Genomic DNA, 57,671 nt, shown 5'->3' on the forward strand with positions numbered 1-57,671 from the left:
AAGAGAATGTTTTAAAGGTTTAGATTCCCTTAAACATTCTCTTTAAAAATTATAATTAAATTACGGTTAATTCACATTTAGTAGTTAAAGTTGAAAATTATCATTCACACAATCAACTTAATCATAAACGTGGTTAAAAGTAGCCACTCCGATTACTAAATAGACTCTTTTTTCAATCCGCTCTAGTGAGATAGAACTCGAACGCGAATCACATCGTCAATCTGAGCCATTTTGGCAGCAATCTTTTGCAATCGTTTAGGGTCAATTTGATCCAAATCAATCATGGTGTACGCGTAATCACCTTGGCTGCGATTCATCATGTTGACAATGTTCAACTCATAATTCGACAAAACGCCAGTCATTTTACCAACCATATTGGGGACATTTTTATGAATTAAGGTTAAACGTAGTGGTGACGCAAACTGCATATCCGTATCCGGAAAAGTTACTGAGTTTCTGATATTACCAGTTTCTAAGTAATTTTTCATCGTTTGAACAACCATCTTGGCACTATTGGTTTCTGCCGCAGTCGTTGAGCCACCAATATGTGGAAAAACGGTAACCTTAGGGTGATGGATGAGTTTTGGTGACGCAAAATCAGTGATGTACCTTCGTAAATGACCGCGATCAAGTGCGGCAATAATGGCATCTTCATCAATCACATCATCCCGGGCAAAATTAAGTAGGACGCTGCCTGGTTTCATCATCGCAATTGCATCGGCGTTCAGCATTTCCTTAGTTTCACTTGTTAAAGGAACGTGAATCGTGACGTAATCGCTATCTTCTAAAACGCCTTTTAAATCTGCGGCGTGTTTAATATGGTGTGATAAATGCCAAGCTGTATCCACAGCAATATAAGGATCATAACCAACGACGTGCATTCCGAAAGCCTGTGATGACGCACCATTGGCAACTAGGCCACCAACATGACCTAAACCAATAACACCGAGCTTTTTGCCTAAAAGTTCAGTTCCAACGTAGGCCTTTTTTCCCTTTTCAACCTGAACGCCGATATCGTCACCTTTTAAATTGCTAACCCATTTCGAGCCGGCTAACATCGGTCGCGCGCCAATCGTCAAGGCCGCAAAGACCAACTCTTTAACACCATTCGCATTAGCACCAGGTGCATTAAAAACAACGATTCCCTTCGCGGCCGCTTCGGCCAAGGGAATATTATTCACGCCAACGCCGGCCCGACCAATGGTAATTAAATCATCTGGTAATGGCGTTTGGTGCAAATCAACACTACGAATCAGTAGACCAGCGGTATCCTTTTTAGGTTGTTCACCATAATCAATGTGATAATTTTTCTGGTCAAAAAGGGCAATACCATCTGGTGATACGGTCGTCGATGCTACAATCTGATATGTCATGCTTATTTCTCCCCCTGTTCAAATTCTGCCATAAAGTGAACTAATTTAGTCACGCCAGTAATCGGCATCGCATTATAAAGACTAGCCCGCATACCCCCAACTAATCGGTGGCCTTTTAAGTTCAATAACTTTGCTTCTGTGGCCGCAGTAATAAACTTTTGGTCCATCGCCGCGTTCCCAGTTACAAAGGGCACATTCGTTAAGGAACGAAAAGTTGGTTTAACTGGCGCCGAAAATAGCTTCGATTGATCCAAATAATCATAGAGTATCTTTGCCTTAGCGCGATTAACTTTCTCCATTTCGTCAACACCGCCACAATCCTCCAACCAGTGAAAAACAAGTCCCGCCATGTAAATATTAAAAACTGGTGGTGTGTTATAAAGTGACCCCTTAGCGCTTTGAAGACCGTAATCCAGCATGGCTGGTAGGCCCTTTTTTTTGCCAATTAGGTCGCGGCGAACGATTACGATTGTCAGGCCCGCCGGTGCAATATTTTTCTGCGCACCAGCATAAATCAACCCAAAATCCTGAACGTTATAGCGTTGGGCTAAAATATTTGACGACATATCACCAACAAGGACATTCTTCCCAACGTCAGGTAAATCAAAGTAAGTAGTGCCTTCAATTGTGTTATTAGTTGTAATGTGGACATAATCATAATTTGCACTAACCGGTGGAACTGACGGAATAGTGGTATTATGCGTTGCTTCAGAACTAGCCAACGTTGTCACTTTCAAAGACGGAAATTTTTGCGCCTCAGCAATCGCTTTTTTTGACCAGTTACCAGTATCAATATAAGCAACGTTATCCGTTCCTAAATTCAAAGGGACTTCAGTAAATTGCTGACTACCGCCACCCTGCACAAATAAAACCGCGTAGTCATCAGGTATCTGCATCAGATCACGCAACGTTTTTTCCGCATCATCGATAATATCTTGGAACAAGGAGGAGCGATGACTGATCTCCGTTATACTCATACCAGAATTATGATAGGATAAAAATTCATCCTTCACTTGTTGTAATACTGGTTGCGGTAAAACCGCTGGACCAGCTGCAAAATTATAAACTTGCTGCATGTCATCATCCCTTCATTAATTTGTTCTCATTATTATCTAATAAAATAATGTAATTCTCATTATAGCATAGCTTACCCTTTAATTTCGACCACTTTTGCGATTAACCTACGACTTATCCGGAAAATATGCTCACTAATATTTTCCGGATTGATTTGACGGAAACGTATTGGAAAAAGCAGATTATTGCGTATAGCTACGCCGGTCGGACGATCCGCTGTGCGTCTCTTTTCGCCTGGCTGCCATGTTTCTTGCGGTGACCGAGATGAGTTTAGTCGAGGAAACACAGTTATGAACCTTATAACTGTGTTTCCTAGCCTGCGCCACAAGAATGGTCAACGTCCGCAGCATCAAAGAATATTAGTGCTTTTCGCTGCGATTCGGACTTCGATTCATCTTAGTCCGATCGACATCGTAAGCGAAGCTAGTAATATTTCTCCTTCATTGCGGAGTAGTAGTCTATACTCCATAATCTAAGCGCTTTTTCCCTCTCTTCTGAAACGTGTTTGAAAAAGCAGATTATTGCGTATAGCTACGCTAGTCGAACGATCCGCTGCGCGACTCTTTTCGTCTAGCTAGGCTATACTCCATAATCTGAACACTTTTTCAAACACTCTCTAAAAAAAGCAATTGTTTCAGCAAAAAATGCCTTACAATTGCTACTTAATTTAAAAGTTCAACCAAACTCCTAATCCAAAAAAGATCACTTGAGCTAGAGTTGTTAAAAATAAATTTTTAACCGCCAACGGAAATGTTTCTTTTTTGATTTGCTTCGCCAAAAAAAGGCGGGTATTTTTCCAAACGATTGGTACCGTTACTAAAGTTAATAACGTTAATTTTGGCAAATAACCAACAATAACCGCCACAATAAGCGTCAAAAAGCCAATAACGTAAAGCGCCACGAATAGCCGCAAAGCATTCTTTTTACCAATATAAACCAGAATTGTATGCCGGCCCAACTCTAGATCTTCTTTTTGATCCGAAATATTGTTAGCTAACATTAAATTGGAGATTGCACAGACGGCCAACCCTGACGATAGTAAAATTGGTCCCACAAACGCCCAGTTAAAAGTCACCACCTCGTAAGTGTTTAAATAGACACTTAACAAGAAGATGACAAAGCCCATGGTTAATCCCGAAAAAAGTTCGCCAAACGGTGTCGTTGAAATCGGTCGAGGGCCCCCCGCGTAAAAGTAACCTACGGCGTAACAAAATAGCCCCAACCATAAAACTGGCCAACCAGTTTGGCTGGCAATAAAGATTCCTAAAACGGCCGAAGAGGCCATCATCCAAAAGACCAGCCAACCAATCATCCGGGGGTTTAAATGATTAACCCCAATAATATTGGTTTTCTCACGAAATCCTAGCGCTTCATTCTTAGTTGCCCGCCGATAATCTTGATAGTTATCATTAGCGTCAACCGCCATGTTAAAAACTAACATCGCAATAAAAAACAAAACTAAATAAACCGGGTGTAGCTGCCGGTAATGATACAGTGCGTAAAAAGTTCCTAACAAAAATGGAAATACACTGGCCGTTTTTGCTTTAATTTCGACCAGCTCCAAAAATACTGATAAAGTCACCTGACATATCTCCTTAACCACTTAAAATAAAGTACTACACGTAGCTTTGAAATCAGTTGACGAATTATTAAACTGTGGAGTGTTTGAAAAAGCGGTTAGCTAACGCCTTCCTAATTAATTTGGTCTAAACGTGTTTGAAAAAGCAGATTATGGAGTATCGCTACGCTAGTCGAACGATCCGCTTCGCAGATCTTTTCGACCAGCTAGGCGATACTCCATAATCTGAACGCTTTTTCAAACACTCTCTAATTATTCGCCTGAGTCTAACGCGTAAAGTTTGCGGAAACGTGCATTCTCCTGATATAAAGTGTGTGGACTACCTTGCATATTTATTTTACCATGTTCAAGAAAAATTATTTGGTCGGCATTTTGAATTCCCTGTAAATGATGGGTTACCCAAATAATTGTTTTGCCGGCTAAGACACTGAAAATGGTGCGTAGTAACGCCTTTTCCGTAATCGGATCAAGCCCAACTGTTGGCTCATCTAACAAAATAATTGGTGCATCTTGTACAATTAAGCGTGCTAAGGCTAATCGTTGCTGCTCACCACCAGAAAAACGTGCACCATCCTCCTCAACAATTGTGTCCGCACCTTTAGGTAACCGCGCCATTAACGGGCCCAGCTGAACGGCCTTTAACGCCTCATCGATCTCTTGATCAGTTTTTTCTAAGTTGCCCAAGCGAATGTTGTTACGGACCGTTGTGTTGAATAAGAATGGCTTTTGATCCAACATCCCAATTAACTCTTTACGTTGCTCTTGTAATGCCGCAACTGGTACACCAGCAATTGTAATTGCACCCTTTTGTGCCTGTAAATCACCCAACAATAGATCAAGCAACGTGGTTTTCCCCATCCCGGTTTGACCCAAAATTGCTAATTTTTCACCAGAATTGACGGTTAAATTAAAATCATTAATAATATTGGACTCATTCGGGTACGCAAACTCAACGTGCTGAAATGAAATTGGTGGTACCGTGGTCGGTAATTTTGCTTGCTGTGGTAGCGCCTGTTCCTGCGGCTTTAAATCATTCAGCCGCGTAACAGAACTCATATAAATCGGCCACTCCTCAACCCCTTGACTGACTGGCGCAAAGGCATCAATTAGTGGAAACAGACTAAGTACGAAAGCCGCCGCCCAATTCACCGCTGCTGGAGAAGTTGTAAAATAACGATTAGTCCACAATAAAAGAGCAACACTAATAATTGCAAACACAAACTGTATGCAGAAGTCACGCCGCCATTCAAAACGCTTAGTGGCTAAAGTTTCCTTGCGCAGGGCCTTCAGTGTCGGCTGTGATTTAGCGATAAAGTCGTTCTCGCGACCGGAAATCACCCAATCAGCAACACCCATAACGTTATCAGTTAAATCAGTGTAAAGTTGCTGGGTTAACTGCTTTTTCTGCATTACCCGTGCGCCAGTCACCGCAATTGAAACAAGTGGTAATAAAAAGACAATAATTGCTAGTAATAATGCCATTCCTAACGCAAAGAACCAGCTGAAATAGCCAAGTACAATCACGATAATGATGTAAAGAAACCAACTGATTAGCGTTGGGAAAATAGTTCGTAAGTAGAGGTTCTGTAAGTGACCAATATCGTCGGCCAAAAGCGCCAAAATATCCCCCGTTTTAAAGTGTTGCTGGAAAAATGCGGCGTCCTTTGCCAACGTAAGGTACAATCGTTTACGCAAATCTGAGGTAACCTTAAACACCCAGTTATGTGAAGTTAACCGTTCAACGTAGCGAAAAGTTGGTCGGCCAATCCCAAAAGCCCGAGTTAAAACAACCGGAACATAAATTAATAAAATATTGTCTGGTCGCTGAGCCGCCCTACTAATCAGGTAACCAGCATTAAACATTAACGCAGCGCCACAAAAGAAGGTTAATAGACCTAGAACCAAGATTAAGCACAACAGGCCTTTATACTTTTTCATATAAGGCTTCACCCAATTATCCTTTTTCAACGGTTGAAATGGATTTCTCATAGCTTAGCCCCCTTCATCTGTGTCATTAACTGTGTATATGCTCCTTGTTTTTGCTGTAACTGCTGCGGTGTTCCCATTTCAACTAAACGGCCCGCTTCGATTACCATAATTTGATCCATCTCCTGCATCCAGTGCAGGCGGTGCGTGGCAAAGAAAATAAGGTGATCCTTAAAAAGCGGTAACATCGTTTCTTTTAGCGCCGCTTCAGTCTCGATATCCAAGTGAGCGGTGGGTTCATCAAATAATAATACACGCCGTTTACGATCCAAGAATGCTCGGGCTAACGCAATACGCTGTGCCTGGCCACCGCTGATTCCTCGCTCACCTTCACCGATCACTGTATCAAGACCGGCCGGTAATTGCTTTAGCCAGATTGTTAAACCTGCATTCTCGGCCGCAACTTTAATTGCTTCACGACTGGCCTTTGGTTGGTAGAAGGCAATATTTTGACCAATCGTTGCGTGAAATAAATACGGCTTTTGCGGCATATAAACAAAATTATTTTGCCACTGTTCTTGACTTAGGTGCGGAACTTGCTGCCCATTAAGCAAAATTTGGCCACCATTTTTGGCCTCAGGCAACAAAAAACCACCTAGTGTATTAATTAACGTCGATTTACCGGACCCGGAAGGCCCCATGACCCCAATCTTTTGAAAGCCATGAACTTTAAAACTAAAATCGGCCAGGTCATGTTCGTTATTATTTTCATAACTAACATTGACGTGTTTGAATTCCAGTTCATCATTAGCACCAAACGTTGTTAAACTTGTGAGGGCCTGACGTTGCGTTGCTTCAGGTAATGCAAGTAACTGCCGAATAGCTTGCATCGCATTTTTACCATTTAAAGTTGCGTGATAGTCGCTAGAAAAATCGCGTAAGGGCAAGAAAAATTCTGGTGCTAGAATCAAGGATGCTAGCGCAGGAAAATAGGGCATTTTACCGGCCAATAAATCAAGTCCTAAGAATACGGCGACCACCGCGATTGATAACGTCGTGAAAAAATCTAAGGCAAAAGTTGATAAAACGGCTATCCGTAAAACGGCCATTGTTTGTTTGCGGTAAGATTCACTCACTGAATAAACGTTATTTGCGTATTGCTTACTAATTCCTAGCAACTTTAAGGTTGATAATCCACGTAACGCATCAACAAAGTGATTCGACAGTAGCTGATAGCCCGCATACTGCTTATCAGCCTTATCCCGGGCGGCAAAACCTAAAATAATCATAAATAAAATAACAATTGGAACAACTAAGAGTAATACAACTCCCGTTTTAACGTCTAACGTAAAAATATAAATCAATAAAATCCAGGGAATAATCATCATATTCAGCATTTTATTTAAAATCAACGTTAAATAATTATCAACTTCATCAATTCCATCAAGGGCCATCGTGACTAAGTTACCCGTTCCTTGCTTTGCAACTAGACTAGGCCCAATATGAAATAATTTAGTTAGAAGCTGCTCGCGTAAACTTTGACTGGCCTGGTTGGCAAAGCGATCTAACACAATACTCTTTACCCAATTAATTAAGTGACGCCCAATGAACGCCGCAAAAAATAAACCAATTAAAGGCCCAAATAAATTTAGCGGCCGTAAGTGCCACGTCTTAACCAACGCCAACGCCAAATATTTCCCCTGAAATAAGATCATAAATGCTTGCAGGACTGTTAGTCCTACAAGCATTATGGTTACTTTTTTTATTCCAGATAAGCTAAATAACTGCTTATCAACCATCTATTCCACCACTTTTTTTGTTGTGACTCGCTTATTAAAGACAAAGTAACTCCAGACTGTGTACACGATGACGATTGGAACTAAAATGCAAGCCACGATCGTCATAACTTTTAGTGTATATTCTGACGACGAAGCATTCTTAATTAAGATACTGTGCGCCGGATTAGTTGCTACCATTACTCGTGGGAATAATCCATTGAATAATAACGCAACCAATAAGATTAAAGTACCTCCGCTAGCAATAAACGATAACCACTCTTTATCGGCATAGGCACCGTACGTTGCAACAACGCTGGCCAAAACAATTAGGATCAGCAGTGTCCAACTTGATACTGGCCGTGCGGTAAAGAAGTCCGTTTGAAACAAAAGTAACGCGGCGTAGACAACTAGCCCAACAAACAAAACTGGGTAGAGTAACTTAGTTAATTTTTGAGCCCGTTGTCGTAATGCACCTAAGGTTGAAAGCCGAATGTAATTAAGCCCGTGTAATAGGCAAAGTAACGCTACAGCAACACCACCAACAATCGAAAAGAGATTGATGTAATCACCAACACTGGCGCCTAGATTACCTTGAGCATCAATTGGCATTCCCTTGACCATATCAGTAAACATCATCCCAAAAAGGAAGGGCGCCATTAAACTACCAGTGAAAAGTGTCACTTCCCATAACTTTCGCCCCTTACGTGTATCTACGTGCGTTCGAAATTCAAAGGACACCCCACGGATAATTAGGCCAAATAAGATTAAGAAAAGTAAAATATAAAATCCTGAAAATAGACTGGCATACCAGTAAGGAAACGAGGCAAACATTGCACCGCCGGCAGTAATTAACCAAACCTCATTACCATCCCAGTGCGGTCCAATCGTTTGAATAAGGCTGTCACATTCCTGCTCGTCTTTGGCCAAGAAACGTAACGACATCCCAACACCGTAATCAAAGCCTTCAAGTAAGAAAAAGACCGCAAATAGTAAACCAATTAAGAAAAACCATAATAACTGCAAACTACTCATGATTGAACGCTCCCTTCGCAAATGGATCAACATTCACACGGTTTTCACTGCCGTCATCAAGCTCTGGACCGGCGACTAATGTCTTATGGGAGAAGTAAATCATAGTACCGCCAAGCATCGTGAAGATCAAGAAGTAGGTGATGTTAGAAAACAGTAACTCACCCGCCGTGACACTTGGTGAAACTGCATCAGCGATCGTGAACAGTCCGTAAACAATCCACGGATAACGACCCAGTTCAGTCACGAACCAACCAGCAGTATTGGCTAAAAATGGTAACCAGAGGCAAATCCCTAAAACGTAAAGGAACCAACGCTTATTCTCAATGGCATTATTCTTTTTACGCATAAACCACAAGCCAACGATGGTAACGAGTGCAAATAACGTACCAAAGCCAGCCATAACTCGGAAACTCCAGAAAAGTGTTTTCGGTGGTACATAATAATTCATGTCCTTACCAAATTTTTTATCATACTTCTGGTGTAATTCACGATTAATGGTATTCATACCCTTAACCGCACCAGTTGTTTTATGGTAAGACATAATGCTTAGCATGTCAGGGATTTCAACCTTCCAAGTTGCCTTATGTCCGGCTGCGTTAATCCCCTCAATCATTGCCCATGGCGCTTTTTTACCTGTATTATCATACAGGCCTTCCGTTGCGGCAAACTTCATTGGTTGATCCTTAATAATCATTCTGGTTTGAGCATCGCCCACGTAAATCGTTCCTAATGAAAAAATAAGTCCAACGATCAAACCAATCTTTAATGACTTCTTGTAAAAATCAATATTCTTATGCTTAAGCAACCGCCAAGCTGACATTCCAGCAACTGCCATAGCCGCCGTTAAAAAGGCCCCAAAAACAACATGCGGAAATTCAACCCACAATTGTGGATTCTTAAGTAAACCGGTAAAACTTGTCATTTCTGCCCGACCATTGGCCAATTTATAAGCCACTGGATTCTGCATAAAACTATTGGCAGTTAAAATCCATAAAGCTGAAGCACTAGAACCAAGCATAACTAACCAAATAAAAATAACGTGAATCGCAGGTTTGAAGCGATCCCAAGTAAACATCCATAGTCCGATGAATACTGATTCCAGGAAAAACGCCAACAATGCTTCAATAGCCAGTGGCGCCCCAAAAATATCACCCATAAATCGTGAGTAATCAGACCAATTCATCCCAAATTGAAATTCTTGAATAAGACCAGTAACCACACCAACAGCAAAACTTAAAAGGAAAATCTTTCCCCAGAACTGTGCCATTTGTTTATAAATTGGCGCCTTTTTTACGACATAAATTGTTTCCATGATTGCCGTTATAAACGCCATCCCGATTGAGAAAGGAACAAAGAAGAAATGAAATACTGTTGTCATCGCAAATTGAACCCGTGCTAAAGACAACATACTCACACCAACCGTCAACATACTCTTACCACCCTTCGTTAAACTTCCACACCTTCATTATAGGCTAGATAATGAAGCGTTACCAGTGCTGATAAACTCAGATATCCAACGATTTATTCTTCAATAATGGTTTTTTTATAATTAAAGTACGCCAACAAATCAAATTATGGCATAATAGTCTTTGATCAATTTTATTAATGACAAAAAGGCATAGCACAAACTGGAATAGGCTAAAAGATCTACTTGTTAAAATATGCTTTATGCTAAAACAATTTCCGTTTTACCGACTGCCTAATGTAGCTAAAGGAGGACCTCATGGAAACTATTTTTACCATTAGCATCATTGTAGGTGCAGTAATTTTTGCCAATATTATTTACGCAATCTTCCCGAAAATACCACTAGCCTTCTATCAAATCGCAGCAGGTCTCTTATTATCACTTTTACCGCTTTTTCATCACTATCAACTTAATCCAGAAATTTTTCTTTATGCCATCATTACACCCTTAATGTTTAATGATGCGCAAAACACCTCCCGCCGCCGTTTAAGGCGTGGAATTGCCAATGTCCTATCATTATCGATTTTTCTAGTTGTCATCACAGTAATCATTCTGGGATTCAGTATTAATTCACTATTCCCACTGATGACACTTCCGCTGGCCTTTGCCATTGGCGCGATTGTGACCCCAACAGATGCCGTCGCCGTTAAGTCAATCACTTCCAACATGGCGCTGCCAAACCGCATCATGAATACCTTAGAAAACGAATCTCTATTTAATGACGCATCTGGTATTGTGGCCTTAAATTTAAGTCTCAGTGCCTACCGTGAAGGCTCTTTTTCTGTTGGTCACGGGATTACTAGTTTTATCTTTAGCTTTTTTGGTGGCCTTATCCTTGGTGCCATTCTGGGGTTGCTGATCGTTCGTTTGCGCATTTGGCTACGGGAAATTGCCGCGGACAGTATTCCGATTTCCGTTCCCTTACAGATTTTAACGCCCTTTATCATCTATTTTGTTGCTGAACAATTTGAAGTTTCTGGTATCTTAGCAGTTGTTGCCGCCGGTTTAGTGCACGGTGCCGAGCGTGATCGCTTGCAACTAACTTCAACCAAAACCCAATTCGCAACGGCTAGTATTTGGACAATTATCAGCGATGTTCTGAATGGTTTTGTTTTTGTCTTATTGGGACTCACTTTACCAACGGTTGTTCTCGATTTAATCTCTACTCATACTTTGCAGTTCTTTAGCCTATTTGGCCTTGCCTTATTAATCTACGCAATTTCGACTGGTTTACGTTTTTTATGGGTTTACGCTGGCTTCGTTAAACTGCCCTACCGCGATCTCAATCGACCAACAGTTAGCGCCATCATGGCAGCCAGCGGTATTCACGGAACCGTTACCCTTTCCATGGCGCTTTCGATTCCTTTTTCATTAGCAAATGGAAAATCATTCCCAATGCGTAACGAGATTATTTTCGTCGCCGCCGTTGTTATTCTATTAAGTTTAATCGTTCCAAATTTTGTTATTCCACTACTCGTACCCGCCAAGGTCAAAGCGGCCAAGGAAGCGCCGGTCAACATTCGCGCAATTCGCAACGATATGTTGGATTTTGCGATCACCGAATTACAACAAACAGTTAGTGGTACGCAGAGCGCCCAAATTGTCTTAGAAACACTGTACAATCAAAAATCCGATTATACCCGCCCATCTTATGAAACACTGACCCGCCTGTTTAAAAAAACACAGCATGTTGAACAAACGACGGTCCAGCAGTTAGTGACCACGGGTGACATTACACCTAAACAACAGCTTTCCTACGAGCGCTTTTTAATTCAAAGCAACTTTGCTACGAAAAAAAGTATCTGGCAAATTCTTTGGCGCCGAATAAAATCTGGTTTTAAATATCTAACCTTTGGTCTTTTAAAGAAACGTCGAATAGCTCAACTGCGCCGTAATTTAACCGACCAACAACGTAAAAAAATAAAAGACACACGCCAAATTTTCGCCCAGATTGAGGACCATGGTTACAACGCCGTTATTGAGTATTTGAATAACGAAACAACCGTCGACAATTTTGCGGCAATTGGAATTGTTCGCCGTTCCTATCGTGAGCGGCACCGTCGTTTCAGCAATAGTGACGAAACAAATGATACACAAAAAGATTTATTCATCACTGCTTTCCAGTATGAATATGATTACGTGGACAATCATTTAACCGACCAATTAATCAGTACCGACACGGCCAAGCAATTGCGGGAACAAATTTCCTACGATGAGATTGTCTACATGCAAAATAGCGATAACTTTGATTAACGAGAGTGTTTGAAAAAGCGCCCAGATTATGGAGTGTGGCCTAGCTAGGCGAAAAGAGACGCGCAGCGGATCGTTCGACTAGCATAGCTATACGCAATAATCTGCTTTTTCAAACACGTTTTAGAAAAGAGAGTGTTAAAAAAGGCGCTCAGATTATGGAATATAGCCTAGCTGGTCGATAAGATCTGCGCAGCGGATCGTTCGACTAGCGTAGCTATATGTAATAATCTGCCTTTTTTAACACGTTTCAGAAGAGAGTGAAAAAGCGCTCAGATTATGGAATATACCCTACTACTTCGCAATGAAGGAGGAATATTACTGGCTTCGCTTACGATGTCGATCGGACTAAGATGAACCGAAGTCCGAATCGCAGCGAGGAACGCTAATATTCTTTGATGCTACGAACGTTGTCCATTCTTGTGGCGAGGCTAGGGAGCACAGTTATAAGGTCCATAACTGTGTTTCCTCGACTAAGCTCGTCTCGGTCACCACAAGAAACATGGCAGCTAGACGAAAAGAGACGCGCAGCGGATCGTTCGACTAGCGTAGCCATAATCTGCTTTTTCAAACACGTTTCCACCAAATACCCACAGGCTACCGCTAATAAAAATAACCGCGAAATCGGCGAGTACAACCTCGAGTACTCCTTCGAGGTTGTACTCGAGGTAGTACTCGCCGCCATTAATCAATTTCAAAAAATAAATTTAGAAAAAAGTAAAATAAAAAAGCAATAATTATCCCCGCCCTGATCAGCTTTCGGAGTGGTTACAAAAATTATTGCTTTTTTAGTGTCACTTTTTGGGTCCCTGAGGGTTTTATATATATATAAACTTAATTAGAAAGAAATACTAAACATGTCTGATTCATTTGATCCTTCTTAGTTCCATAGTGTTAAATCACAATACAAAAAAAGATCGTAACGAATTTAGGGTCAAATTCATTACGACCTTCAAAATAACGGTACTGTATCATCAATCTTTTCGGTAACGCTGCAACGGCAAACTAATTAATGGGCCAACAATTGCTGCCAAAATGGCCTCCGGAATACCATTCGTCGCCACAACAACTAATAATACATTGAGTAGTCCGTTTAAATTAGTGTGATAAACTGCCGCCACTTGTGGATTTCGGTAAAATATATAAATTAAGCCAAGCACTAAAATAGTATTGGTCAGCGCCCCAGCCAAACTAGCAAACATCATCCCTACAGTTTGCGGTAAGTGTGTTTTCCTTAACCAGTTAAACAAATAGCCTGTTACCAGACCAATTAGGATTCGCGGCACAATGGCAATCACTGGATTTGTAAAAACTAATGGCGCCAGTGGACTCGTAGGCGAAGTGAACGCCCGGATAAAGGTGATTAGGCCCCAAACACCCCCAACAATTGCACCATCGATCGGACCTAAAACCATGGCCGCAATAATAACCGTTACGTGAATAGTCGTTAAATCTAACGGCCCAATTGGAATGTACCCGAATAGCGGTACAAAATTCTGAATAATAATAATGGCAATAAAAAGTGCTAGAATACTAATTCGGTAAGCCGATCTTCCCTTAGTCAAGATACATCACTCTCCCTTAGCTACTTCGCTATTATAGCATTAGTAAAGTTTGGTCTAAAAGTAATTTTATTGATTTTTGTAAACCATACAGTTCGTGCTTAAAATCGAAACACTCACTGGTTTAATCACTTTTTTTCTTAGACATATTTTCAAAATCATGCCTTAGACCATCAAAAATACTTTTTGGTCTAACTAAATGACTGGGATCGACATACTGGCGAATCATTCGTAAAACCTCTTTGGGATCCTTAGAAGAGAATGCATACGTACCGCGTTGTTTTGTTTGGATCGAATAACGGGAAATCCGCCTTTTCCTAAATCCAACCGAAGCAATCACGTAGTCAACCTCTTCCCAGGGTACCTGAATAAAATTACGGTATTTCTGGTCGTTCAAAAATTCAAAACCCTTATCACCAACGATGATTTTACCATACTGCGTTGTCCCGGCATATAAAGTTGCCTTGACCTTTAGATCAACTTTCGTATTAATTGATTCAATCATTTCGGTCCCCCGTTTCTTTTTGCTCATTTCATTTAGTTAAAACCGTTAATTATTTTTCCCCGATACGTTGGAAAATCATTTTATTTGATCTTACACTGATTAATCCGCGTAAGAAACCGCGAAAAATAGATTGATACCCTTCGGCTAAGTTTGAAAATTACCTTTACCAAATATTCTAGCATTTTAAAAAATCACCGTCAGAAAAAATCTGATAGTGATTTTAATGGATAAATTAGCCCTATTTAGCCTTTTTCCGTTTACTAAACAGACCAACGATACCGCGTTTTAAAACATCTAAGAATGTCAAAGAACGTACCATGTGGCTTGGATCAACGTATACCCGAATACATCGCAATAATTTTTTCGGGTTTTTAGCCGAAAAAGTATAGGTACCGTTTTTCTTAGTCCGAATGGCAAAACGTGGAATCCAATGTCCTTTGAACATGACAGAAGCCAAAACATAATCTAATTCATTCCACGGAACTTGAATAAAATCACGAACATTATGTTCATTAAAAAATTCAAATCCTTTATCACCAACCATAATTCTGCCGTATTTTGCTGTTCCTAAATAGGACGTAGCATCAACGACTAAATCGACTTTCGTATTAATTGATTCAACCATTTGCTCAACTCCATTTCTCTACAATACTCACAATAGATTAAGTATAGGCCAGATTTACAAACACTAGTATTTCTTAACGCTTATCCCAAAAACATTTAGACCCTACGCCGCAATTACAAGTTATCCGCCATATATTGCTAATAACACTACGGATTCAACTACAGCAAATTAAAACTAGATAATACATTATAACTGTACCACGATAACTTAATAATTGGTTCCAATGTCCGTAAATACTTTTAAAAAAGAGGCCGGGACAAAAGTCCCAGCCTCTTATTGTTCCGATCATTATTCTAGAACGTGTGCCAAAAGTCTGAGTTCACGTGCCTAACTACAGCTAATCTAACAACCATAGTACGGTTATTGGATTAGCTTACGTTACGCAGTAAACCCAAAACCGACTTTTGTTCCACTCCCTTTAACCAAATCACTATGCTTACATAACGTGTAATACGTGTAATACAACACCAACAACGAATAAGCCAAGAATAATGATGATTGGTGAAACTTTCTTCTTCAATAACCACATGCATAAGAATGTTAAGAGTAATCCAGCTAAACCTGGAATTAAAAGATCTAGGTTATCTTGCAATGTTGTTACTTTGAACTTATCTAAAGATAAACCAGCAGCTTGCTGTGTCAAAGCTTCTTTGATCCCAGCAGAGCCCTTTGGCAATTTAGCCCAGTCAATAAAGGCACCTTTAGACTGTTGAATCTTCGAAACAACAGGTGTGAACTTAACAACAACCCAACGGTTAATTAACGACCCTAAGATAAACATACCAAGAATGGTAGCACCTTTAGTGACATCTTGTAATAAACCACCAGATAAATCTTCAGAAATTGCAGAACCTGCTTTGTAACCAAATTCTTGTGTATACCACATGAAGCCCATCCGAATTAAATTCCAAAAAACGAAATAGATGATTGGTCCCATAATGTTACCGCCCATTGCTAGAGAAGCAGCAAGAGCACCTAAGATTGGCTTAACCGTGAACCAGAATACTGGATCGCCGACACCAGCCAAAGGACCCATCATACCTACTTTTACACCTTGGATAGCAACGTCATCAATTGGGGCACCATTAGCACGTTCTTCTTCAAGTGCCATTGTTACACCAATAATTGGTGAAGCTAAGTATGGATGTGTATTAAAGAATTCCAAATGACGCTTTAAAGCAGCGGAACGATCTTCTTTTGTCTTATATAACTTTTTAATAACTGGAATTAATGTATAGCACCAGCCACCATTTTGCATACGTTCATAGTTCCAAGAACCTTGAATGAAGGTTGAACGCCACCAAACATTGATACGATCTCTTTTGGTTAAAGTAATTTTATTATCTGCCATTTTCTGTACGCTCCCTTCACTAATAATTATCTATGACATCGCCGAGTGGGTCACCAGAACCGGATCCACCACCGTTATCGTTTCCTTTACCTGAGCCACCCATTTTAGAAAGTGTCAAGTAAATGAGTGCCATTGAAACACCAATAGCACCAAGACCAATCAAAGTTAAGTCTTTAACGGTTCCTAATACGAAGCCAATGGCGAAGAATGGCCATACTTCAGCAGTAGCCATCATGTTGATAACCATTGCGTACCCAACGGCAACAACCATACCACCACCAATGGATAAGCCTTCAGTTAACCAAGTAGGCATAGCGCTAAGTAAGCTTCTTACAGGGCCAGCACCAACTGCTAAGATTAAAGCAGCAGGAATAGCGATTCGGATACCTTGCATACAGATAGCGATAATATGCCAAGTTTCAATGCCTCTAAAACTACCTTTTTCAGCATAACGATCCATGATATGAACAATAGCAGTTGCAACAGTCCGAGCAAGAATTGTTAATAATAATCCTGCTACGGCAAGTGGTACGGCAATGGCAATGGCAGATGATACACCAGCTTTGCCTTGACCACCTAAAACTAAAATAATTGCGGATGCAACACCGGCTAAGGCAGCATCAGGTGCAACAGCGGCACCAACGTTAGCCCAGCCTAAAGCGATCATTTGTAACGTCCCACCTAAAATTAAGCAAGGAACTAAATCCCCGGTTACAAGGCCGATTAACGTACAAGAGATAACTGGTTGGTGAAAATGGAATTCATCCAAGACACCTTCCATACCAGCTAAAAATGCAACGAAAACAACCAGTATCATTTGAATAGCGTTTAAATTCATGGTAATTAATCCTCCGTTTCCTTCAAGTATTTACTAAAACTAAGCCTGTTGTTTCAATTGGTCTTCGGCTTTTTTGAGGATAGAATCCATGTTTTCCCCATTATCACCGGGAACCTTCCGGACATCAAATTTGACGCCGTCGGCTTTGAGTTTAGCAAAAGTATCAATATCGTTTTGGTCAAAAGCTAAAACTTTATTTGGTTGTACTTTACCAACTGAATGAGCCATTGAGCCAACGTTAAGTGTCTCGATTGGAACACCGCCTTCAATAACCCGTAAGGCATCTTGTGGTGTTTCAAAAAGAAGGAGCGCACGTTGACCACCAAAATGCTTATCGTCCTTGGCAATCTTGATCATTTGTGAAATTGGAATAACGTGAGCCTTAACACCAACTGGTGCGGCCTGTTGAATTAAGTTCTTCCGTAAATCATCCTTAGCAACAGAATCTGAAACAACGATGATCCGCGTTGGTTGAACTGATTTAGTCCAAGCCGTTGCAATTTGACCATGAAGTAAACGTGAATCAATCCGTGAAAGCACGTATTTCATTGATCCAGGCTTACCGGCACTAGCACCCGCATCAGCTGCCTTGGCTGCTGGAGCCTTAGGTGCTAATTCTTCTGGCCGGATCTTAACTCCGTCTTTACCTGAAGCTAAAATGTGTGCCGCAATTTTGTGTGCTGAATCCATTGACATTCGTGAACCATACGCCTCAAGCAACATTGGCAAGTTTAGACCAGTTACGATCGCCCACTTGTCCTTATGCTCCTCAAACAAATTGTTTGTTTGATTGAACGGCGTACCGCCCCAAAGATCGACTAAGAACAACACTTCATCTTGATTATCGAAAGATGAAACTGCATCTTCCAATTTTGCCTTAATGTCATCAGGGCCTTCGCTTGGCATCAACGTAACAGCTTTAACGTTTTCTTGTTCCCCGAAAATCATTGTTCCGGATTGCAAGATACCTTCGGCGAATTTACCATGACTAGCAATGATAATTCCTACCATCTTTTTACCTCCCATTACAATAAAATATTATGAATAAGTGCAGAGTAGCTATCCAACTACCCAACCAACAGGAAAACCTGTCAATTTATTGTTTAAAATGAAGATCGGACACTGGGTCTGAGCCTTCAATTAGAAACCATTTTTTGTGAGCAGATCGCCTAAATTTTGCTTACGATCTGCCGGAACTTTTTGGGCAAAAACGTCTAAATCCGCTTCGTTATGTAAATAACGTAGTGCATCAGCCTGTTCTTGACCAACGGCAACTGAATTGGTAATCAACTTCATTCCGTCCAAGAAAACTAAACTACCAATGTTAATTCCAACGTGACTAAGGTTAATGCCGCCCTTGACTAAACGCACCATGTCCTCAACAGTTTCCGTTAACAACAAAACTTTAAAATCGTCGAACAAGGGATCCTGATAAATCCGAATCATCTTATCAATCGTAATGACACTTGTTCGAACACTTGGCGGTGCTGCTTGTACTAGCAGGGTCTTACGTAACTTATCCTTTGCCACGTTATCTGAAACAATCAAAATGCGATTAGGTGACACACTTCTTGTCCATACAGTAGCAACTTGGCCGTGAAGCAAGCGACTATCGACACGTGCTAAACAAATGTCCATTGTCACGATAACTCGATCCTTTCAGCATTAGTTACTCCTGAAATATGGTTAAATCTAAGTGCTTAACCCCCGCCCTAGCAGTCTCTTCAAGGTGTGTGACAACTGCAGCAAGCGGCTTGTCCCGAACAGTATACGCTTCCAATAACATCGGTAAATTCACACCGGTGACCAAAGCGTAACGATCCAAATCTTCAGCAACAATCCGACTTGCAGTGTTGAACGGTGACCCGCCAAACAAATCAACCAAGAAAAGAATTTGATCATCGGCTCCGAATGACTCAATCGTCGTCTGGAATTTATCCATTAAGTCGTCTGGGCCCTCATCAGGCATAAATGTTATGGCCTTGACCAAATCTTGCTCACCAAAAATCATTTGGGACGATTGCAAAATTCCTTCAGAAAATTTGCCGTGGCTGGCAATGATAATTGCTAACACTGTTTCACCTCCTGGAGAACGTCTCAAATGGGCCATCAAAGCTCCTTTGAAACTATCTGCGCCTAACCTAAATTAAATTAAAGCTGGTTTAAATCAGTCGTACACCTATCTATAAAGCAAATACCGTGCCAACTTTTGTGTATTAGTTATAAATCGCTGTTTAGCGGCCATTTGCGGCCACAAAAAAAATGTATCAATACACTATTTTTTAGTGTATTGATACATTAACAAAAATTTAGGAAGCGTATTTTTCAGTTTGTGTATCGAATAATTGCTCAATATAGTAAGTTTCGGCATCATTTAACGAAAGCTGTAACTTACTCTGTAATAATTGATTAGCTGTTTGAATACTGTGATAGTAGGGCGACTTTGTGACTGTTGCCAATTCATGATCGTCAACTGAAATCGGATCCCGCAGTAACGCACGTTCAATTGCGCCAGCAACATGTAAAATTAAACCAATTCTAAATGTATTGGTAAACGAAACGGCCAATTCACCGCTCACCGTATCCGTATAGGACCAAAGAACATCGATTAATTTATGCGGATTAATGTACATGAAGTAGTCGCGCATGTACTCCTCACACAATTCCTTAGTTAAACTAGGACTAGATTTTTGGATATCTTTTGTGTCTAATCCATCAATAACCTGATCAAAGAAGTCTTCCCCGTCACCTTGCAATAATTTTTCTAGGGAAATATACGGAACATTCAAATTTGGTTTAACAATTCCCGTAGTAGCGATAATCTGGTATTTTTGGCTGAGGTTAAAGATCGTTTGGTTCATATTAACCACTGAAATTGGAATCACAGTAATATCATCGTCTAACCGCTGGGCTAATTTTTTATCGAGCATTTGCTTGATCTTAACGGCAGTTCCTTCCCCAGTTGAGCAAATCGCAATAATTCCTTTGGGCAAATTTGCGAGTGGTTCCTTGCTATGTTGCGTAAACATTTCCGCATTGGGCAACGTCTCGGCGTTAACTTTGGAATAGCCCCCAAATTCCTTTAATTCCTGATAAATGGCCGCCAAATCATTATCGATCATCTCGGTTTTGCGAACGGCCTCTAAAATCATCGCCGTTGTCACCATATCAACCGTTTTGACCTCAATTCCAGTTTCATTAAATAGCTGTTGGGAAAAGGTCGACAACGAGCCCATATCCACTAACAGTAAAACACCGTTACCTTGATCAACCTGACGAACCTTTTTAACGATGCCGCCGTAAGCGACCTTAGGGCTCATCTCAACTGGCATATCGTAGGCGGCAATATTGTCCGGTGACAATAATTTGGCCACAACTTCCACCATTGAACTGGCCGTACTACTACCATGAGCCGCAACCACGACACCAACTTTACCGGCAACTTGATCAGATTTTAAAGAGGCAAGTAAAATCGTGATGTAATAGACTTCTGACTGGGGAATCGGCACTTGGTAATGATCTTCTAAATCTTTTTTGATCAAACCAGCCGCATCCAATTCTTGCGGGTAATCCGCCACCATTTCTTTTAGATCATCACTAATACTGCGAATCACTTTTCCCGACTGAACACGCTTAACAAAGGATGAGATGTGTAAACTAACCGCGTACACAAAATTTTGCTTAAAGGTGTAGCCTAACATGTCCTGCACCTTTAATTGAACTTGCTTCGTAAAATTAATAATATCATTATCAACGATATCGGCCAGTTTATCATCTTCAGGTGCATCTAAATCGCTTTTTTTATAAAATGATTTCAAATGAATATTGATATCCGTCGTAATAAAATTATTGATGTGCTCCTGATCAAGCCCCTCTGACTTTAAAATGGCCGCCTTACTACCAATAATTTCGTAAAGATTATAGGGTAACTCATAGGCGTCTTCCTTGACCAAGGCAGTTGCTTCCTCAGGTGCTACGGTCATGTAGGGCTCAAGCAATTTGGTGACCTCGCCTAATTCATCCCGATCTGACGCAAGAGCCGCGATCCCCATCTTAATGTTGTCCGGTAAATCTTCCGAAGTAATCACAATTTCATCCTGTGACTGCATATTTTTCAAAAAGCCCTTGGCACAGACCAACTGAATGTTCGACTTTAATTGGCCAACGTTTCCGTAAGTAACACTGCCCAGCAAAGCCTTAACCACATCTTCGGATAACCGAATCTGTTTATGAATCCGGTTAGCCTCTAATGAAAATAACGCGCGTGATAAGGACAATCGTTCATTGGCCGGCCGCGTATTAAACGTCGGTAGCTGAATGAGAATCGGAATTCGGCGGACAAAAGTTGCTAACAGACTACTCTCGGGATTTTCAGTCGTCGCACACACTAAGCGAACGTCGGCGTGATGTGTTTTTGCAGTTTCGCCCAGTCGGCTATACGTTCCGTGATCCATAAAATAAAAGATCATCTCTTGGCCTTCTGGTGGCAATCGGTGAACTTCATCGAGAAAAAGCATGCCGCCATTTGCTTCCTGAATAAGACCATCCTTATCTTCGTTGGCGCCGGTAAACGAACCCTTGGTGTACCCGAACAGATGTGACATCAACAACTCTGGATTATGAGCGTAATCAGCACAATTAAAGGTAATCAATGGTTGATTCTTATCAATAATGTGGTGAATTTGCGAAAATTGATACATCCCATTGGCAAAAAAAGTTTTACCAGAACCAGTTGGGCCAACAATTAATGTATTTAACCCCTTAGGTGGATAAAGCATGGCCGCCTTGGCCTGTTCCACTTGGTTCTTTAGACTCCCATTTGCCCCAATCATTTTATCGAAGAAATCAGTTTTACTAACTGAGAAAGTATTGGTCACTTGCGTGGGTTGTGCTGGCATTGCAGTTACCGGATCGGCCGTTTTGCGTATGATTGCATCAGGTTGAACCAAAAATTTGGCTGGTAAATAACGCACTGGCCGGCCAGCTAGTTTTTGTAATTTCCCAGAACGAACCAAATCATTTAGTGCCTTCGAAACATTCGGTCGTACAATTTCCAAGGCCGCGGCAACTGATTTAGTTGTCGGCCCTGCACCTTGTTCAATTGCAGTGGCCGTTAGTTGCTTAGTATCATCTAAAACGTAATCATAAATTCGCTCAACACGCCTCATCTGCTTGCTCCCTTCAAAATCCCCGTACAATCCAACTACTAGTGTATCAAATGAAAGATCCTAACCCCATTATAATAACTACTATAAACCGCTGTCAATTTACATTAGTGTATCATTGATCGATTTACTTTAATACGTTTACGCTAAATTAATTAAAAAAGCATTAGCACAGATCTTGCGGCCAATTATTTAAATGGACAAAAAAAGACTGAGGTCTAAACCTCAATCTTTTAATCAAATCTATCATTGATGCGGCTGACTGGACTTGAACCAGCACGGGAAATATATCCCACCAGATCCTTAATCTGACGCGTCTGCCATTCCGCCACAACCGCAATTGCCAACTTTTATAGTTTAGCAAATTATTTTTACTGGTGCAACTTTTTTTTAAAGACTTCTCAGAAACTACTTAGTCACCATTAATCCACTGGCGTCTACATCCAGCGTTAACCATTTACCTGCCAGCGCTAACTGCTTAACGGCTTTTTGGGCAGTGGTCAAGCTCTCCGGTGCAACCATTGTCAACACCGTTGGCCCAGCGCCACTTAAGTAAGTTCCGTAAATTCCTTCATTCTGCAATACTTTGCGAATCTTACCCAGCTGAGGAACTAACTGCTGGCGATAAGTTTCGTGGAATTGGTCGCGGCCCATCATTTGGGTTGCCAATTGTAAATTACCCCGCAAAACGGCCGCCACTAAAACATTAGCCGCCGAGCTGGTCGCAACAGCATTTCTTAGTGGTAACTGTTTGGGTAATACTGCGCGACTTTTTGCAGTCAATAACTCAGTCTCCGGCACAAAGACCAACGCCTTTGCCGCCGGAAATGGTGCACTGATTGCATTTGCTTGAACACCATCAAATGTCGCAACGACAAAGTTACCGTAAATTGCTGGCGCTACATTATCTGGATGACCTTCTAGGCGAACCGCAATTTGTAACTTCTCTTCATTGCTCAGGCCTAGCCCACCAAGCTGGTTAGCCAATTCAATTCCCGCAACAATCGCCGAAGAACTACTGCCTAAGCCGCGAGCCAAAGGAATATTTGTCGTTTCCACCAAATGATGTGGTGGTAAATCAGGTACTAAGGCCAAAGCCGTTTTGATGATAAGATTACGTTTGTCGGAAGGAATGTCGGCACTAAAGGGCTGCGTCATTAACCAATCCTGCCGTGCTTCTTTTATTTCTAAAGTCAGATATAAATTTAAGGCAATCCCAATTGAATCAAAACCTGGTCCAAGGTTGGCGCTTGTCGCCGGTACACGAATAACTGTCACTTTCATTCCTCCTCAATTCTATAAGGTCTATTTTACGTTACCGCAAAATCCCATTTTCGGATGATGTCCATTCTCCTAGCACGAAAATCGTGCACTCGAAACATGGCCTCCTCAATTCTTTAAGGTCTTTTTACGTTACCGCAAAATCTTATTTTCGGATGATAGCCATTCTCCTAGCACGAAAACCGTGCCCGGGAAACATGGCCCGCCTCAATTCTTTAGAGCTATAGTTAATCCAAAACGCGGTAACTAGAGATTAATTCAATGTTTTCTAATACGGCCACTTTTTCCTGAACTTTCTCTAATTGGGCCAAACTAATTTCGTGGGTAATCATAACCACCCGGGCGAAATCACCATCGCTGGACGTTTGAAAAATCTGGCGGAAACTGGCCTTTGATTCAGCCATAATTCGCGTTAAGGCCAACATTTGTCCCGGAATGTCCCGAACCTTTAATGCAAGGTAGTACGCAGATTTAACTGCACTATTAGGTGCAATGGCCACCTGGTGTCGGTAGCTGTTAAAAGTATTACCGGTAATGCCAATCCCAATATCCTTGGTTACCGCAATAATGTCACTGACAACACTATTGGCCGTTGGTAACTCACCTGCACCGGGTCCGTAAAACATTGTGTTACCAACCGCTGCACTTTTAACAACTACAGCATTATTTTCATTTTGCACGGCCGCCAATGGATTGCTGTTTGCAATTAATGTTGGTCCCACCGAAACACTGGCCTTTCCATCAATTTCCTTGGCGTCACCAATTAATTTGATCGTGTAGCCTAAACTTTGTGCCTGCTGAATGTCTTCTAAACGAACCTTGTCAATTCCTTCAACAGTCACATTCTCCAATTTAAGGCTCATTCCAAAAGCAAACTGAGTTAAGATAATCATTTTATAAGCAGCGTCAATTCCCATCACGTCATTTGTTGGATCACTTTCGGCAAAGCCTAAGTCCTGGGCTGATTTCAAGGCCGCTGCGTAACTAACTTTCTTCTGGTTCATTTGCGTCAAAATATAGTTAGTTGTTCCGTTAACGATCCCACTAACTTCTAAAATCTGGTCAGCAGCAAAACTATTAACAATCGTTCGTAAAATTGGAATCCCACCAGCAACACTAGCCTCATACATCAAATCACGTTGTTTCTTTGCCGCAATATCAACCAATTCGCCGCCTTTTTGGGCAATTAGATCCTTATTGGCAGTAACAACGTGTTTCCCCGCTTGTAATAGACGTTTTATGTAGTCTTCCGCCAGTTGAATGGTTCCCATCACTTCAACTACAATTTGAACGGCTGGATCCTGGATCATATCCTCAATGTTGGCCGTCATCGGTACACCATCCAGCTTAGTATCACGGTGCTTTTCTGGGTGCCGAACGATGACTCGCTTGATGGTTAACCGGCGGCCAGTAATTGATGAAATCTTCGCCTGATTATCCTGTAACAAACGAACAACCCCGCTGCCAACCGTCCCTAAACCTAGCAAACCAATCCCAATTTCACGCATAAGATTCCCCTCTTTCTGTAATTAACTGTAAATGACCGTGACAATGGCCACAAACATACTTTTTCAAATTAATTCGTCGCTGTCGTTGGTAACGATGACCGCACTTGCGACAGACGTACTGGTATTTATTTTTGCCAACTTGCTGCGGTAAAGCCGGTGCGTAGCGACTCCCACCAACCTGAAGTAATAATTTTTTAAAGGCCGCATCTCGGTGTTGATAGCCGCTACCAGTTAAATGTAAATGGTAATGACACAGTTCATGCTTGATAATACCAATTAAAACTTGCTTGCCATAATGCTGATACATTTTGGGATTAATGTCAATATGGTGATCACGTAAATCATACCGGCCCCCAGTTGTCCGTAAACGCGAATTAAAAACAGCAACGTGCTTAAAAGGCCGCCTAAATGAGGTTAACGAAACCTCCTGCACCAATTTAGTTAAGTCAGTGTTATCCATGCTTTTCCTCTGGCGGCAACATGGTTAGCTGCACCCGTTCACGCTCTTTATCAACCGCTAAGACCCAAACGTGCACAATATCACCAACCGAGACCACATCGCTAGGTCGCTTGACAAAATGATTGGCTAATTGCGAAATATGCACCAAACCATCATGCTTAACACCGATGTCGACAAAAGCGCCAAAATCAATCACATTCCGCACGGTACCTTCTAAGGCCATCCCTGCTTTTAAATCGGCGATCGTCAACACGTCCGTCCGTAATAATGGTTGCGCAAAATCATCTCGCAAATCACGACCTGGTTTGATCAACCCAGCAATAATATCTTGTAACGTAACGGCGCCAACCTCAAATTCATTAGCTAACTCAGTCACGTTTGCCTGCTGCAAAGTATTCTTTGCCTTTTGGCGACCAACATCAGCCAAAGTTAAATCAAAATGGGCCAAAATTTGCTTAGCCAATGAATAACTTTCCGGATGAATATCAGTATTGTCCAAAATTGTTTTCCCGCCAATAATGCGAAGAAACCCAACTGACTGTTCAAACGCTTTTGGTCCTAAACGGGGCACTTTTTTGAGCGCCTTCCGATCGGAAAAATTACCAACCTCATTACGCATATTAACAATATTGTGGGCCGTTGTTTTCGTCAAACCAGAAATATGTGCTAACAACTCAGGGCTGGCCGTATTAACGTTAACCCCAACACTATTTACCACATTTTCCACAACAACATCTAGCTGCTCGCCCAAATGCTTTTGGGAAACGTCATGTTGATACTGGCCAACCCCAACCGCCTTTGGGTCAATCTTAATCAACTCGGCCAGTGGGTCCTGCAATCGTCGGGCAATACTGACTGCGCTTCGTTCTTCAACGTTAAACTCAGGAAACTCGTCCCGGGCCACTTGACTGGCCGAATAAACACTGGCACCGGCCTCGTTAACAATGACATAATAAACTTTCCGGTCAATTGTTTTTAGCACTTCAGCGACAAACTGTTCTGATTCTCGGCTAGCCGTTCCGTTACCAATTGCAATCATTTCAACCTGATTTTTCTCAATTAAATTTTTAAACGCCGGTGCTGCAGCCTTGCGCTTTTCGGCGTTAGCTGGTTTGTGCGGGTAAATGACTAATTTATCTAGAAATTTTCCGGTCGGATCAACCACGGCTAATTTGCAGCCCGTGCGGTAAGCTGGATCAAAGCCCAAAACAACCCGGCCCTTTAATGGTGCTTGTAATAACAAATGCTTCAAATTATCACCGAAAACGGCAATTGCTTGGTCGCCAGCGCTTTCGGTTAATTGGTTCCGGATTTCCCGCTCAATTGCGGGACCAATAAACCGTTTATAAGCATCCTCGATTGCCGTTTGAACATACTGCGCTGCAGCATTAGTCGTGCCCCGCAAGACTTGTTGCGCCATGTGCCAAATGATCGGTCGGTCGGAGACTTCAAGATGAGCCTTGAGAATACCAGCTTTTTCGCCCCGATTGATTGCTAAAACACGGTAAGACACCATCTTTGCTAGAGGTTCGTTAAAATCATAATAAATTGCGTAGACTTGCTTTTCATCTTCCGCCTTAGTTTTAACTTGCGAAATAAAATGCGCATTTTTTTCCGTATATTGCCGAATCCAACGACGGAAATCTGCGTTATCACTAAATTGCTCTGCCAAAATTTCGTGAGCTCCGGCGAAAGCGGCCGGCACGTCAGGAACATTTTTTTCCGAATCAACGTATTCCTCAGCCTTTTGTTGTAGTACAGTCGCCGAACTATTTGGTAGTTGCAATAAATAAGTTGCAAAAGGCGCTAAACCACTTTCTTTAGCAATCGTAGCTTTGGTTCGGCGCTTTTGCTTGTACGGTAAATAAAGATCTTCCACTTCCTGAAGCGTTTGTGCCGCAGCAATTTGTTGACGTAATTTATCAGTCAGCTTATCCTGTTCGGCAATAATATTGGAAACTTCAGCCTGGCGTTTACTCAAGTTACCCTGATAATGGTAGGCAGACTCAATCTCCCGAATCTGAACTTCATCTAAATTACCAGTAGCTTCTTTTCGGTAACGAGCCACAAAGGGAACCGTATTGCTACTGGTCAATAGTTCTAACGTTGCCTTAATTTGTTTTGCTTGATATTGGGGCAGTAATTTAATTGTCCGCTGTAAAACTGCGTTATCCATTTACTAATTCTCCTACACTTAATTTTCACGACTTAAACAATAGATCATTTATTTGTCAGTGGTTTCTTCTAGCCTTTATTATACGGTACTTTTCACCTAAATTACTAGAGAGTGTTTGAAAAAGCGGTTAGATTCCGAGGATTACTAACGATGTCGATCGGACTAGGATAAACCGAAGTCCGAATCGCAGCCTAGATTGACGAATTATCTGTGAAACAGATGATTTGGCGATCGTAGCTACTATTTCGCAATTGAGGATTATTAACCAAGTACGATAATAATCTTGATGCTCCATACGTTGTCCATTCAACTACTACTTCGCAATTACGGTTAGTTATTTGCAAGAAGCGCAAATAACTCATGATGCTACAAATGTTGTCTATTCTTGTGGCAAAGTACGTGCCGCAAGAACTAGCACGGCGAAAACCGCCAAGTTAAAACATGACAACCGCAGGAATCTGCTTTTTCAAACACGTTTAAACTGAGAGTGCCTGAAAAGCGGTTAGATTATGGAGTATAGCCTACTACTCCGCAATGGAGGAAGAATATTAGCAAAGAGCACTAATATTCCTTGATGCTACGAACGTTGACCATTCTTGTGGCGAAAAACTAAGGGCACAGTTATACAGTCCATAACTGTGTTTCCTCAACCCAATTCGTCTCGATCACCGCAAGAAACATGGCAGCTAGGCGAAAAGAGCCGCGCAGCCATACGCAATAATCTACTTTTTCAAACACGGTTATACTAATTTAGCCCAGTACCTACTAGTAAAAATATTTTCCAACCGCCACATCAAAAAAACAGCGTTCAGTAACTCCCCACCAGATTTTAGTCTGGTACAATGAGTCACTTCACGCTGCCGTTTTTCATTAACTATTTAACCAATTGTTTCATCAAAGAAATCGTACAATTTCTCCCGGGTCATCGTCTGCTTTTGTTTAGCATCATAATCCGCTTCAATGCGGCCGTCATCGATAACCACTAAACGATTACCGTACTTGAGCGCATCCTCTAGATGATGGGTAATCATTAAACAAGTAAGGTGATTCTGATTAATTCGTTCCATGGTATATTGCATTAATTGTTCACTCGTTTTTGGATCAAGTGCCGCCGTGTGCTCATCCAACAGTAAAATATCAGGGCTGGTCAAAGTCGCCATTAACAAGCTTAGCGCCTGTCGTTGCCCACCAGATAAATTACCCGTTGGTGTGTCCAAATGGTTTTCTAAACCATTTCCCATTTCAGCGCACATTTCACGAAAACGATCACGATTTTGGCGTAACTTGCGTAATCGTAATCCTCTTCTTTGACCACGTTGCGTTGCTAACAATAAATTCTCAGCGACCGTCATTCGCGGGGCCGTTCCCATTTTTGGATCCTGGAAAACACGGGCTAAAAAGCTGGCTCGCTGCTCTTCATTTTGTTGCGCAATATTTTGGCCACGTAGTAAAACTTGGCCACTGGTTGGGTGGAGGTTACCGGCAATCGTATTGAATAACGTTGTTTTACCAGCACCATTTGTTCCTAAAATTGTAATGAAGTCGCCAGCGTTAATGGTTAAGTTTAGTTTTTTTAGAATTGGTCGCAATTCGTTACCATTATTAACTGAGACTACAACATCCTTTAAACTTAATAATTCTTCTTTAGTCGTCATGTGTTGTCAGCCCCTTTCGAATCATTTGCCGCGTATGAAATTTAGTCTGAAATGCTGGTAGCATCAAAGCAAAGGCCAAGACAACCGCCGAAATTAATTTCAGATCATTGGTGTTGAAGCCTAATTGCAAGACGATCAGGATAACGAAGCGGTAAAGAATACTGCCAAGAACTACGGCAACTAAGCGTTGATTCATGGTTAATTCGCCAAAAACAACTTCGCCGATAATAATTGAGGCAAGACCAATAACGATGACCCCAATCCCCATTGAAACATCGGCGTAACCGTTACTTTGAGCCATCAAGCCACCGGATAGACCGATAAAACCATTAGAGACCATTAGGCCCATAATTTTCATACCGTCCGTTTTAATTCCTAATGAACGGGCCATGAATTCATTATCACCAGTTGCAATAAAGGACTGGCCTAATTCAGTTTGTAAGAACCAAACTAAGAAGACAATCGTTACGATCACTAAACACAGACCAATAAAAATACTGTCAAAATATTGTGGTAATGCCTTTAAGAATGGAAAGCTGAATAATGTTTTTTGATTTAACAAAGACACATTTGCTTTACCCATTACCCGTAAATTAATCGAATATAACGCCGTCATTACAAGGATTCCGGCTAACAAAATCGGAATTTTACCTTTGGTGTACAGTAACCCAGTGACAAGCCCCGCTAGCAGCCCCGCACCAAAAGCCAAGAGTGTCGCCAAAATCGGTGAAACACCGTGAGTAATTGCCGTCACACAAACTGCCGCTCCAAACGGGAAAGTTCCTTCAACAGTCATATCTGGAAAATCTAAGATTCTAAAAGTTAGGAATAATCCAACGCCCATAATGCCCCATAATAGGCCTTGCCCAATTGCAGATACTATTAAACTCATCGAATGATCTCTCCTTTTTTAGAAGCTTCGTTCACTAAGTGTGTCGGAATATTGATCCCCAATAACTTGGCTTCTTTCATATTTAGCACTAAATCGCCCTTAGCAATAATTTTGATTGGCGTTGTTGCTGGTTTTGCTTTGCCTTGCAACACATCGGCCGCCATATTTCCTGTGGCAACTCCTAATTGATACTGATTGATTCCGTAAGTGGCCAAACCACCATCATGAACCATTGTTCCAGCTGGTGGAAATACGGGTACATGCGCATTGTTAGCATCTTTTACCAAAGTTTGCATCGCAGTTGCAATGGTATTATCCGTTGGCACGTATACGGCCTTAACCTGTTGCAACATCGTTTGTGCAACTTGATCCACATCACTGGAATTAGAAACAGTGAATTCTTTAAGCTTAAATCCGTACTTAGGCGCTACTTGTCGTACTACTTTAACTTCAGCGGCCGCCGAAGGATCACCAGAAGTGTACATCACACCTAGCTCCTTAACGTTAGGCATGATCTCACGAACCAAACGAATTTGATCATTCGTTGGTGTCAAGTTCGAAACCCCAGTAATGTTACCACCTGGGTGCTTGTAGTTACTGACTAACCCGGCGCTCTTTGGATTGGAGATTGCACCAAGAATCAATGGTGTCGTTTTATTTGCGTTGGCAATTGATTGAGCCGCTGGTGTTGCAATCCCAATATTAAGATCGGTATCTTCATTGTCAAACCGATCCGCCATTGATTTAAGGTTACTTTGATCACCCTGGGCATTTTCAAAATCAATCTTGGCCGTCTTACCGTTGACGTAGCCCCGCTTCTTTAACTGATCAATCGTGCCTTTTGTGATTTGATCCAACGCCGGATGCGACATTGTTTGTAAAATACCGATGGTTGGTTTCTTAACTTCTTGTGGTGCTGCCGTTTTAACGCCACCTTCTTGAAAGAAAGCAACTCCCAAAAAAGCAACCAGAATAGCAATCAAGCCGATCATTCGTTTCATTTTTGTCCGCCCCCAATTTGTTTTACAACCTGTTGCAGCTCTAACATAATAATTCCTCCCCTTACGAAATAACCTAAGTGTGTTTGGAAAATGCATTTCAAACAAAAAAGCAATTGCCCAGTCTGGTGGGTAATTGCTTTAAGCAAACAAAAACCCGCATAGTATACGATCTATGCGGGCACTTTTAAAAGGTTCTACAATATCTGTTGTTGGTAATAGATTTTCATCTATTACTGATGACAGATTTTTTATTTATGGCTAGAATAAAAAAGCGGACATTTCCTGTCCGTTCATCCAAGTCAACCACCACGAAGATTTTTCAGAAAGAAGGAAATGCCCTATGTGTCATGATACTACAAAATTATTATTAGGAATAGCTGACGAGAACCTAAAAATTACTGACGGTGAAACTGGAGAAGACGGGGTTATTCGCTTAACTGGCCACTTGGATTACACGCCGAAGGCTTGTCCCAAGTGCGGGATTATCAATGATCAAAAGATTATTAACTACGGCTGGCGCAATACCACTATCAGATTCTCGAAGGTTCTGAGCAACACCGTCATCTTAGCCTTAAAGCGCCGCTATTTCCACTGTAAAGAATGTCACGGCAACTTTCTTGCACAAACATTGGCAGTTCCGAAACACTGTACAATTTCAAACACCAGCCGCAAAGAATGCCTAGAGAAGCTCGGTGAACCGGTCTCTTTGAAGCACATTGCCAATGAAGTATCGGCATCAGATTCATTTGTGGGCCGCCAGTTAATGCGCGCTGAACGAGACTTTCAAACCAATTGGCACTATTTACCAGAGATCATCTTAATGGATGAGGTGAAGAGTACCAAGAGCGCTACTGGTGCCATGAGCTTTGAGTTCATGAATGGCGAAACCCATGAATTAATCGACTTACTCCCTTATCGAACCATCAATAAACTAGAGAAGTATTTTTACCGCTTCGATCAAGCTGCCCGAGAAAACGTCAAAATTATTGTGACTGATATGAATTATACCTACCCCAAGCTTGTGCAGACCGTGTTCCCCAATGCCATGGTGGTCATGGACAAGTTTCATATTATCAACGCCCTAAATCGGGCGTTTAACAAAACCAGAATCAAGGTGATGAAGAAGTTTACCCCGTCTTCTCGCGAATTTCACGCCCTTAAGCGCTACTGGAAGCTGTTGTTAGTACCAACTGAACAGCTTAACTTTGAACAATTCAAAAAGTGGACTAATTTTCCTTACTGGATGGCTGCCACCGATGTTGTCCATCAGCTGTTATCGTTGGATTCAGAACTAGAACAAACTTATCAAGTCTTAAACAGCGTCCGGTCAGCTGTCCAACATCAAGATTGGCATAACTACAATGCGGCATTTTGGAATAACAAAACGTATTCTGAAGAAATGAAGAACACGATTAAAACACTTGAAAGCCATCATGATGAGATTCGTAACACCTTTACCACACACTATTCAAATGGTCCTTTGGAAGGTTCTAATAATAAAATCAAGGCGATCAAACGAGCCAGTTTTGGCTATCGCAGCTTCTGGAGGTTTAGAACTCGAGTACTATACGTTTTCAAAATCAAAACAAAAAGAGCCCTAATCACGAAGTGATTAGAACTCGAAATATGGATTCACCAACAACAGTTGACGAAGAGCCTTTTAAAAGAGCACAGCCAACATAGATACAATCTGCATCTGACAGATTGCACCTACGTCAATCCGTCTAATGTTGGCTTTGCCAGAACTGGCGATTCAACTTTTGACGATTACTTGTTTTCATAACTGTGACCTCGTTATTTCTAATTTGAATAGTTAAAGTATAAAAATAAAATGAGAGTTTGTCAACCTAAATTTTAATCCTGATTTAAGAAAGTACGGATGACAAGCGACTTACTTGCTTGTTCATTGCCTCTGACGCCTGATCCTGCTGCTTTTCTGCCGCTGTAAATGCCGATACGTCAACGGTATGTTTTTCAGCATCAACCGCATCTGCCATTGCCCCACATCCAGCAACATAATCCGTGTAAGCTGCTAGGAGTGAATGCTGTAAGCCCATCGCCTTTGCCGGTGGTCGCACGTCTTTTAGTGTTTCTAAACTTTTCTGGTAATCCGCAACTCCGGCATTAAAGTTCTTTTTTATACTCAGCCATTGGTCATTGGCAATTTCACTCACAGTATCGGTGGCAATTGCTTGTTTAATCAACTCGTAATCGCCATTTAACTGACTAGTTAAATTTTGGGTTGTCTGAATCATTGAATCAACAACGTGAGCGTAATGGGTTTTTAATTGTTGTGCTTTTGACATAATTTGCCTCCTAGCGGTTACAACACAAATGAGTTTTGGCGTAACTACTGTTTATACCTTCAATGTATTGCTGATAATCACGAAGATATTTTTTTATTATTTGGATTTTAATTCCAACTCATTTTACCACAAACCTATTTTTTAGCTTAGGCTTGTTTAAAAAATACCTTTATTTAGTGTAAACGTGGTTGAAAAAGCAGCTTCCTGCGGTTAGCTACAACAGCCCAATCATCCGTTGCACAGATAATTCGTCCGTTTAGGCTAATCCTCAGAATCTGACCGCTTTTTCAAACACTCTTTAGGCTTTATGAAAACGACGCTGGAAGAACTTCACAATTTCAACAATCACAATGATTGATAACGAAGCCCCCAACACAATGCCCCACTGGAACCAGTCCAAATGCGTCACGTGGAATAATTTGTTGAAACCAGGCATTACGATCGTAGCTGCTAAAAGTACTGCTGAGGCTAAGATGGCCCAATTAAATGAACGGTTGGCAAAAATTCCCCGGTGGAAAATCGTTCCGTGAATCGACTTAACGTTAAAGGCGTGGAACAATTGAATCATCCCTAAAGTTGCAAATGCCATCGTTAAGGCATCGGCGTGGGCCAAGTTTGCCGCTGCGTGAACTGGGTAGTTTATCGCTAACCAATAAACGAGTAAGGTAATGCCACCCTCGAGTAAGCCTTGGTAAAAGATCGACGACGTCACTCCGCCAGACAAGAAGTTTGAATCACGTCCCCGAGGTTTATGTTTCATGATATCACGTTCCATTGGTTCAAGTCCCAGCGCAATCGCTGGAAAAGTATCCGTGACTAAATTGATCCATAAAATCTGAACGGGCGCCAAAATTTGCCAGCCTAGAATTGTCATCATAAATAAGGTCAACACTTCACCTAGATTTGCGGAAAGCAAGTATTGAACAGCTTTTTGAATATTGGCAAATACTTTTCGGCCTTCTTCAACGGCAACGACAATTGTAGAAAAATTATCATCGGCTAACACCATATCAGAAGCATTCTTCGAAACTTCCGTACCGGTAATTCCCATCCCAACACCGATATCTGCGGTTTTCAGTGCTGGCGCATCGTTAACCCCGTCACCAGTCATGGCAACGACTTTGCCGCGTTTTTGCCAAGCCTTTACAATTCGAACCTTGTGTTCCGGCGCAACCCGCGCGTAAACGACATAATCAGGTACTTTTTTAGCAAACTCGGCGTCACTTAAGGCATCTAACTCACTACCGGTAATTACTGCATCGTGTTCATCCGGTTGGAGAATACCAAGGCGCAATGCAATTGCTTCGGCCGTGTCCCGGTGATCCCCAGTGATCATTAGTGAACGAATTCCAGCACCCTTAGCTTCAGCGACAGCATTGGCCACTTCCGGTCGTTCTGGATCAATCATCCCAATCAAACCAGCGAAAGTTAAATCCTGCTCCACGGTTTCAGTCGTTATTTCAGCTGGCAAGGTTGGCACAATCTTATACGCCATCCCCAAAACTCGGAGGGCCTGCTTCGCCAATTTAGTATTGGTAGCCAAAATTGTTTCTCGTTCTTTAGCGTCCATTTCTGGCATTTTATCATTTAATTGATAATGCGTTGTTCGGGGTAATAGTTGATCAGGTGCCCCTTTAGTCGCAATTAAATAACGGTTATCGTCCAATTGATGGATCGTTGTCATTAGCTTCCGTTCAGAATCAAATGGCACCTCGCCGGCTCGTGGCAATTGTTTAATCAAATCGGCCACGTCTAATTGATGATCCAGGCCAAATTGAACCAAGGCTGTTTCAGTTGGATCTCCAAGTAACTCGCCATCAGCATTAATTTTAGTATCGTTTGCTAACGTCATAATCCGAACAACCTTATCATCAAGGGTTACTTGACTGGTTTTAGCGTCCGTTAACTCATTATTTTCGAAAATACGTTCTACGGTCATCTTATTTTGCGTTAAGGTACCCGTTTTATCTGAGGCAATAATGTCAGTACTCCCCAACGTTTCAACGGCTGGTAACTTACGAACAATTGCGTGGCGCTTAGCCATTCGCTTCGTTCCCAACGCTAACGTAATCGTTACGATGGCCGGCAACCCTTCTGGAATTGCTGCAACGGCCAAGGAGATCGCGGTGAGCAACATGTTTAACACAGATTCTTGGCGATTAAGTAGACCTAGGACAAAAATTAAAACGGACAAACCTAAAATAATCCAAGTTAAAACCTTGCCTAAGTGATTTAGATTTTCCTGAAGTGGCGTCTTGGTTTCATCGGCCTGATTTAGCATTCCGGCAATTCGGCCAACCTCAGTTTGCATCCCGGTTGCGACAACAAGGCCAACACCACGGCCGTTTGTTACGTTACTGTTCATGAAGGCCATGTTAATTTGATCACCTAAACTGACCTTTTCGTCAGTTCCGGCGTTTAATGCCTTAACTGATTTTTCCACTGGTACTGACTCACCAGTTAAAGCGGACTCCTCAAGTCGTAACTGCTGCGCTTCAATCAAACGCAGATCGGCCGGAATAACATCCCCCGCCTCCAGCAAAACAATGTCCCCAGTCACAATGTCCTCACTGTTAATGGTAACCACATTCCCACCGCGTAAAACGTTGGCCTTAGGTGCAGACATCTCTTTAAGTGAATCAATCGCTGCTTCGGCCTGCATCTCTTGGAAAACGCCAAAAACGGCGTTTAAAATAACAACCAGCATGATGATCACGGCATCTGCAATTTCACCAGAAAAACCGGCTACTAATGCGGCCACCAGTAAAACAATAATCATAAAATCTTTGAATTGGTCAATAAAACGTTGTAAAACATTTTTACGCTTATTTGCGACTAAGGAATTCGGCCCGTTTTGCGTTAACCGTTGCTGTGCCTCCTGCTTACTTAAACCCGCATCGGTTGTCGAAAACTTTGTCAGTAATTCTTTACTACTTTGTTGGTAATAAGGTTGTTTTTGTTGCTGAGCCATAAATTATTCCTCCTTCAACGCTATAATTACTATTTGGTACAATAAGATCCCACTGCCTAACGTAACATACAAAAAAAGTGCGATTTATGTATGTCACAGTAAACAGACACACATAAGTCTCACTTTTTAAGACAACACCAGAAAAATAATTTTTCTTGCTGATGACGTTATCGCAACAAAGATACAGCTGCAAGTTACTCCCCTATGATTTAAATTTAGTATAACTGATTAATTATCCTAAACGCAAGTCATTTGTTATTATTTCCAAAAATCAACAAAAATCGTGATTGGTAAGTGGCGCTTATGTGCCGTCTTCAAATACCAGCCTTCAATGACATCGGCCGCCTTTTGACTGACTTCCTTACCTTCTAGGTAGGCGTCAATATCTTCATAGCGAACCCCTAAGGCCGCCTCATCTGGTAACGCAGGACGATTCTCTTCCAGATCAGCCGTCGGTACCTTTTCGTATAAGTGAACCGGCGCACCTAATTCCCGTAGCAATTGCTTACCCTGTTCCTTATCTAACCGGTATAAAGGCACTAGATCAGCACCGCCATCACCGAATTTGGTGTAAAAACCTGTAATCGATTCAGCTGAATGATCAGTTCCAACCACGACACCTTTTCGTGCGCCAGCAATACCATACTGGGCAATCATTCGCTGCCGTGCTTTGATGTTACCCTTGTTGAAATCGCTAATACTTAATTGATTGGCCTCAAGTGCCGTGACGGTTGCATCGACAGCTGGCTTAATGTTAACTCGCGAAATGGTATCGGCCTGAATAAACTCAATTGCCGCCATGGCGTCGGATTCATCAGCCTGATCACCATAAGGTAAGCGAACAGCAATAAAATGGTAAGTGTCATCGCCGGTTTCTGTTCGCATTTCGTTAATCGCCATCTGACTTAACCGCCCGGCCAAAGTTGAATCCTGACCACCAGAAATTCCTAAAACTAATGATTTTACAAACGGATATTTCCGTAAATAAGCCTTCAAAAAATCAACACTCTTACGAATTTCGAGCTTCGGATCAATTTCTGGTTGAGTTTTCATTGCCGCAATAATTTCTTGTTGTAACTTTCGCATTAAGGTCACTCCTTAATTAATCGTATCTTGCTCTTTACCCACATTTTTACTAACCTCTTGGATAATTTTCATCTTATGATCATACAACTTTTGTGATAGATCAACTGGATAATCTTGTGGGTTCAAATCACGCTTGTATTCATCCCATAACGAATCAAGATTAGCGGCGGCATAACGGCGAATTTCTGATAAATTAGGCAACTTATAAACTAATTTGCCGTTCTCAAAAATGTCGTGCAGAATTGGACGGGCGTTAAAATCAGTAATCGTTTTATTAATGTAAGTGTAGTGCGGATGAAACATGTAAATAGAATCTTGTTCCAGAGGCTTTTCATCCCAAAAAGCAATATAATCCCCTTCTGATTTATCATCCGCTCTTTTAGTAATCCGCCAAACTTGCTTTTTACCAGGCGTCGACACTTTTTCGGCGTTACTCGATAGTTTAATCGTGTCGCGCATCATGCCTTTTTTATCTTCGATCGACACTAACTTATAGACGGCACCCAGTGCTGGCTGATCATACGCTGTAATTAATTTGGTTCCAATGCCCCAAACATCAATTCTTGCGTGCTGCATCTTCAAGTTTTGAATTGTTTTTTCGTCTAAGTCGTTAGAAGCATAAATCTTGGCTTCGGTGTAGCCAGCTTCATCCAGTTGCTGACGCACACGTTTTGAGATGTAGGCCATATCACCAGAATCAATTCGGACGCCCTGAAAATTAATTTGATCGCCCATTTCATTGGCCACCCGAATAGCATTCGGTACCCCACTTTTTAAGGTGTCATACGTATCCACTAGAAAAACACAATCCCGGTGCGTTTCAGCATATGCCTTAAAGCCTTCATAATCACTGCGATAGGCCTGAACTAACGAGTGGGCGTGAGTTCCACTGACTGGAATTCCAAAAATCTTGGCCGCCCGAACGTTACTCGTCGCATCAAAACCACCGATATAGGCGGCTCGTGTCCCCCAAACGGCGGCATCCATTTCTTGCGCACGGCGGGTACCAAACTCCATGACCATATCACTGCCGACAATTGATTTAATCCGCGCCGCCTTGGTTGCAATCAAGGTTTGATAATTAACCATGTTTAAAATCGCCGTTTCGACCAACTGACAATCAGCAAGATTTCCTTCGACTTGGAGAATTGGCTCATTATTAAAAACAAGATCGCCCTCAATTGCGGACCGAATTGTGCCAGTAAATTTAAAGTCGCGTAAATAGTCTAAAAATTCCTCAGGATAACCCTCGGCCTCACGTAAATACGCAATATCTGAATCCGAAAACTTAATCTGTTGAATATAACGAACAACATGTTCTAGGCCAGCAAAAATTGCGTAACCGTTGCCAAACGGCATATCACGAAAATAACATTCAAAAACGGCCTGACGATTATGAATATTCTTTTCCCAGTAAGTCAATATCATATTAATTTGATAAAGGTCAGTATGCAACGTATAACTATCGTCTGGGTATAATTTTGTCATAATTAATCTCCATAAAATTTAATAAATTCATTTTAGCATTTTTACTAGAACCGTGCGAACTTAACTGAAGAGTGTTTGAAAAAGCGGTTAGATTATGGAGTATAGCCTAGCTAGGCGAAAAGAGACGCGCAGCGGATCGTTCGACTAGCGTAGCTATACGCAATAATCTGCTTTTTCAAACACGTTTAAACTGGGAGTGCCTGAAAAAGCGGTTAGATTCTGAGGATTAGCCTAGATTGACGAATTATCTGTGAAACAGATGATTTGGCGATCGTAGCTACTATTTCGCAATTGAGGATTATTAACCAAAAACGTTAATAATCTTGATGCTACATACGTTGTCCATTCAACTATGGCGAAAAGCGCCAAGTTGAAACATGGCAACCGCAGGAATCTGCTTTTTCAAACACGTTTAAACTACGAGTGCCTGAAAAAGCGCCCAGATTATGGCGTATGGCCTACTACTCCGCAATGGAAGGTTAGCTAAAAAAACTGCCAACCCCACTTATTAAAGTACTTCGTCATTGATTTTAAAAATATGATAAAAACCGAAAAATGTTTGTGCGAATCCCGGGCGTAGTAATGAACAACCCGAGCCGCCGGTACATAACAAATCTTCCCGCCAGCTTGCCGCAATCGATCACATAAATCGTTATCCTCAAAATACATAAAAAAGCGTTCATCAAAACCACCAATTTCACGCATAGCTTGTGCCCGTAGAAACATGAACGCACCTGAGCCATATTTAATCAGCTGTGTCTGATTCGATAAATCGCGACATTCATAGTGGGCTAAACGTTTTGCAAACAGACGCTTAACAAAACCAAAGGGGACGAAGCGTAATAAATAATCAAAAACATCTAATCGCCGTCTGATCAAATATTGCGTTTCACCTTTTGGATCAACAATCTTTGGTGTTACCATACTAATCTCCGGCCGAGCTTGTAATTGATGCAACATCAGTGTGAAGTCGGCCTTTTTGAGTAGAATATCGGGATTACAACAAATAAAATAAGTTGTTTTAATCCGCGCAAGATTATAGTTATGACCAAAACCGAAGCCTTTATTTACAGAGGCTAAGGTGATTTGAATTTGATCAGACTGGTAAGCCTTCAACTGATTTTGGTAAGCCGGCGCGGAAGCATTATCAAACACCATAACCCCTACGGATGAAGCGGCCAATTCGGTTTTAATTTGATTCAACACATGGAAAATATGCTTGCTATTATGCGTAACGATGCTAATCGTGACTGAATCCAGAATGACCACCTCCAAACGGACTAAAATTATGTGTCAGTGGTAATTGTGCAAAAATCAAGTAAAGGAATGGGTCCTTGTTGATCTGAAGTAAATTAGGTTCAATCATACTATTTACGGCAACAATCGCCAAAATCAGTGGCACTAATAAATTACCCTGCTTGGTTAACTGAAACGAGTACCAACTAAAAAAGATAACAATAAACAAAAACAGAATAATCCCGTAAATTAACAATAAACGGATAAAAGAAGAATCTAAATAGAAATACGCCGTTTTTTGCCAATTTGTTTTTAGAGCAATATTACCGCCATTACCGTGTTCAACAATATGTTGCCCAAACAGACTAAGACCGTACTTATCATAACCTTGACGGCCAATGTGCAGCCGACCGGATAACGCATTATCAAGAAATGCATAGAAGGTCGAACCCTTCCGATACGTTAACGTCAACCAAACCGAAAGAAAGGCACTAATTGGAAAGGTCAACCACGTCCAGTGAAAAAGTCTGGCCAACCAGTGCTGCCGTGGCAAAAATCTGAGGCTACTATAGAGCAGCATCGCTAAACAAACTAATAAAAGGGAAATCACATCCAACCGTGCATCACAAAAGACTAATAAAAAGTAGGAAATAAATAGGGTCACAACGTAATCAATGAACTTTAATTTTCCCCGTTTTAAATAACAATAAGCAATGAACAAAAAAAGTACAATTGCTGAGAAATCAGTTGGTGAAGAAAAGCCAAAGGACTGCCGTGCCGCCCCTCCTTGATCAATACTGCGGTAAATAATTAGGTTAGTAATAACCTTATACTGTGCTAGCAACATGATGACAAGCACTTCAGGAATTCCAATCCACAAATAAGTCTTAATGATTTGGTCAAAATTGATGCCCTTGGCCCCAAGAATAAATAATAAGATAATTAATAAAATTCGATCCTTTGACATCAAGGACGAAAGTGTGAAAATAACCGTCACAAGTCCCGCCTGCATTAACTCGCGGCGCGTATAGCTATCCACAAAAACAATCTTCAATAAAATTAGCGCTCCACTAAGCACAAAAACTAACCGCCCGGCTAAAGAAGGCATGTAACTGGCTAGCATACTTAATTTAAAAAGGTACCAAAAGAAGCTTAGCCCAAAAGCGAAGCAAAAGAGACCTTCTCCTGGACTGGCAACTGGTTTGTAAGCATCCGTTGATTGTAACAAACTGCTACCTTCCTTCTTCATTATTGACTGACTTAATTTGTGGTTTGAAAAATAGGCCTGCCCAAGTACCACGAATCACGGTCATGATTTTTTGCCCTTTTTTTGGCCGTTTACCAACAATAATCTGCCCAATGATGACGAGATTAGCCAAAATATCTTTAATCGCACCCCAGCTGCCCCGAAATTCTTTTTGCGTATAGTACTTATTACGAAACAAATAAAAATAGCGGGGAATTCGTTTCTGATCAGTCAAGATGTCCGGCGTGGCGGCAACTGTTAAATGGGTAACCTGTGCGGTTGGCACATAGTAGGCCGGATAATGTTGCGAAATTCGCATTGTATATTCATGATCATCAAACCAAATAAAGAAATCACTAATCGGCAGTCCCAGCCGTTCAACGATTCGCTGGTTAAATAAAATTGCCACAAACGACCCTGTTTTCAACCGCGTTAAGCCAGTTTTTGCTTCTGGTTGCCAATCGTACAACGGTAACGGCCGATTACCAATTGTGCCGTCCTTAAGTTTTACTTGCGGACTCAAAAAACCAAAATTTGGAATTCTTTTTGCTGGACGTAATAACTGCGCTAACGTATCGGCATGAACTAACGTATCATCATCCATTAACCAGATATAATCGTTAGCTACTTTGGCCGCCTGCTGCATACCATAGACGAAACCACCGGCGCCACCAAGATTCTCGTTTAAATTAAAAATGTGTACGTGGGTACCTTTTTGTTGGGCCAAATAAGCGGCAGTTTGATCAGAACTATGATTATTAACGATAAAAATATCCGTTACTGGTTTAGACTGCGCAAAAATGGCGTTTAAACACCGCTTTAACAGCGCCAATCGATTATAGGTGACAACGACACAACTTACTTTATCCGCCATACTTTGCTCCTTCATTTACGGTGCGTTAAAAGTAGCCACTTAAACACAAAATTACGGCTAAAATCACTTTTACGAATCCCAAAATTTCTTAATCCCCTAAGGACTGTTAACCCGGTCATATTGGGAATTTGTTGGTAGAAATTTAATAGCCGCCGATCACTTTCCCGCCACTGGGGTAACTGCAACTGCCAAAAAGAATTAATTTGTTCAATTGAAGCAGCGATGGAGTGCCGCATTTTACGGACACCGTAACCGCGTAATACCTTCATAACCCGCGAAGAACTAGCGCCCACAGCATTATCGTGGTGCTGGCGGTAAAGAATGGTTGCTTGATCCACAAAAACCAATTGGCCCAAGGTCACCGCCAACAAAGCGTACCACCAATCGTGCATTAGAATTGCGTCGCTTGCTTTGTAAGTGTAGCTTGCTTTCAACGCCTGATTGATCATCACAGTGCAGCCAGTCACACTATTTTGGGCAACTAATTCACCTAAATTAGTCTGGCCGTGCAATCGCTGGCTCTTAATCATTGACTTGCTCACCAAATTTAAATCTGTATCGACAACGCGTAAATCAGTGTGAACTAAAATCGGTTGTTCCGCCTTTTTTTCGGCGCGAGTCATTGCGGCCAACGTAACTTGAATTTTTTCTGGCAGCCAGACATCATCTTGATCGCAAAACATATAATACGGCGCCGTAGCAGTATTCAATAATTGAAAGAACGACGGAATCACCCCTAGGTTTTGCTGTTCCTGAGGATTAATTAGGGTTAGCCGCGTATCGTTTTTCGCCAGCCGACAAATGATAGCAACGGTTTGGTCACTAGACCCATCATCGCGAATATACAGTTGCCAATTCTGATAAGTCTGCTTTTGGATTGATTCAATTTGCTGCGTTAAATAAGTTGCACCGTTAAAAGTCGACAACAAGATCGCCACTTTGGGGCTTTGCATCGTAATTTTCCCTCCTAGCGCAAAACATCATCAATTTAATCCTTATGCTTTAGTATCTAACAAAATATCGCCAATGAATTTTAGTTGATATTTGCGTAAAAAGGCGTCTTGTTCCTCTAACGTCTCTCGTTTTGTTGTTGGACTAACTAATTCAAAAATACCATCAACCTGTTTGACCAACGCTTGAGTTGCTGGGTTTGTTAAAATTGAATTACTTTGAATAAATATTTGGTCGTACTTTGATGCTTGTTCGAGTATCTTTTCAGTTTCTTGGGCCATCTTATATCCCTGATCTGATGCCGGAATTGTTATACTGGCAAAATTTTCCGAAATTGGTTTTAATTTTCGGTCAGCCTCTTGATCCGCCGAGAATGAAATAAACAAGGTCTGACAACCCAATTTGGCAACTTGTTTGGCCAACCATTGACCCGAAATCGTTTCATCAGCGGCCGTAAGTAGCACTGTCTTTTTATCACCAATGGTCATCAAAAACTCACTTGCAAGTTGTGGTGTTTCAAACTTCGTAACATCAAAAACGTTGCGGTGGCCAAGATGATCCTGTAAAAATTTAGCATTGATACCTTTGCGCAGGAGACTAAATAACACGGCAATTAAACAAACCAATAAGAAACCTAGCAGACCACCCTGAAAGGTTGCTCCCAGCGTTTTAGGCTTTGTTGTATTAGTTTCCAACCAAGCTGATTGAATCAGACTTGCTTTACCTTTGCTTAAATAATTACCATACTGCGCTACAGCTGTTTCAGCAACGCTATCTGCAATCGTTGTTACATTCTTACGATTACCCTTGGCCTGAACTGAAATGAGGTTCGTATTAGAATTCTGCCAAGTCCCAACCGAATTTTGTAACTGTACCGAGTTCATTTTAATTCCTTGCTTAGCTAACGCTTGACTAGCAGTGGCCATAAAACGGCCACTGTGCATTATATAAGTGTAGGTTTTAACTGTCGATTCATCAGGAACCCATTGATCAAGACCGGCCTGCGTTGTTGGCTGCTTATTTGTCTTAGCACTTAATAAAACAAAAGTTGTGCCAGTATAACTGGTTGCTGTCGGCTTGTTAGCCGCCTGGTAGTTAAAGGCATAAGCGCCAATGAGACCACCGATAATTGCTAATAACATGACTTTCCAATTAAATAGCGCCATTAACGCCGTATTTAGATGGTAAACTTTCTTTTGCATTTCATGCCTCTCATTTCAAACTATTATTAGTTGTTTGTTAGGCTGTACTTTAAAAATTGTCTAGTTGTTACTAATTTCGTATGGAAACATAGTAACCCCCCTGATTGGATTTACTCTAACTCAGGGGGTTCACTTCATCGTTCGTAGCATCAAGATTATTAGCGCTTTTGGCTAATAATCCTCAATCGCGGAGTAGTAGCTAATCGCTTTTTCAAATACTCTCTATTCTAAACGTGTTTGAAAAAGCAGATTCCTGCGGTTAGCTACAACAGCCAAATCACCTTTTTCAAAGGTAATTCGTCTGTTTAGGCTAATCCTCAGAATCTAACCGCTTTTTCAAACTCTCTCTATTCTAGCTCACCCAAAAAAGTTCCTAAAACTTCCTGCCACGTTGGTAATACAAAACCACTAGCTTCGGTTTTACTCAAATCCAACAGTGCGTGCCGTGGTCGCCAAGCCTTCTGGGGATACTCTGCGGAGGTTACTGGGCTCACCGTCACTACTTTGTTAGCCAAAATTGCCGTGGCAAAATCAAACCAGCTACACGTTCCCTGATTGGCCAAATGGTAAATGCCATAGGCCAAATGCTGATCAATCACGTAGGTCATAAATTCGGCTAAAGTGCGGGTCCAAGTTGGTCGGCCAAATTGATCATCAACAACTGTTAGTTGATCATGATCCTTCGCCAATTTGAGCATCGTGTAAACAAAATTATGCCCAAATTCGCCAAATACCCACGACGTGCGAATAATATAGTAATTTTGCAGGTACTTTTGAACGGCAAGCTCACCTTCATATTTAGCGCGCCCGTATTCATTTCTAGGTGCCGGTTGATCCTCAACTTGATAACTTTGCTGACTGTCACCATCAAAAACGTAATCAGTGCTGATATAAACCATTGTTGCACCAACACTTGCCGCCGCCTTAGCGACATTCTCAGTCCCTAGCACGTTAACGGTTTGATTTGCCTTTTTCCCGGCACCTTCTTCAGCGGCATCCACCGCTGTATAGGCAGCACAATGGTAAACTAATTCCGGTTGATAACCAGCAAAGTAAGCGTTAACCTGCGTCTCATTCGTAATATCAAGATTATGGCTATCCGTCATTCGGTAGTCAACTTGACGCTCATCCAATAAATGGCACAATTCCGTACCTAATTGACCAGAAGCGCCGGTAATCATAATTCGCATATTACCCTCCAAATTCTATCGCTGTTACTTCAAGGCCGCTTTCGCCTTTAGTGGTTGCCACCAAGCTTCATTGGCCTGGTACCACTTAATTGTCTTCACAATTCCAGTGTCAAAAGTATACTCAGGCTGCCAGCCAAGTTCCTTCGTAATCTTGGTTGGGTCAATGGCGTAACGCCGGTCATGGCCTAAACGATCGGCCACGTACTTAATGTGATCCTCCGACAAGCCTAACGTCTTCACAATTAAATGGACAATTTCGTTGTTATTCCGTTCGTTATGGCCACCAATATTGTAAACTTCACCTTTTTTGCCCTTTTCCAAAACCAGGTCAATGGCGTGACAATGATCGGAAACGTATAACCAATCACGAATATTCTTACCATCACCGTAAATTGGTAGGGTCTTATCTTCCATGCCGTTAGAAACCATCAACGGAATCAACTTTTCAGGGAATTGGTAAGGTCCGTAATTATTGGAACAACGAGTAATATTAACGTTCATGCCGTAAGTTTCGTAGTAGGCCCGCACAATCATGTCGGCAGAAGCCTTACTAGCCGAATACGGTGAGTTTGGCCGCAGCGGGGAGGCTTCATCGAAGTAACCTTCTGCCCCTAAAGTACCGTAAACTTCGTCGGTGGAAACCTGTAAGAATTTAGTGACGCCTTGTTTTTTAGCGACATCCAATAAAGCTAATGTGCCTTGAACGTTGGTTTCAATAAAGACCTCTGGATGAAGAATTGAGCGATCCACATGGGATTCCGCCGCAAAGTTGACAATCCAGTCAATTTTGTACTGTTTGACCAAATAAGTCACTAATTCCCGGTTAACGATATTGCCCTGAACAAAGGTGTACCGGGGATCGTCCTTGATACTATCTAGGTTATGTTGATTGCCCGCGTAAGTTAAAAGATCTAAATTAACAATTCGGTAGTCTGGGTGCTGGTTTAGCATATAATGAATAAAATTACTGCCAATAAAACCAGCGCCACCAGTCACAAGTACGTTCATTAATTTTTACCTCCGTAAACGAAGTTCAAGTCAGCGTCTTTTAACCGCGGGTGATGTTTATCCTTTTCCGACAACACAAGGTCATCCAGTGGCATTGGCCATTCAATGCCAATATCAGGATCATCATAAGCTAAACCGCCATCCGCGTCAGGCGCGTAATAGCCGTCACACTTGTAGGCCACATTGCAATTAGCCGTTAAAGTCATGAAACCATGGGCGAACCCCTTTGGCACCAATAACTGGCGGTGGTTGAATTCACTTAAAATAAAGCCTTGCCACTGACCATATGTCGGTGAGCCCGTCCGAACATCAATGATGACGTCGTAGATAACACCAGTGATTGCCCGTAACAATTTAGTTTGGGCGTGCGGGGCCCGCTGAAAGTGCATCCCCCGTAAAACCCCCGGTTCAACGGACAATGACTGGTTATCTTGGAGCCACTCAACGTCAACGCCAGCAGCCTTGAACTTATTGGCGGTAAAAGTTTCCGTGAAGAAACCCCGGTGGTCCCCAAAAACGTCAGTTTCAATAATTTTAGCATCGGTTAATTTTGTGTCGATTACTTTCATAGTTAGTTTAATTCTCCTCTTTTTCTTCTGCGACCAATTGCAATAAGTACTGGCCGTACCCGGTCTTTTTAAGTGGTTCGGCTAATTTGGCTACCTGGTCTAGGTTGATGTAACCCATTCGGTAAGCAATTTCTTCCAAACAAGCAACCTCAAAATTCTGCCGGTCCTGCACCGTGGCAATGAAACCCGAAGCCTGGTGCAACGACTCGTGAGTTCCCGTATCTAACCAAGCGTACCCGCGGCCCATAATTTGCACATCAAGTTGGCCCTTTTCAAGGTAGACTTTATTGACATCGGTAATCTCCAATTCACCCCGCGGCGAAGGTTTAATGTCCTTGGCAATCTGCACCACTTGATTATCGTAAAAATACAAGCCCGTGATTGCGTAATTACTAGCCGGATGAGCTGGCTTTTCAACGATCGATTTAACACGCTTCTGCTTGTCAAAGTCCACCACACCAAATCGTTCAGGATCATTAACGTGGTAACCAAAAACAGTTGCCCCAGTTGGCTTAGCTGCTGCTTGTTGTAATAATTTGGAGAGGCCACCACCATAAAAGATGTTGTCCCCTAAAATCAGGCAAACCGAATCCGTCCCAATAAAGTCCGCGGCTAAAATAAATGCCTCAGCCAAACCATTCGGATGTTCCTGGACTTTGTACGAAATATGTATGCCCAAATCTTGGCCATCATGAAATAATTCCTCAAACCGCGGCGTATCCCGTGGCGTTGAAATAATCATGATATCCTGAATCCCAGCTAACATTAAGCTGGATAATGGGTAATAAATCATGGGTTTATCGTAAACCGGAATTAATTGTTTTGAAATTGCCCGGGTTACTGGGTACAGGCGCGTGCCTGACCCGCCGGCGAGAATGATGCCTTTCATGGCTATTATCTCCTCATTAATTTGACTTAAACACTAAGTATTGTACCATATCAGGACCGAAGTACACTTTTATATCCGCATTTTAAGCTTTCTTTATAGACTAAAAAAATAGGGTTCTACAATATCTGTTGTTGGTAATAGATTTTCATCTATTACTGATGACAGATTTTTTATTTATGGCTAGAATAAAAAAGCGGACATTTCCTGTCCGTTCATCCAAGTCAACCACCACGAAGATTTTTCAGAAAGAAGGAAATGCCCTATGTGTCATGATACTACAAAATTATTATTAGGAATAGCTGACGAGAACCTAAAAATTACTGACGGTGAAACTGGAGAAGACGGGGTTATTCGCTTAACTGGCCACTTGGATTACACGCCGAAGGCTTGTCCCAAGTGCGGGATTATCAATGATCAAAAGATTATTAACTACGGCTGGCGCAATACCACTATCAGATTCTCGAAGGTTCTGAGCAACACCGTCATCTTAGCCTTAAAGCGCCGCTATTTCCACTGTAAAGAATGTCACGGCAACTTTCTTGCACAAACATTGGCAGTTCCGAAACACTGTACAATTTCAAACACCAGCCGCAAAGAATGCCTAGAGAAGCTCGGTGAACCGGTCTCTTTGAAGCACATTGCCAATGAAGTATCGGCATCAGATTCATTTGTGGGCCGCCAGTTAATGCGCGCTGAACGAGACTTTCAAACCAATTGGCACTATTTACCAGAGATCATCTTAATGGATGAGGTGAAGAGTACCAAGAGCGCTACTGGTGCCATGAGCTTTGAGTTCATGAATGGCGAAACCCATGAATTAATCGACTTACTCCCTTATCGAACCATCAATAAACTAGAGAAGTATTTTTACCGCTTCGATCAAGCTGCCCGAGAAAACGTCAAAATTATTGTGACTGATATGAATTATACCTACCCCAAGCTTGTGCAGACCGTGTTCCCCAATGCCATGGTGGTCATGGACAAGTTTCATATTATCAACGCCCTAAATCGGGCGTTTAACAAAACCAGAATCAAGGTGATGAAGAAGTTTACCCCGTCTTCTCGCGAATTTCACGCCCTTAAGCGCTACTGGAAGCTGTTGTTAGTACCAACTGAACAGCTTAACTTTGAACAATTCAAAAAGTGGACTAATTTTCCTTACTGGATGGCTGCCACCGATGTTGTCCATCAGCTGTTATCGTTGGATTCAGAACTAGAACAAACTTATCAAGTCTTAAACAGCGTCCGGTCAGCTGTCCAACATCAAGATTGGCATAACTACAATGCGGCATTTTGGAATAACAAAACGTATTCTGAAGAAATGAAGAACACGATTAAAACACTTGAAAGCCATCATGATGAGATTCGTAACACCTTTACCACACACTATTCAAATGGTCCTTTGGAAGGTTCTAATAATAAAATCAAGGCGATCAAACGAGCCAGTTTTGGCTATCGCAGCTTCTGGAGGTTTAGAACTCGAGTACTATACGTTTTCAAAATCAAAACAAAAAGAGCCCTAATCACGAAGTGATTAGAACTCGAAATATGGATTCACCAACAACAGTTGACGAAGAGCCAAAAATAGGAGCCATAACAAAATCGAATTTTGTCACAACTCCTAGTTATAGTCCATCAACAACCAATTTAACGCTCTAAATAGAATTCAAAACGTGTCCCAACGTACTGGGTACGCACATATTCAAACGGTTCGCCTGATTGTAAAAACGAGACTTGACGTAACCGCAAAATTGGATCACCACGTTTAATTTGAAGAAAGTCGGCAATCCGTTCTGAGGAAACTTGGGCGGTAACTGTTTGTTGTGCACCGCCAAGAACTAGATTAGCCTTTTCTTCTAGAGTTCGGTACAACGAGCTTGTTACCTCGGCCTTGCTAAAGTCCTGAACCAAGGCCTCAGGTACCGTTGCAACCTCAAAGCTAATCGGAACATCATCGGCAAACCGAATTCGTTCCATTCGCAATACCTGCGCGCCATCGGGTAAATTAAGTTTTTCTTTTTCTGAAAGCGAGGGACTGGCAACATGATAAGAGATTGTTTTACTGGAAGGTGTTTTTCCTTGCGCCAGCATGATATCCGTAAAACTAGTTACACCTGACATCTTCTCTTGGACTTTTTGGTTGGCCACGTAAGTCCCTGCACCAACCCGGCGTTCTAAAATGCCTTCATCCACAAGTGTTTGAATCGCTTGACGCAAAGTCATTCGACTAACACCGAAACTAATCGCAAGTTCACGCTCAGAGGGTATCCGATCCCCAATCGCCCATTTTCCAGCTTCAATATCACGCTTAATTGAATTATGAATTTGAATATAAACCGGCGATTCCATGAATACCGCCCCCCTTTTTTCAATTATTTAAACAAAGGCTGAGACAAAAAATCTTAGCCCCTATTATCTCTGAGCATTATTCTAGAACGTGCGCCAAAGGTCTGGCTTCACGTGCCTAACGCCAGTTAAGCCAAAAACAGCCTTTTCCCACCCCTGGCTTTAAAATCTATTTTTCACCTTTAACAAAATGCCGACCATAACTGTAAGTTTCCAATAAATTGCAGTCATTATCGATAATATTCAAATCAGCGTCTTTGCCTTCAGCAATGCCACCTTTAGCTTCCAAGCCGAATTCAGCCGCTTGGTTAACCGAGCTCATCAAAACAGCATCGTATAAATCAGCGTCAGTGAATTTCATTGAATTTTTGAACGCGTCTGGGTATTCAAGAACCGACCCAGCCAAAGTACCGTCAGCTAAACGTGCCTGTTTGTCTTTAACGAAGACCTTTTGACCACCAAGTTCGCTTTCGCCTTCAGGCATCCCTTTAGAACGCATCGAATCCGTTACTAACTCAATTCGTTCAGGTCCTTTTTGGTCAAAGGCAAGTTCCAACATATCAGGCACAATGTGGAAACCGTCCATGATTAATTCAGCGTACATATTATTTTCCAACATAACGTGACCAGTAACACCAGGTTCACGGTGCTTAAATTCACGCTGGGCATTGTACAAATGTGTGGCGTGACTAGCCTTACTGTGCAATAAATCGGCCCGTGTGGCGTTACTATGGCCTACAGCAGGTACGATTCCGTGTGCTAAACAATAATCTTCGAATTCTTTTGAATGATCATCCTCGGGCGCGTAAGTAATTAATTTAACTAAGCCACCGGCCAATTCATTCCAATGATCTAATAATTCTGGATTAGGATCTTTGATGTATTCTTCTGGCTGAGCACCCTTATATTTAGCTGAAATAAAAGGCCCTTCCAAATGAACACCCTGAATAACTGGGTTTCGGTCAGCCGCCTTCTTAACACCGCGCATTGCATTATCAATGTTGGCGTTACTTTGCGTCATTGTCGTTGCAAAATAAGTTGTAATTCCTTCATTTTTAGTCATCTTCTGGACCATTGTATCAATCTGGTCAGGATCACCATCCATCGCGTCAAAACCGTAACCGCCATGACTATGAACGTCAATGAAACCGGGAATAATCGTCTTTCCAGTGGCCACAATTACTTCATCACCGGGATAATTTTTAAATTCTTCCATTGGGCCGACTGCCAAAATTTTGTCATCAAACCGAACAAAACCATCATCAATGATATCATCACCAGTATAGATCGTTGCGTGTTTCAAGACTTTTATACTCATTCGCTAGATTCCACCTTTTTAATTAATTAGACCAAAGTAAGTTCAGTGACCTACGCTTAATCCACAATAAACTCATTATAACTGGTATAGACCAAAGAAGCAATGCCAAACACCCCACTTATTGTTGGGTTAGCACTACTCACGCTCAATTGTAGCATCAATTCCCTTAACAACAGCAGTCATTAAACCAGCCTCTTCCATTGCCAGTAGTCCAGCCACTGTCGTACCACCTGGGGACGAAACTTGATCAATTAAATTCCAAGGATTTTCTTCAGTTACGAGAAGATTGGCGGCACTTCCTAACACCGTTTGTGCAGCAATTTTAGTGGCATCGACTTTGCTAAGACCGTGCTTAACACCAGCCCGTGACAGTGCATCAATGAATAAATAAGCGTAGGCCGGCGCGCTACCTGCAATGGCAGCAAAAGTTGTAAAATCTTTTTCCGCTAAAAATTGCGTTTTACCTAAAGCAGTAAAAATTGCTTGTGCCTTGGCCGAATCGGCCTCTGGGGTCACTTCGTTGGCAACTAAAGCCGTCATGCCTTGATTAATTGCCACATTAACGTTGGGCATGGCCCGCATAATACTCAAATCAGCATTATCCGCCGCATCAGCCAGGTCGCTTAACGTCACCCCACCGGCCACTGAAATTAAAAGTGGCGTTTTTTCTTCAAGTACTTTTTGCAAGGATGTTATTATCTCAAGGGACACATTGGCTGTCGCCGCCAAAATAACAACGTCACTTTGCGTAACTAACGCCTGATTACTCGCTACGGCCGTATACTGGTGGGCCTTAGCGAAGGGTTGGTAGTGTGCTTTATGGGCACTATGAACCAAAATATCACTAGGCCGATTAAATTGGGCCGCAACTAAACCAGCCATCATTGCTTGTGCCATGTGTCCAGCACCGATAAAACCAATCTTCATTTAAACTCCCCATTTCTATTGCTAGTAGTCACCAATCAAACTAAAACTCCGCCAATACTTTCATCACTTGGCAATGAAACAATGCCTCATCCTCACGCTATAAAAAATGAAGACTTGCAATTGACCGTTAGCGACTTCTTAACTATTTGCCAGTCGTCCTCGATTTAACTATCCTGAGCGTAGCCAAATTTCAAAGAACTGTCAAATAGAATCAAAAGTGATCCAAGTTTGGCCCAAAAATTATTTTTCCGGAATCCTTTATTAACTGTGGTGCGAATCCAGATTCTGCTGCTTGGCACATGATCAACCTAACAGATTCCGACTTACTAATGTGTGGCCTGTTAAACTACCTTTGGGATACACGCTAACCAGCCCACAAAAAAAGCGGCCGGGACAAAAGTCCTAGCCGCTTATAGTTTCCGATCATTATTCTAGAACGTGCGCCAAAAGTCTGGGTTCACGTGCTTCTAACAACCACAGTATAGTTGTTGGATTAGCTTACGTTACGCAGTGAACCCAAAACTGATTTTTGTCCCATTCCGGTTAACTGGGATAGCTGGATTCGAACCAGCGCATGACAGAGTCAAAGTCTGTTGCCTTACCACTTGGCTATATCCCAATCAAAAAAATGGAGGAGAGTGGATTCGAACCACCGAACCCGAAGGAGCGGATTTACAGTCCGCCGCGTTTAGCCACTTCGCTACTCCTCCATGTGTTTTTCAACAAATATTATGATACCGAAAATTCACTTTAATTGCAAGACCTGTTCCCGAATTATTTCTTAGTTGCAGTCGCTAAATACTTAGTTTGCAGGCAGGCGCGCCACTCACCCATAAAGTTTGAACTAGATTTCCATTCATTTAACCGCTTTAACCCGTAACCAACGGGCTTGCATAAATAAGTGGTTTGCCCAAACTGCCGTGGTTGAAACTTTGTGTGGGTGTGCCCAAACAAAACAGTCTCAACCTGATAAGCCTCCAATAGCGCCCCTAAGTGCCAGGAACCCATCACTGCGTTGGCCATGCGCCAGATTCGCGAAGTTGCTTGGTAGCTAATATAATCACGCCGGGGAACAAAATGTGTCATATAAAGAACTTGCTTGCGTTGTTGGCGCACCTTTTCCAGATCCTGGTGTGTTTGGTTTAAAACCAGTTGCATGCGCTCAGGATCGCTAATTGGCTGCTCAATCACACCATCAATCCAGTAAGCCCGTTTCCATTTTTCAAAAGCGGCCTGACTTTCACCAACTGCTTGGTCGGCAAAGCTATAATCATACCAACCATTATTGCCAATAAGTACGTAATTGGTTCCGGGAAAAGTGATCGTTTTCTGATGAACGTAATTGGGACTAAGATCACTCTGGAGTTCAGCAAAAGTCACGCCACGAACCATATCGTGATTACCTGCAATGAAGAAAACCCGGCATTTTCCGGCCATTTCGGTGGCCAGCTTTTCCACGAATAAGAGACTCTCCTGAAAATCATTAAAAAGATCGCCGGCAATCAGATAATCATCGTAGTCGTTAGCAAGCAAATAATCAACTTGCTGCGCACGAATCGCTGTGGTATCTAGTTTATTCACATCAAAATGGTTATCACTAGTTAACGCTATTTTTCGCAACTGGTTTCACTCCTAACAAAAAAAGGTGCCTTAGTCATAAGACTAACACACCTTTTCACCGACGTCTTAATTAACGCCTTCCATTAATTTCTTAATCCGCGGTACCATGAATAACAAAATGGCCCCAAAGATAATCGTAACTATTCCGATAATACCATAATAACGAGCCTCAGTAGCTGGCGTATAGAGCTTAACCAGCTGCGCGTTAATTGCTTGTGCAGCTGCATCGCCTAAGAACCACATACTCATCATTTGTGATTGGAAAGCCTTTGGTGCTAGCTTAGTGGTTGCTGACAAACCAACTGGCGAGATCAACATCTCCCCGATTTCAACAATTAACCAACTTAGAACTAACCAAAGTGGGCTAACCTTTGCCGATGTCCCAAATAACGTAATTGGAATCACCATGACAACAAATGATAAACCAGCAAAGAACAAACCATAAGAGAACTTGGATGGTGTTGATGGCTGCCGTTTACCTAATTTCATCCACAACCAAGCAAAGAATGGTGTGTATAAAATAATAAATAGCGGATTCAACGTCTGGAAGTTACTTGGTTCAATCGTCATGAAGCCTAAGTTCAAGTTAGTCTGTTGTGACGCGAATAACGCCAAGACAACTGAACCTTGTTCTTCAATCATCCAGAATAAAACACTGGCAATAAACAATGGTACGTAGGCCCAAACACGTGAGCGTTCAACCTTTGTTGTCTTACTACTAGTTAACATCATTCCAAAATAAAAAATTGGAATTGCAATACCTAATGTACTGATTACGATAATAACATTGTTGACGTTTAAGGCACCCATTAACCCCATAATACCGAAAACAATAATTGCGGCAACAATGAAATAAAGTATTTTACGAATAAGTGGCCATTTTTCAGATGCGGTAATTGGATCAGTTGGGTGTAAACTTGCTTCGCTTAAATCCTTTTTACCACCAAAATAATATTGCATTAACCCAAAGAACATACCAATTGCAGCAATTGAGAAGCCAAGATGATAGTTGACCTTCTGCCCTAAATTACCAACAATAATTGGTGCCAGTAAAGAGCCAAAGTTAATCCCCATAACAAAGATACTAAATCCAGAATCACGCCGAACGTCATCCTTAGTGTATAGCGTCCCAACCATTTCGGAGACATTCGGTTTAAGTAAACCAGTACCAATAACAATCAAAGCAATGGAAATCCACAAAGCAAAACTACCAGCCGGAAATGATAGTGCAATGTGCCCAAACATTATCAGGACACCGCCCCAAAAGACGGTCTTGCGACTACCTAGTATCCGGTCACTAACAAAGCCCCCAATAACACTTGACATATAAACTAATGATCCATAAATTGCCATTACTGAAGTAGCCGTTTTTTGACTATAAGCAAGGCCATGATTAGATACTTTATCCATCATGTAAAATAATAGAATTGCCCGCATACCATAATAACTGAATCTTTCCCAGAATTCGGTAAAGAACAGCGTGGATAATCCATGCGGTTGCCCAAAGAAGGTTCGTTCTTTCTTATTTTCCAAGTTAAACTTCCTCTCACCATTTATTAAATCTCATTAATTTCTTAACAATAAGTACCGCTACTACGAATAGTTTATGTATTTACAGTTAAGGTTTCCTCCGTGCTATGATAATTTAAGTAGAACTTCACACCCTTTTCTTAGAATTAAACATAGTAGCAATTATAAAACACTTACCAAGTTTGCGTCAATCGAATTTACTAACTCTAATCTCACTGTCACATTTAATTGAAAACAAAAAGATCCCTAGTGCTTAATCCACTAGGAATCTAAATCCGTTACGGTCGTACTTTAAGAAACTAATTTACTTTTTACGGTAACGATCAGACTGGCGCTAAATCAAATTGTCAGAGTTTTATCATTTAAGTTGCCCATCTACCTTTTAAACTATCACTTGGCTGTCGGTTGAAATTTCGAAATATTAGCCAGAGTAGTAGTTTCGCTTTAAAAAGGAGTGTACTTTAAATTCTATTTGGTCGAAATGGCATTTTATGCTTGCCGTCCCCTATGCACGGATTACCACCTCTATTTGAACGTGGTGGCCAAACAGACTATGAGGTAATACAAACTATTAGAGAAAAAATGAACCGCTAAATTGAAGGGCAATCCATATCATTTAAGCGTTAGTTATATTGTACTTTTGTAATATAGTTATTTATATCATCATTATAAATAAACGATTAAAAAATAAGAGCTTATACAGCGGCGTGATTACCGCCATCGTATAAGCTCTTATAATGCATATAATTTCATCTTATGCCGTCTGCAGGAGTCGAACCTGTGACCCTCGGTTTACGATACCGATGCTCTACCAACTGAGCTAAGACGGCAAATGACCCGTACGAGATTTGAACTCATGTTACCGCCGTGAAAGGGCGGTGTCTTAACCACTTGACCAACGGGCCATACAACACTAATAATTATACAGAAAAGCCAGAATTTGTAAAGGTGTTTTAAGTGATTTCTCACAAGAAATTATGACCTTTGGCACTTATATAAAAATAGCTTACTAGTGATTAAGATTATAAAAAAAGAACTGACGTTAGTCAGCCCTTTTTAACTAGTTGCATGGCAACGTCCTACCCTCGCAGGGGGTGCTCCCCCAACTACTCTCGGCGCTAAGAAGCTTAACTTCTGTGTTCGACATGGGAACAGGTGTATCCTTCCTGCCATTGTCACCACACCACTATCTGAGAACTTTGTGCTCTCAAAACTGGACCTTCTATTTTCTTTGACCTTTGAACACTACGCGGAAACATTGTTTCCGACTTGGTTAAGTCCTCGACCGATTAGTATTGGTCCGCTCCATGCCTCACGGCACTTCCACTTCCAACCTATCTACCTGATCATCTCTCAGGGGTCTTACTTCCATAAAGGAATGGGAAATCTAATCTTGCGGGGGGCTTCACACTTAGATG

The 57,671-nt window shown here is 41.7% G+C and carries 44 protein-coding genes, 5 tRNA genes and 2 rRNA genes (1 of these 51 running past the window's edge); 3 read left to right on the top strand and 48 right to left on the bottom strand.

Going from position 1 to position 57,671, the window contains the following annotated elements:
- Positions 1–182: 182 nt before the first annotated feature.
- From AYR53_RS00005 to AYR53_RS00035, 7 genes are all read right to left on the bottom strand, one after another.
- Complete coding sequence (locus AYR53_RS00005; RefSeq protein WP_068222921.1) at positions 183–1,373, bottom strand: phosphoglycerate dehydrogenase; 1,191 nt, start codon at positions 1,371–1,373, stop codon at positions 183–185.
- 2 nt (positions 1,374–1,375) lie between these two features.
- Entirely contained in the window at positions 1,376–2,449 is a 1,074-nt protein-coding gene (gene serC / locus AYR53_RS00010; RefSeq protein WP_068222919.1) for a 3-phosphoserine/phosphohydroxythreonine transaminase, read from the bottom strand.
- Between the two features lie 665 nt (positions 2,450–3,114).
- A complete protein-coding gene (locus AYR53_RS00015) occupies positions 3,115–4,029 on the bottom strand; it encodes a prenyltransferase (protein WP_068222917.1) in 915 nt (304 codons plus the stop codon).
- Positions 4,030–4,278: 249 nt separating this feature from the next.
- Entirely contained in the window at positions 4,279–6,015 is a 1,737-nt protein-coding gene (gene cydC, locus AYR53_RS00020) for a thiol reductant ABC exporter subunit CydC (protein ID WP_068222915.1), read from the bottom strand.
- Positions 6,012–7,751 (bottom strand): thiol reductant ABC exporter subunit CydD, encoded by a 1,740-nt coding sequence (gene cydD / locus AYR53_RS00025; RefSeq protein ID WP_068222912.1) that lies wholly within the window; start codon positions 7,749–7,751, stop codon positions 6,012–6,014. Before cydD ends, cydC begins: the two co-directional genes overlap by 4 nt.
- Positions 7,752–8,762 (bottom strand): cytochrome d ubiquinol oxidase subunit II, encoded by a 1,011-nt coding sequence (gene cydB, locus AYR53_RS00030; protein WP_068222910.1) that lies wholly within the window; start codon positions 8,760–8,762, stop codon positions 7,752–7,754. It lies immediately after the preceding gene.
- A complete protein-coding gene (locus AYR53_RS00035; protein WP_178378347.1) occupies positions 8,755–10,188 on the bottom strand; it encodes a cytochrome ubiquinol oxidase subunit I in 1,434 nt (477 codons plus the stop codon). Before AYR53_RS00035 ends, cydB begins: the two co-directional genes overlap by 8 nt.
- A gap of 297 nt (positions 10,189–10,485) precedes the next feature.
- Here AYR53_RS00035 and AYR53_RS00040 point away from each other — a divergent pair, with 297 nt between their 5' ends.
- The gene (locus AYR53_RS00040; protein WP_068222905.1) at positions 10,486–12,480 is read left to right on the top strand and encodes a cation:proton antiporter; all 1,995 of its coding nucleotides are present in this window, start codon (positions 10,486–10,488) and stop codon (positions 12,478–12,480) included.
- A gap of 971 nt (positions 12,481–13,451) precedes the next feature.
- Here AYR53_RS00040 and AYR53_RS00050 read toward each other — a convergent pair.
- The 17 genes from AYR53_RS00050 to trpX form a co-directional block, all read right to left on the bottom strand.
- Positions 13,452–14,042 carry an ECF transporter S component gene (locus AYR53_RS00050; protein WP_068222897.1) on the bottom strand — a complete coding sequence of 197 codons (591 nt, stop codon included), beginning with the start codon at positions 14,040–14,042 and terminating at the stop codon, positions 13,452–13,454.
- 121 nt (positions 14,043–14,163) lie between these two features.
- On the bottom strand, positions 14,164–14,544 hold the full coding sequence (locus AYR53_RS00055; protein WP_068222894.1) for a DUF956 family protein: 381 nt from the start codon (positions 14,542–14,544) through the stop codon (positions 14,164–14,166).
- 238 nt (positions 14,545–14,782) lie between these two features.
- Positions 14,783–15,169 carry a DUF956 family protein gene (locus AYR53_RS00060; protein WP_068222885.1) on the bottom strand — a complete coding sequence of 129 codons (387 nt, stop codon included), beginning with the start codon at positions 15,167–15,169 and terminating at the stop codon, positions 14,783–14,785.
- 436 nt (positions 15,170–15,605) lie between these two features.
- Entirely contained in the window at positions 15,606–16,520 is a 915-nt protein-coding gene (locus tag AYR53_RS00065) for a PTS system mannose/fructose/sorbose family transporter subunit IID (RefSeq protein ID WP_068222873.1), read from the bottom strand.
- A gap of 19 nt (positions 16,521–16,539) precedes the next feature.
- Positions 16,540–17,358 (bottom strand): PTS mannose/fructose/sorbose transporter subunit IIC, encoded by an 819-nt coding sequence (locus AYR53_RS00070; protein WP_068280071.1) that lies wholly within the window; start codon positions 17,356–17,358, stop codon positions 16,540–16,542.
- A 39-nt stretch (positions 17,359–17,397) separates the two neighbouring features.
- Entirely contained in the window at positions 17,398–18,369 is a 972-nt protein-coding gene (locus AYR53_RS00075) for a mannose/fructose/sorbose PTS transporter subunit IIA (protein WP_068222867.1), read from the bottom strand.
- Between the two features lie 129 nt (positions 18,370–18,498).
- Entirely contained in the window at positions 18,499–19,002 is a 504-nt protein-coding gene (locus AYR53_RS00080) for a PTS sugar transporter subunit IIB (RefSeq protein ID WP_068222864.1), read from the bottom strand.
- A 25-nt stretch (positions 19,003–19,027) separates the two neighbouring features.
- A complete protein-coding gene (locus tag AYR53_RS00085) occupies positions 19,028–19,432 on the bottom strand; it encodes a PTS sugar transporter subunit IIA (protein WP_068222861.1) in 405 nt (134 codons plus the stop codon).
- Positions 19,433–19,667: 235 nt separating this feature from the next.
- Positions 19,668–22,526, bottom strand: a complete 2,859-nt coding sequence (locus AYR53_RS00090; protein ID WP_068280069.1) for a sigma-54-dependent transcriptional regulator — start codon at positions 22,524–22,526, stop codon at positions 19,668–19,670.
- Between the two features lie 250 nt (positions 22,527–22,776).
- Positions 22,777–22,861 (bottom strand) — tRNA-Leu (locus tag AYR53_RS00095).
- Between the two features lie 70 nt (positions 22,862–22,931).
- Entirely contained in the window at positions 22,932–23,801 is an 870-nt protein-coding gene (thrB, locus tag AYR53_RS00100) for a homoserine kinase (protein ID WP_082920412.1), read from the bottom strand.
- A 230-nt stretch (positions 23,802–24,031) separates the two neighbouring features.
- Positions 24,032–25,312, bottom strand: coding sequence for a homoserine dehydrogenase (locus AYR53_RS00105; RefSeq protein WP_068280063.1), 1,281 nt, complete (start codon positions 25,310–25,312; stop codon positions 24,032–24,034).
- Positions 25,305–25,772, bottom strand: a complete 468-nt coding sequence (locus tag AYR53_RS00110) for a SprT family protein (RefSeq protein WP_068280061.1) — start codon at positions 25,770–25,772, stop codon at positions 25,305–25,307. Before AYR53_RS00110 ends, AYR53_RS00105 begins: the two co-directional genes overlap by 8 nt.
- Positions 25,765–27,948, bottom strand: coding sequence for a Tex family protein (locus AYR53_RS00115; protein WP_068280057.1), 2,184 nt, complete (start codon positions 27,946–27,948; stop codon positions 25,765–25,767). Before AYR53_RS00115 ends, AYR53_RS00110 begins: the two co-directional genes overlap by 8 nt.
- 878 nt (positions 27,949–28,826) lie before the next feature.
- A complete protein-coding gene (locus tag AYR53_RS00120; protein WP_068222839.1) occupies positions 28,827–29,603 on the bottom strand; it encodes an ABC transporter ATP-binding protein in 777 nt (258 codons plus the stop codon).
- Positions 29,593–30,495, bottom strand: a complete 903-nt coding sequence (locus AYR53_RS00125; RefSeq protein WP_068222836.1) for an ABC transporter permease — start codon at positions 30,493–30,495, stop codon at positions 29,593–29,595. The genes AYR53_RS00120 and AYR53_RS00125 overlap by 11 nt, the downstream gene beginning before the upstream one ends.
- Positions 30,492–31,496 (bottom strand): tryptophan ABC transporter substrate-binding protein, encoded by a 1,005-nt coding sequence (gene trpX / locus AYR53_RS00130; RefSeq protein ID WP_068280055.1) that lies wholly within the window; start codon positions 31,494–31,496, stop codon positions 30,492–30,494. The genes AYR53_RS00125 and trpX overlap by 4 nt, the downstream gene beginning before the upstream one ends.
- A gap of 340 nt (positions 31,497–31,836) precedes the next feature.
- On the opposite strand from trpX, the gene AYR53_RS00135 reads away from it, so the two are divergent.
- Complete coding sequence (locus AYR53_RS00135; RefSeq protein ID WP_068279055.1) at positions 31,837–33,108, top strand: ISL3 family transposase; 1,272 nt, start codon at positions 31,837–31,839, stop codon at positions 33,106–33,108.
- Positions 33,109–33,361: 253 nt separating this feature from the next.
- Here the strand turns inward: AYR53_RS00135 and AYR53_RS00140 are convergent, their stop codons facing one another.
- The 13 genes from AYR53_RS00140 to rfbA form a co-directional block, all read right to left on the bottom strand.
- Positions 33,362–33,802, bottom strand: coding sequence for a hypothetical protein (locus tag AYR53_RS00140; protein WP_068280053.1), 441 nt, complete (start codon positions 33,800–33,802; stop codon positions 33,362–33,364).
- 298 nt (positions 33,803–34,100) lie between these two features.
- Entirely contained in the window at positions 34,101–36,773 is a 2,673-nt protein-coding gene (locus tag AYR53_RS00145) for a cation-translocating P-type ATPase (protein WP_068280050.1), read from the bottom strand.
- 258 nt (positions 36,774–37,031) lie between these two features.
- Positions 37,032–37,859 (bottom strand): ammonia-dependent NAD(+) synthetase, encoded by an 828-nt coding sequence (gene nadE / locus AYR53_RS00150; protein WP_068280047.1) that lies wholly within the window; start codon positions 37,857–37,859, stop codon positions 37,032–37,034.
- Between the two features lie 12 nt (positions 37,860–37,871).
- Positions 37,872–39,347, bottom strand: coding sequence for a nicotinate phosphoribosyltransferase (locus AYR53_RS00155; RefSeq protein ID WP_068280044.1), 1,476 nt, complete (start codon positions 39,345–39,347; stop codon positions 37,872–37,874).
- A gap of 483 nt (positions 39,348–39,830) precedes the next feature.
- Positions 39,831–40,610 carry a glycosyltransferase gene (locus AYR53_RS00160; RefSeq protein WP_068281262.1) on the bottom strand — a complete coding sequence of 260 codons (780 nt, stop codon included), beginning with the start codon at positions 40,608–40,610 and terminating at the stop codon, positions 39,831–39,833.
- Complete coding sequence (locus tag AYR53_RS00165) at positions 40,588–41,811, bottom strand: hypothetical protein (protein WP_068280041.1); 1,224 nt, start codon at positions 41,809–41,811, stop codon at positions 40,588–40,590. The genes AYR53_RS00160 and AYR53_RS00165 overlap by 23 nt, the downstream gene beginning before the upstream one ends.
- Before the next feature lie 4 nt (positions 41,812–41,815).
- Entirely contained in the window at positions 41,816–42,703 is an 888-nt protein-coding gene (locus AYR53_RS00170) for a glycosyltransferase family 2 protein (RefSeq protein WP_068280036.1), read from the bottom strand.
- Positions 42,704–42,714: 11 nt separating this feature from the next.
- On the bottom strand, positions 42,715–43,656 hold the full coding sequence (locus AYR53_RS00175; protein WP_068280035.1) for a glycosyltransferase family 2 protein: 942 nt from the start codon (positions 43,654–43,656) through the stop codon (positions 42,715–42,717).
- Between the two features lie 42 nt (positions 43,657–43,698).
- Positions 43,699–44,856 carry a YveK family protein gene (locus AYR53_RS00180; protein ID WP_068280031.1) on the bottom strand — a complete coding sequence of 386 codons (1,158 nt, stop codon included), beginning with the start codon at positions 44,854–44,856 and terminating at the stop codon, positions 43,699–43,701.
- A 347-nt stretch (positions 44,857–45,203) separates the two neighbouring features.
- A complete protein-coding gene (gene rfbD / locus AYR53_RS00185; RefSeq protein ID WP_068280026.1) occupies positions 45,204–46,046 on the bottom strand; it encodes a dTDP-4-dehydrorhamnose reductase in 843 nt (280 codons plus the stop codon).
- A 24-nt stretch (positions 46,047–46,070) separates the two neighbouring features.
- Positions 46,071–47,054 (bottom strand): dTDP-glucose 4,6-dehydratase, encoded by a 984-nt coding sequence (rfbB, locus tag AYR53_RS00190; RefSeq protein WP_068280023.1) that lies wholly within the window; start codon positions 47,052–47,054, stop codon positions 46,071–46,073.
- Positions 47,054–47,623: a dTDP-4-dehydrorhamnose 3,5-epimerase gene (rfbC, locus tag AYR53_RS00195; RefSeq protein ID WP_068222781.1), complete on the bottom strand. Its 570-nt coding sequence runs from the start codon at positions 47,621–47,623 to the stop codon at positions 47,054–47,056. Before rfbC ends, rfbB begins: the two co-directional genes overlap by 1 nt.
- 7 nt (positions 47,624–47,630) lie before the next feature.
- Positions 47,631–48,512 carry a glucose-1-phosphate thymidylyltransferase RfbA gene (rfbA, locus tag AYR53_RS00200; RefSeq protein WP_068280020.1) on the bottom strand — a complete coding sequence of 294 codons (882 nt, stop codon included), beginning with the start codon at positions 48,510–48,512 and terminating at the stop codon, positions 47,631–47,633.
- Between the two features lie 262 nt (positions 48,513–48,774).
- Here rfbA and AYR53_RS00205 point away from each other — a divergent pair, with 262 nt between their 5' ends.
- Positions 48,775–50,046, top strand: coding sequence for an ISL3 family transposase (locus AYR53_RS00205; RefSeq protein WP_068279055.1), 1,272 nt, complete (start codon positions 48,775–48,777; stop codon positions 50,044–50,046).
- Between the two features lie 113 nt (positions 50,047–50,159).
- Here AYR53_RS00205 and AYR53_RS00210 read toward each other — a convergent pair whose 3' ends face one another.
- The 11 genes from AYR53_RS00210 to AYR53_RS00260 form a co-directional block, all read right to left on the bottom strand.
- Complete coding sequence (locus AYR53_RS00210; RefSeq protein WP_068280017.1) at positions 50,160–50,861, bottom strand: GntR family transcriptional regulator; 702 nt, start codon at positions 50,859–50,861, stop codon at positions 50,160–50,162.
- Positions 50,862–51,027: 166 nt separating this feature from the next.
- Positions 51,028–52,176 (bottom strand): N-acetylglucosamine-6-phosphate deacetylase, encoded by a 1,149-nt coding sequence (nagA, locus tag AYR53_RS00215; RefSeq protein ID WP_068280014.1) that lies wholly within the window; start codon positions 52,174–52,176, stop codon positions 51,028–51,030.
- Positions 52,177–52,311: 135 nt separating this feature from the next.
- Complete coding sequence (proC, locus tag AYR53_RS00220; RefSeq protein ID WP_068280011.1) at positions 52,312–53,103, bottom strand: pyrroline-5-carboxylate reductase; 792 nt, start codon at positions 53,101–53,103, stop codon at positions 52,312–52,314.
- A 547-nt stretch (positions 53,104–53,650) separates the two neighbouring features.
- Positions 53,651–53,722: transfer RNA gene (locus AYR53_RS00225), tRNA-Gln, on the bottom strand.
- A gap of 10 nt (positions 53,723–53,732) precedes the next feature.
- Positions 53,733–53,813 (bottom strand) — tRNA-Tyr (locus AYR53_RS00230).
- Positions 53,814–53,877: 64 nt separating this feature from the next.
- A complete protein-coding gene (locus AYR53_RS00235; RefSeq protein WP_068280009.1) occupies positions 53,878–54,723 on the bottom strand; it encodes a metallophosphoesterase in 846 nt (281 codons plus the stop codon).
- Between the two features lie 66 nt (positions 54,724–54,789).
- Positions 54,790–56,256, bottom strand: a complete 1,467-nt coding sequence (locus AYR53_RS00240) for a peptide MFS transporter (protein WP_068222765.1) — start codon at positions 56,254–56,256, stop codon at positions 54,790–54,792.
- Positions 56,257–57,010: 754 nt separating this feature from the next.
- A tRNA-Thr gene (locus AYR53_RS00245) sits at positions 57,011–57,083 on the bottom strand.
- 3 nt (positions 57,084–57,086) lie between these two features.
- A tRNA-Glu gene (locus AYR53_RS00250) sits at positions 57,087–57,158 on the bottom strand.
- Between the two features lie 161 nt (positions 57,159–57,319).
- Positions 57,320–57,436: ribosomal RNA gene (rrf, locus tag AYR53_RS00255) — 5S ribosomal RNA — on the bottom strand.
- Between the two features lie 86 nt (positions 57,437–57,522).
- Positions 57,523–57,671, bottom strand: a 23S ribosomal RNA gene (locus AYR53_RS00260) (it continues 2,777 nt past the right edge of the window).

This window comes from Loigolactobacillus backii (genome assembly GCF_001663675.1).
Classification (GTDB): domain Bacteria; phylum Bacillota; class Bacilli; order Lactobacillales; family Lactobacillaceae; genus Loigolactobacillus; species Loigolactobacillus backii.

Bases quoted from the DNA above. Each gene is read 5' to 3' on its own strand.
- trpX (WP_068280055.1), bottom strand. From the start codon at position 31,496: ATGAAACGAATGATCGGCTTGATTGCTATTCTGGTTGCTTTTTTGGGA.
- AYR53_RS00140 (WP_068280053.1), bottom strand. From the start codon at position 33,802: ATGTCAAAAGCACAACAATTAAAAACCCATTACGCTCACGTTGTTGAT.
- AYR53_RS00110 (WP_068280061.1), bottom strand. From the start codon at position 25,772: ATGGATAACACTGACTTAACTAAATTGGTGCAGGAGGTTTCGTTAACC.
- AYR53_RS00170 (WP_068280036.1), bottom strand. From the start codon at position 42,703: ATGGCGGATAAAGTAAGTTGTGTCGTTGTCACCTATAATCGATTGGCG.
- AYR53_RS00210 (WP_068280017.1), bottom strand. From the start codon at position 50,861: ATGGAATCGCCGGTTTATATTCAAATTCATAATTCAATTAAGCGTGAT.
- cydD (WP_068222912.1), bottom strand. From the start codon at position 7,751: ATGGTTGATAAGCAGTTATTTAGCTTATCTGGAATAAAAAAAGTAACC.
- AYR53_RS00115 (WP_068280057.1), bottom strand. From the start codon at position 27,948: ATGGATAACGCAGTTTTACAGCGGACAATTAAATTACTGCCCCAATAT.
- rfbB (WP_068280023.1), bottom strand. From the start codon at position 47,054: ATGAACGTACTTGTGACTGGTGGCGCTGGTTTTATTGGCAGTAATTTT.
- AYR53_RS00180 (WP_068280031.1), bottom strand. From the start codon at position 44,856: ATGCAAAAGAAAGTTTACCATCTAAATACGGCGTTAATGGCGCTATTT.
- AYR53_RS00125 (WP_068222836.1), bottom strand. From the start codon at position 30,495: ATGAGTTTAATAGTATCTGCAATTGGGCAAGGCCTATTATGGGGCATT.
- rfbD (WP_068280026.1), bottom strand. From the start codon at position 46,046: ATGCGAATTATGATTACCGGCGCTTCTGGTCAATTAGGTACGGAATTG.
- rfbC (WP_068222781.1), bottom strand. From the start codon at position 47,623: ATGAAAGTAATCGACACAAAATTAACCGATGCTAAAATTATTGAAACT.
- AYR53_RS00005 (WP_068222921.1), bottom strand. From the start codon at position 1,373: ATGACATATCAGATTGTAGCATCGACGACCGTATCACCAGATGGTATT.
- AYR53_RS00205 (WP_068279055.1), top strand. From the start codon at position 48,775: ATGTGTCATGATACTACAAAATTATTATTAGGAATAGCTGACGAGAAC.
- AYR53_RS00175 (WP_068280035.1), bottom strand. From the start codon at position 43,656: ATGCAAAGCCCCAAAGTGGCGATCTTGTTGTCGACTTTTAACGGTGCA.
- AYR53_RS00090 (WP_068280069.1), bottom strand. From the start codon at position 22,526: ATGAGGCGTGTTGAGCGAATTTATGATTACGTTTTAGATGATACTAAG.
- nadE (WP_068280047.1), bottom strand. From the start codon at position 37,859: ATGCGAAAGTTACAACAAGAAATTATTGCGGCAATGAAAACTCAACCA.
- AYR53_RS00145 (WP_068280050.1), bottom strand. From the start codon at position 36,773: ATGGCTCAGCAACAAAAACAACCTTATTACCAACAAAGTAGTAAAGAA.
- AYR53_RS00040 (WP_068222905.1), top strand. From the start codon at position 10,486: ATGGAAACTATTTTTACCATTAGCATCATTGTAGGTGCAGTAATTTTT.
- AYR53_RS00075 (WP_068222867.1), bottom strand. From the start codon at position 18,369: ATGGTAGGAATTATCATTGCTAGTCATGGTAAATTCGCCGAAGGTATC.
- serC (WP_068222919.1), bottom strand. From the start codon at position 2,449: ATGCAGCAAGTTTATAATTTTGCAGCTGGTCCAGCGGTTTTACCGCAA.
- AYR53_RS00135 (WP_068279055.1), top strand. From the start codon at position 31,837: ATGTGTCATGATACTACAAAATTATTATTAGGAATAGCTGACGAGAAC.
- rfbA (WP_068280020.1), bottom strand. From the start codon at position 48,512: ATGAAAGGCATCATTCTCGCCGGCGGGTCAGGCACGCGCCTGTACCCA.
- AYR53_RS00155 (WP_068280044.1), bottom strand. From the start codon at position 39,347: ATGACAAAATTATACCCAGACGATAGTTATACGTTGCATACTGACCTT.
- AYR53_RS00105 (WP_068280063.1), bottom strand. From the start codon at position 25,312: ATGCGTGAAATTGGGATTGGTTTGCTAGGTTTAGGGACGGTTGGCAGC.
- nagA (WP_068280014.1), bottom strand. From the start codon at position 52,176: ATGAGTATAAAAGTCTTGAAACACGCAACGATCTATACTGGTGATGAT.
- cydB (WP_068222910.1), bottom strand. From the start codon at position 8,762: ATGAGTAGTTTGCAGTTATTATGGTTTTTCTTAATTGGTTTACTATTT.
- AYR53_RS00120 (WP_068222839.1), bottom strand. From the start codon at position 29,603: ATGACGACTAAAGAAGAATTATTAAGTTTAAAGGATGTTGTAGTCTCA.
- AYR53_RS00060 (WP_068222885.1), bottom strand. From the start codon at position 15,169: ATGGTTGAATCAATTAATACGAAAGTCGATTTAGTCGTTGATGCTACG.
- AYR53_RS00065 (WP_068222873.1), bottom strand. From the start codon at position 16,520: ATGGCAGATAATAAAATTACTTTAACCAAAAGAGATCGTATCAATGTT.
- AYR53_RS00055 (WP_068222894.1), bottom strand. From the start codon at position 14,544: ATGATTGAATCAATTAATACGAAAGTTGATCTAAAGGTCAAGGCAACT.
- proC (WP_068280011.1), bottom strand. From the start codon at position 53,103: ATGAAGATTGGTTTTATCGGTGCTGGACACATGGCACAAGCAATGATG.
- cydC (WP_068222915.1), bottom strand. From the start codon at position 6,015: ATGAGAAATCCATTTCAACCGTTGAAAAAGGATAATTGGGTGAAGCCT.
- AYR53_RS00070 (WP_068280071.1), bottom strand. From the start codon at position 17,358: ATGAATTTAAACGCTATTCAAATGATACTGGTTGTTTTCGTTGCATTT.